The following is a 57,671-nucleotide window of genomic DNA, read 5'->3' on the forward strand; positions in this document are numbered from 1 at the left end:
CAAATCAGTCGATCACGTCGGCACCTACTCCTACACGGTCCATGGGGCAGGCTGCCGCTTCGTCAGCGACAACGGCACCGAGGTCGACGTGGACTTCGCAGCCGACGGGAGTGAAGTCTTCGACCTCTGGCGGCTGCGTTGGTATGGGCTGAGCCTGCCGGAGCCTCTTGACGCGACGGATGAGGACCTACGGTCCGCAGTGGGGTCGCTGCAACCGCTTCTGACCGAGGTGCGGCCGGGGTGGTTCAGCGTAGTAAAACAATCGCTTGACGCCGCGTCAGGCGATCAGGTGGTTTGATGCAGCGCTTGCGCAGCAGGCGGCGGCACCTGTCGAAGTCGTAGCACCGATCGGGTGAGGCCGACATGGGTCGCGCCCAGGTCTCGTTCGGGAAGGCCGGGGGACGCCGCAGGAACACGAAACACGCACTGACTCGCGCCGAAGACAGCCTGATCTAGCCGGGCCGTCCGCAGTAACCCCGCTGGAAGGCAGCCCAGAAGTCTTCGTCGATCCCGGTGTCCATGAACGAGTTCCAGTTGGTGTGGGCGACGAGTTGGTCGTGCCCGTCGCGGCTGTTGAGGGCGAAGGTGAGGTACCCCAATGCACTGCCGCCGTGGCCGTACGCACGGCCGCAGCCGGTGGCGTAGACGTAGATGCCCAGGCCGTATGCGACAGCGGGCGGGGCGCTGCCGGTTGTGGGGACCGTGTCGGTGAGCATCCGGCGAAGCAGGTCTGGAGGGAGGAGACGTCCTTGCAGCAGGGCCCGGTAGAAGCGTGCGATGTCGGCCGCGGTTGTGACGAGGGCGCCCGATGCACCGGCCTCGGATGGGCTGAACGCGGTGACGTCGAAGCGGGTCGGGTCCGCCGCGTCCGGCAGCAGGAGCGAAACGTCCGCGTAGCCGCGTACGTGGGGTCCGTCGATGGCGGTCTGCGCCAGCGGGTACGAAGTGTCGTGCAGTCCGAGGGGGGCGAAGACGCGGCGTTCGAGGTTGGTGCGCATGTCGCGGTCGGTGAGCCGTTCGACGATCAGGTCGAGCAGCAGGTAGTTGGTGTTGGAGTATCGGAATCGGGTGCCGGGAGCCGGGAAGTACCGGGGTTGGGCAAGACCGATGCTGATCAGCTGGTCGCGGGGCCAGAACTGGTCAAGTCTGCGGAAGTGGGGAAGCAGCCCGTCGATGTAGTCGTACAGCCCGCTCGTGTGGTTGAGCAGCTGGCGGATAGTGATGGGCGCGCCGGACAGTGCGTTGTCGGTGCGGACCTGGTCGGGCAGCAGGCTCTGCACGGTGTCGTCGAGTCGCAGCCGGTGCTCGGCGACGAGTTGCAGGACGACCGTTGCGGTGAAGGTCTTGGTGACGCTCCCGGTGCGGAACTTCAGGTCTGGTGTCATCGGCGTGCCGGCGGGCCGGTCGGCGACGCCGGCCGCACCGAAGCGGTCGTCCGAGCCGCGGCGGGCGAGCAGGAAGGCGCCTGGGTTGGGATTCGGGCCGGCTACCACCTTGTCGACCAGGGACTGCAGGACCGGGTCACGGCGGCTGCCGGCCATCTGTCCGTCACCGGCCTGGCCCGCGGTGGCCATACCGGGTGGCAGCAGGAGAGCAAGGGCAAGTCCCAAACCTAACAGGCGGGTTGAGCGTCGTTGGATCACCGCAAGAACCCTCTCCGGTAGCAATATAGACGTACGGTTATAGCACGCGATACCGTCCTCACGTGCCGAGAGTTGCCGACCATGACGCCCGCCACGGGCAGATCACCGACGCAGTCCAACGCCTGATCGTGCGAAACGGCCTCACTGCCGTGACCGTCGCGCGGACCGCCGCCGAAGCGGGTATGTCCGTCGGCCTGGTGCAGCACTACTTCACGGCAAAGGACGAGATGCTGCTGGCCACGTTCACCCGCGTCAACGAGCGCTTCACCTCACGAGTGGACGAGCTCGTGCACCGAGGTGAAGCCGAGGGCTGCACCATCGCCGAGATGCTGCGACAGGCACTGACCGAACTCATGCCGCTCGACGATGCCCGCCGTGCCGAACTTCTGGTCCGTCGCGCCTTTGCAGACACGGCCGCGCACAACGCCTGCCTTGCCGCCGTCCAGAGAGAGACCCTCGTGGGCATCCGGTCACGCGTCGCCCAGGCCATCAGAAATGGCACGGTATGCGGCGAGGTCGGTCAGGGGGTCGACGCGGCCGGCCAAGCCCTGCAAATCGTCGCGTTCGCCGAGGGACTCGCCCTGCACACGCACATCGACCCCGACGGCACACCGGACCGGGCGGTCCTCGCCGCGCTGGACGACCACCTCAGCCGCGTGTTCACCGGAACCTGCCGCCACGCCCAGCTCGGTTGAAGAGATCCGCGAGGCGGCACCCTGGGACATCGCGAAACAGGTCGGCCGCCGTGTAGTCGCCGAGGGGAAGCACAGCGGCGTCGCCGCTGTAGTCGACCGCCTGCACGCGACGACGCCAGGCGAGCGGCCGCAGACCTGAGGAACGCGCCGGAGAAAGCGAGCTTGAGGACATAGGCGCCCGCCCCCGCGGCGCGGGGCCGAGGACGGCAGGGTTACCACGAGACCGGAAGGGCTCTGGGTCGGCGTGGGCAGTTCGATGTAGGTACCGACACGCGGGGTGGTGAACGAACCGCCGCGCATCTTCGCATGAGCGACCGACAGTAGGTCAGCCGACCGCAAGGGGCGCCACGGCGCTGGCCCTGGCGCCGTGGAGCCGTCGGAAGCGTGGTCGTGGGGGACGGCAGCCCCGGGTGCGGCAGGAGTTGAGGTCCCGTCCGGCCCCGACCACTTGTGTTAACGGTCACATCACCGGATGATTGTGGCCTCGGAAACCGAAGTGTCAAGAGTTCGCGCAGCATACATTTCACCGGGCTCCTCCCGTCCCATCAGGCCCGACGACCGCGCACAACGGCCGAGTGGATGATCCCGCCCTTGAGTGACCGGTCACATAACCGCCTCCACAAGGAGCAGGGAGCCAGCCATGCCGAGCGGCTACCTCCGCCTTCCCACACGTCGGCGCAGCATGATGGGCGCCGCCCCCGACACCGGTGGCGCGCCCACCGTGACCATCCGCGATGTCGCGCGGGAAGCCGGGGTCTCCTACCAGACGGTCTCCCGCGTCATCAATGGCCACGCGGCCGTGGCCGATACCACCCGCCACCGCGTCGAAGCCGCCATCGATTCGCTCGGATTCCGGCCCCATCACGCGGCCCGCGAGCTGGCGGGCAAGGCAGCCCGCTCGCTGACCGTCGTCACCAGCGACACGAGTCTGTACGGGGCCGCCTCAACACTGCGCGGGATCGAAGAGGCCGCCCGTGCCGCCTCGTTCGCGGTCGCGGTCAGCGTGCTGGACCGCCAGGCCCTTCCGGACCGAGCCGAGTTACGCGCCCGGCTCACCCGCCCGGGCGAGCCCGTCGTGGTCATCGCCTTCGACGCCCCCGGGGTGCGCGCCCTGCGGCTGCTGCCCGCCGACACACCCGTGGTGGCCGCGGTCGAGCGCCCCTCCGGCAAGGAGCCGGTCTCCAGTCGGCCCCAGGCCTGGCTGGACGACCGGCTCGCCGCCGCCCACGCCACCCGCCATCTGCTGGGTCTGGGCCACCGCACCGTCCACTACCTGGCACTGCCCTCCTCGACCGCGGACGTGGCCCAGCGCACACAGGGCTGGCTGGACGCGCTGCGCGCGGCCGGCGCACCGGAGCCGCCCGTGGTGGAAGGCGGCTGGACGCCGCGTACCGGCTACCTCGCCGCGCGGGGACTGGTGGCGAACCCGTCGGTGACCGCCGTGCTGTGCGGCAACGACGACGTGGCCGCCGGGGTGCTGCGGGCGGCCCGCGAAGCCGGCCGCCACATCCCCGGTGACCTGAGCGTGGCCGGCTTCGACGACGTACCCGTCGCGGCCTTCCTCGCGCCCGCGCTGACCACGGTCCGACTCGACTTCGAGGGGCTCGGCCGTACCTGCTTCGGACTGCTGCACCGGCTGCTCGATCCCGCGTCCCCCGCGCCCGACCCCTGCGACGAGCCCGCGCTCATCGTCCGCGAGAGCACCGGCCCCTGGCGCGCATTCCGCGGATGAACGGCGAGGGAAGCGCCTTTCCGGCACCCGAGCCGAGTGCCGGACACCCGAACAGTCTTTATCGGCCATCGGCGAGTTGGCTGGCGCACGGGGTGTTGACGTCCCGTGCGGCCCGCCTATCATCCATGCTTGTCCGACCTTCCGATTGCCGTTCGACATCCCGAACGACAGTCCGGGTGGACAGGTTTGTGTCGGCCCCACAGACCACCGCTGAAGGACGCATCCGGTGAGGCTCCCGTACGTCACCGCGCCGCAGTGCGAGCACACGGGCAGCGACGTTCGGGGAGCCGCCCCCAGCCGACACAGGAGTCTCCCCATGCCCGCACCCGCCCGGCCGGACCGCCGGATCGCCGCCGCGCCCCCTCGTCTGTGCGGAACGGCAACCGGCGACCCGGTCGGAGTCGCACGCTTCGAGCACGTCGCGCCCTGAGCAGGCGATCGCACGAACGTCCGCCAGGGAGGAGCACGCCGGCCGCCCAGGCCCCCGGACATCCTCAAACATGGCCGATCGCACCACAGCCGTCATTGGGAGCGCTCCCAGCAAGGAAAGTCCCGACCTTCAAGGAGAATCATGGCTGTCATGAAGGCGCCCGGTCGGCGCCGAGCCTCGGCGTTAGGTCTGCTGGCCGCCGGCGTGATGGCGGTGGCCGGCACCGCGACCGCCGCGCCCGCCACCTCCACCGCCGCTGACTCCGCCTCCGCCTCCGCCTCCGTTCAGGCGTCCACCTTGGGCGCTCAGGCGGCTCAGTCCGGGCGGTACTTCGGGGCCGCCGTGGCCGCCGGCAAGCTCGGCGACGGCACCTACTCGACCATCCTGAACCGCGAGTTCAACATGGTCACCCCCGAGAACGAGATGAAGTGGGACACCACCGAACGCTCCCGCGGCTCGTTCAACTTCGGCCCCGCCGACCAGATCGTGAACCACGCCACCTCTCACGGCCAGCGCGTACGCGGCCACACGCTGGTGTGGCACTCCCAGCTGCCCAGCTGGGTCAGCTCCATCGGCGACGCGAACACGCTGCGCACCGTCATGAACAACCACATCAACGGCGTGATGGCCCACTACAAGGGCAAGGTCTACGCCTGGGACGTGGTCAACGAGGCGTTCGCCGACGGCGGCAGCGGAGCGCACCGCCCCTCGGTGTTCCAGAACCTGCTGGGCGACGGCTTCATCGAACAGGCCTTCCGCACCGCACGGGCGGCCGACCCGGCGGCCAAGCTCTGCTACAACGACTACAACATCGAGAACTGGAGCGACGCCAAGACCCAGGGCGTCTACCGCATGGTGCGCGACTTCAAGGCGCGGGGCGTGCCCATCGACTGCGTCGGCTTCCAGGCCCACTTCGGCACCGGCGGCCCGCCGGCCAGCTTCCAGACCACGCTGTCCAACTTCGCCGCCCTCGGCGTGGACGTACAGATCACCGAGCTGGACATCGCGCAGGCGCCGACGACCGCGTACGCGAACACCGTCAAGGCCTGCATGAACGTCGCCCGCTGCAACGGCATCACCGTCTGGGGCATCCGGGACACCGACTCCTGGCGCTCCGGGGAGAAGCCCCTGCTCTTCGACGGCAGCGGCAACAAGAAGCCCGCCTACAACGCGACCCTGTCCGCGCTGGGCGGCACCCCCACGGCGAAGGCCACGACGAAGGCCACGGCGAACACCGCGACCAACGCCCCGGCACAGACCCCGGCGAAGGCTCCGGCGAAGACGCCGGCGTCCCCCGGCTCGGCGGCCGCCCTGCCCGGCAGCTTCAGCTGGAGCTCCAGCGGGGTCCTGATGTCCCCCAAGCCGGACTCCACCCACAACATCGCCGGGCTCAAGGACCCGACCGTGGTCTACTACAACGGCAAGTACCACGTGTTCGCCAGCGTCGCCAGCTCCTCCGGCTACAGCCTGGTCTACCTCAGCTTCAGCGACTGGTCCCAGGCCGCCTCGGCCACGCACCACTACCTGGACCGGACCGGCATCGGCAGCGGATACCGGGCCGCGCCCCAGGTGTTCTACTTCGCGCCCCAGCGCACCTGGTACCTGGTCTACCAGACCGGAAACGCCTCGTACTCCACCAACACCGACATCAGCAACCCGGCCGGATGGAGCGCCCCGCGCAACTTCTACTCCTCCATGCCGGACATCATCAAGCAGAACATCGGCAACGGCTACTGGGTCGACATGTGGGTGATCTGCGACAGCGCCAACTGCTACCTGTTCTCCTCCGACGACAACGGACACCTCTACCGCTCACAGACCACCCTCGCCCAGTTCCCCAACGGGTTCACCAACACCGTCATCGCCGCCCAGGACTCCAACAAGTACGCGCTCTTCGAAGCGAGCAACGTGTACAAAGTGCAGGGCAGCAACCAGTACCTGCTCATCGTCGAGGCCATCGGGTCGGACGGCCGGCGCTACTTCCGCTCCTGGACCTCCAGCAGCCTCGCCGGCTCCTGGACACCGCTCGCCGCCTCCGAGAACAACCCCTTCGCCCGCGCCAGCAACGTCGGCTTCCCCTCCGGCGCCTGGACCCGGGACATCAGCCACGGCGAGCTGATCCGCGCCGGCTACGACCAGACCCTCACCATCAACCCCTGCAGGATGCAGTACCTCTACCAGGGCATGAACCCCAACGCAGGCGGTGACTACAACTCCCTGCCCTGGCGCCTCGGTCTGCTCACCCAGACCAACTCCAGCTGCTGACAACCGGAAGACACCGGCCTCGGCGCGGACATCAGCCCCGGGACACGCACCGCGCCGAGGTCCCTCCCGCCCGGGCCCCTCCTCCAGCACGGGAAAGGAACCGCCGTGCCCATACGACCACGCGGCCGACTGCTCCGCTTCCTGGTGGCCGCCGCACTGACGGCCACCGCGTTCACCACCGCCTCGGTCCACTCGGCAGCTCGGGCCGCGCCGGGCAGTCCGGCGCTCACCCCGCCGCTGGGCTGGAACAGTTGGAACAGCTTCGGTTGCGGAGTCACCGAGACGCAGGTCCGCCAGGCCGCCGACGCGATGGTGTCCTCGGGCATGAGGGACGCCGGGTACCGGTACGTGGTCGTGGACGACTGCTGGTTCGACCCGCAGCGCGACTCCGCCGGCAACCTGCGGGCCAATCCGACCAAGTTCCCCAGCGGGATGAAGGCCCTCGGGGACTACATCCATCAGAAGGGCCTGAAGTTCGGCATCTACCAGGTCCCCAACGAGCGCACATGCGCCCAGGGCACGGGCGGCTACCCGGGGTCCACCGGCAGCAAGGGCCACGAGACCCAGGACGCCCGCACGTTCGCGTCCTGGGGCGTGGACTACCTCAAGTACGACTGGTGCTCCTCCGCCGGCACCCGGGACGAGCAGGTCGCGCGGTTCACACTCATGCGCGACGCCCTGCGCGCGACCGGGCGCCCGATCGTCTACAGCATCAACCCGAACAGCTTCCACGCCATCACCGGCGACAAGTACGACTGGGGCCAGGTCGCCGACCTGTGGCGGACGACCGAGGACCTGCTGGACATCTGGCAGAACGGCAACATCAACAGCTATCCGATGGGCGTGGGCAATGTCCTGGACGTCACCGCGCCGCTGGCCGCGCAGTCGGGGCCGGGCCACTGGAACGACCCCGACATGCTCGTCGTCGGCCGACCCGGCCTGTCGCTGACCGAGTCCCGCTCCCACTTCGCCCTCTGGGCGCTGATGGCCGCGCCGCTCATGGCGGGCAACGACATCCGCACCATGTCGGCCGACGTGAGCGCGATCCTGCGCAACCCGCGCCTGCTGGCGGTGAACCAGGACCCGCTGGGCGCGGGCGGGCGCAGGGTGCGCGACGACGGAAACACCGAGGTGTTCGCCAAGCCCCTGTCCGACGGCTCGGTCGCCGTGGGCCTGTTCAACCGGGGCGGCGGCACCGCGACCGTCACCACCACGGCGGCCCAGGTCGGTCTGTCCGGCGGGTCGTTCACCCTCACCGACCTGTGGACCGGCGGCACGTCGAGCACGTCCGGCCAGATCTCGGCGAGCGTGCCCGCACACGGCGTCGCCACGTTCCGGGTGACCGGCGGCACCCCGCTGGCCGCCACCACCTCCCGTCTGCGCGGCAACGGGTCGGGGCGCTGCCTGGACGTGGACAACGCCTCCACCGCCGCCGGGGCCACGGTACTGATCTGGGATTGCCACACGGCCGCCAACCAGCTGTGGACCACATGGGAGGGCGGCGAGATCCGCGTCTTCGGCGACAAGTGCCTGGACGCCTACAACCGGGGCACCACCAACGGCACCCGTGTCATCACCTGGCCCTGCAACGGACAGGACAACCAGAAGTGGACGCTCGCTTCCGACGGGTCGATCCGCAACGCACGCGCGGGCCTGTGCCTGGACACCGACCAATCCGGCACCGCCGGCGGAACCCCGCTCGTCCTGTGGACCTGCGACGGCCGGGCCGGCCAGAAATGGAGCCGCGCGTGAAGCCGGAACGCGTTCGTGTCCGCCTCGGCGGCCGTCCCACGTCACTCGTCGACCGGCCCACCGTGGAGGCCACGATGCTCCCGGCCCGGCCCGTACCGACCCACGCGCGGCTCGGCCGAGCCGTGACCTGGGTGGTGGCCCTCGTCCTGGCCCTGGCCGCCGTCCCCGCCGCGCTGCAGCCCACGACGGCCAGGGCGGACAACCCGATCGTGCAGCACATCTACACCGCCGACCCCGCCCCGCTGGTCGTGGGCGGCCGGGTCTACCTCTACACCGGGCACGACGAGGACGGCTCCACCAACTTCACCATGAGAGAGTGGCGGGTGTGGTCCTCCGACGACATGGTCAACTGGACCGACCACGGCTCGCCCCTCAGCCTGTCCACCTTCGCCTGGGCGTCCTCCAACGCGTGGGCGGGACAGACCGTCCAACGCAACGGCAAGTTCTACTGGTACGTGCCGGTGACGAACCGGGCGACCGGCCGGATGGCCATCGGCGTGGCGGTGTCCGACAGCCCCGCCGGGCCGTTCCATGACGCCATCGGCCGCCCCCTGGTGGAGAACGGCGAGATCGACCCCACCGTCCTCGTCGACGACGACGGCCAGGCCTACCTGTACTGGGGCAACCCGAACCTCTGGTACGTCAAGCTGAACGCCGACATGACCTCGTACTCGGGCAGCCCCACCAAGATCCCGCTCACCACGGCGGGCTTCGGCACCCGCACCGGAGACCCCAACCGGCCCACCCTGTTCGAGGAAGGGCCCTGGGCCTACAAGCGAGGCGGCCTGTACTACATGGTGTTCGCCGCCAAGTGCTGTTCGGAGTTCATCGCCTACTCCACCGCGCCCGGGCCGACCGGACCGTGGACCTACCGCGGCACGGTCATGCCCACGCAGGGCAGCAGCTTCACCAACCACCCGGGCATCATCGACTTCAAGGGAAACTCGTACTTCTTCTACCACAACGGCGCCCTTCCGGGAGGCGGCGGCTTCACCCGCTCGGTCGCCGTGGAGAAGTTCTCCTACAACGCCGACGGCACGATCCCGACCATCACCATGACCGCCACGGGCGCCCCCCAGGCCGGCACGCTCAACCCGTACGTGCGCCAGGAGGCCGAGACGCTCGCCTGGGGCTCCGGCATCGAGACCGAGCCGTCGAGCGAGGGCGGGATGAACCTCGGATGGCTCGAGAACGGCGACTACGTCAAGGTCAAGGGCGTGGCCTTCGGCGCGGGAGCGTCCTCCTTCGCCACGCGCGTGGCCTCGGCCACCGGCGGCGGCACGGTCGAAGTCCGGCTGGGCGGCCCGAACGGGACGGTCGCGGCCCGGTGCGCGGTACCGAACACCGGCGGCTGGCAAACCTGGACGACGGTGTCCTGCCCGGTCAGCGGGGCGGCGGGGACCCAGGACCTGTATCTGCGGTTCACCGGCGGCAGCGGCTACCTGACCAACGTGAACTGGTGGCAGTTCACCCCGGCGCCCGTGATGAGTGAGGGGGCGTCCGCATGAGTGCTCGTGTCCCACGGGCCCATGGGACCCCGGGAGAGTCAAAGGAGTCATCCATGTCGATGCGACGGCGTACCCTACTGGGCCTCGGCGCGGCAGCGGCGACGGGCGTGGGCATGTCCCTGCTCGGCAGCGGCGCGGCCGCCGGCACCCTGACACCACGGATGTCCTCACCGCGGCAGGCGCCCACCGCGCCGTTCGCCGTCGGCGTGCGCCAGTTCAACTGGTACCGCGGCAGCCGCCGGCTGACCACGAAGATCTTCTATCCGGCCTCCGGCACCGCGGGCGGCAACCCCGTCCCGAACGCGCCCGTCGCAGGCGGCGTCTTTCCCATCGCCGAATGGAGCCACGGCATGGGGTGCAACGCCGACTGCTATTCCTCACAGACCCACGACCTGGCTTCGGCGGGCTTCATCTGCCCCGCTCCCTCGTTCTCCGACAACACCAACATCGGCAGCGTCTACAACGGCAACTGGTCCAAGGACGTCTCCGAGGTCATCACCCGGACACTGGCGTTGAACAACACGGCGGGCGACCCGCTCGCCGGACACATCGACACCCGAGCCGGTGTCGGGGTGTCCGGCCACTCAATGGGCGGCATGACCACCCACGGCCTGCTCACCGCCTGGCCGGACAACCGCGTCGTCGCCGCCGTTCCGGTCGCCTGCGTGGACATGGGCAACCCGGCCGGCCTCCACGCCAAGGTGCTGTTCATCCACGGCGACCGCGACCAGACCTGCGACTACAACTCGGCGCGCACGGCGTACGCGGAGCTCCCGTCGCCCAAGGCGTTCCTCACCCAGGTCGGGGCGGACCACGGTCAGTACCTGGTCCCGGACTACCGGTACTACGCCCAGACGAAGAACACCTTCCTGGACTGGTTCCGCTGGAGCCTGTACGGCGACACCGCCGCCCGCGACCGCCTGGGGAGCGACGCCACCAGCAGCGGCACTTCCTGGCAAGTGGCCCTCGGCTAGGCAATTTCGCCCAGCCCGGCCGGAGGCACGGCCTCCTCGACGCACACCCGCACGTCCCACGGGCCCAGGCGCAGGGCCTCACCGGCCGCGTACCGCCGGCCGGTGAGGACATCGCGGACCGGGCCCGGGAGCGGGAAGGCGACCTGGTCCCATGACCAGTTGTGCACGAAGCGCAGCCGGCCGCCGTCCCTGGCGGTGGCCCCCGTGGAGGTGAGCGACGGGTGGCCGGGGCGCCACGGGTCCGTGCCCGTGGCGGCCCACTGGAACAGCGCGCGGGCCAGGGTCTGGTCCGGGACGGTACCCACGCAGGTGATCCTGCCGGCTCCGTAACGGTGGGTGGTCACCGCGGGCCACCGGGCGAAGTGCGGGTGTTCGTATGTGGCCAGTGTCTCGGCCGTGGTGGGGGACAGCGCGTCGGCCCAGGCGGTCGCGCGCGCGGCCGACGGCAGCGGCATCGCGTCCGTACCGGTGACCGGCAGCGCCGACGCCAGGTTGGAGAACTCCTCGTAAGCGACGCCGGCCGCCGCGGCCAGGCGCGCGGGCTGGACGTCGGCACGCGCCCTGGCCTCGTGGTCGGCGTAGCCGGTGCGCGGACCGAGCAGGAGGTGGCCGCCGGCTCGCGCGTACGCCAGCAGCCGGTCCAGGACCCGGTCCTCGGCGATGTGATAACCGGAGGCCACCAGCAGCGGCGGCAGGTCGGCGGTCTCCAGCTGGCCCGGGTGGACGATGCGTGCCTGCAGCCCCGCGTCGAAGGCGCCGCGGTAGAAGGCGCCGAACAGGCGCCCGTAGGAGCCGGTGTCGGGACTGCCGTCGGGGGTGGAAAGCGGCGGCTGGTGCTGCAGCGCCCACATGCTGGGGTGGTCGAAGAGGAAGGCCGCGTCGGCGTCCGGGCGCAGGCCCGCGACGAGACCGCCGGCCGTCTCCAGCTCCTCCCCCAGCCGCGCCAGTTCCCGGTAGATGCGGCCCGGGCGGCCGCTGTGCGGGAGGATCCCGCCCCAGAAGGTCTCGGTGCCGAAGTGCAGGGTGTGCCAGTGCCAGTACTCGATCATGGAGGCGCCGCGGGAGATCAGGGCCCACGCCGCCTGGCGCCACTGGCCGTCGTAGGCCGGGTAGTTCATCTCCGGGCCGCCGATGGCCTGCGCGTCGGTCTCGGTGACCAGGAACGGCTCCTGCCGGGAGGCGTACATCCGATCGGCGCTCTGGTACAGGGCCCACGTCCCCCGGCTCGCCCAGCCCTGGGGGGCGGTGTCCCGGTCCGGCAGCGCCAGACCGTCCTGCATGGCGTAGTACGGGTTCCCGGCGGTGACATCCAGCGCCTTCGTCAGTTCGGCGTCCTCGGCGGCCACCCGGTCGTAGGAGAGGCAGGTGGTGACGAACTGCCCCGGCCTGGCGTACTGCCGTACGAGATCGGCCTGCCAGGCGATGAACTCGGTGGTCTGGCGGGCCTGGAAGCGCCGCCACGCCAGGTCGTACTGCGGCTGCGCGTTGCCGTCGGGGCGCCACAGGTCGGCCCAGTCGCTGAGCCGGTGCGACCAGTACACCAGGCCCCACTCCCGGTTGAGCGTCTCGACGTCCCGGTAGCGGTGGCGCAGGTCGTCGACGAACCTCTGGAAGACCCCGTGGTTGTGCAGAAGCTCCACGCCCGGCTCGTTGTCGACCTGGAAGCCGATGACCGCGGGGTGGCCGGCGTAGTGCTCCACGATCTTGCGGGTGACTCGCTCGGCGTGGAAACGGAACGCCGGGTGGGTGAAGTCGACCTCCTGCCGGTGGCCCCAGGGGATCCGCTCCCCGGTGCGCCGCTCCCCCGCGATCTCGGGATACTGCCTGGCCAGCCACGGCGGAACCGCGTAGGTGGGAGTGCCGATGATCACCCCTATCCCGCGCTCGTGTGCGCCGTCGAGCACCGGGCGCAGCCACTCCAGCGCGAACCGGCCGTTCTCCGGTTCCCAGGTCGACCACACGGACTCCCCGACCCGGATCACCGAGAACCGGGCCTCGGCCATCAGGTCCAGGTCCTCCTCGAGCCGGTCGTGCGGCTGGTACTCGTGGTAGTAGGCGGCGCCGAAAAGGACCCGCTCGGCAGGCTCGTACATGTGTTTCTCCACTTCTGCCCGGGTGGGGACGGCCGTGGCGTCACCAGGCCATCGGCAGACCGGCGACGAACGACGTGAGCCGGTCGGCGATGAGTCGGTCGTCGTGCGCCGAGTAGTGCCAGTCGCAGCCCAGGAAGTCCAGCCCCGAGTCGTCGAGGAACCAGTAGCGCACCCGGCTGTCACCGGCGTCGTTGCGTGCCTTGACCACCTGCTGGACATGGCCGGCGAACTGGCCCGCGCCGACTGCCACGATGGTGGTTGTGGCCCCGTAGCGCGTCCGCAGCTTCTGGAGGAAGTCGCCGTAGGCGGTGCGATAGGCGGCCGCGAGGCTGTCGGGGGTCCACGGCTCACCGGGGTTGATGGCGGTCGAGAAGTCGTTGGTGCCGAGGTTGACCACCACGAGCTGAGGGTGCCAGGTGCCCGGGTTCTGCCAGACGTCGCCGGACACGTGCAGCAGGGCGCGGTCGTAGAAGGTCCGGTAGGTGATGTCCGGAGAGCCTCCGTTGTAGTTGCGCACCATGCCGAGGCCCGAATAGCCGTTGATCTGGTAGTCGGCGTTCAGTCTCCGGGCGGTGAGGGCGCCGTAGCTCACGTCGGCGTTGGTGGTCCGCCTGAGCTGTTCCCCGGTACAGCTGCGTGAGGTCGAGAGGTTGCCGTAGCCCACCGTGAGGGAGTCCCCGATGAACTCGATCTGGCGGTGGCGGGCCGGTGGTTTGCTCAGCACGGCACCGCCGGGCGCGGCGACGAAGCCTCCGAACGTGCTGGTGTCCCACGGGCTGTCGTTGCGTTTGACCAGCCGGACGGTGTGCGCGCGGTCCCGCAGGCCGTTGATCCAGTGCGTGGTCCGGCCGGGCGTGACAAGCGTGGCGACGGTGGCTCCGTCGATCCGGACGTCGTAGTCGGCGGCCGAGTCGTTGAGCACGATGCCGACGCCGGTGCCCCTGAAGGTGCCCTCGAAGTACACGCCGGGCCAGCTGTACTGCACCGTGTTTCCCGCGTCCTTCACCCGCCCGGCGGTGTGCACCTGCGCCAGCACTCCCGTCGCGCGGCCCGCTCGACCCTCCGGCGCGTCGGCCGGCCGCGTGTCGGCGGCGCCCAGACCGGCCAGGAGCGACGTCCACAGGGCGGTCACCGCGGTGATCACCGCCGTTCGCCTCACGCCTCTCCGCCACGACACCCTGGACGTCATATGCATGCCCTGCATTCGTGCCTCCCTGTCGTCAGGCCGAGCTGCATGAGTTGTCGAAGCGCATCGACGCTCCCAGCACGCGAGCGGGCTGTCAATGGACCAGGTTGAGAAACTTTCCTTGCTTCTTTGCTCTTGTTGCGCACGAAACATGCCCGCTAACTTCCCTTCTTAGTGAAGCGCTTCGACACGCTCCGGGAAAGGGGCCGACCATGACGCACGCCGACCGCCGCTCCCGCATCATCGCGCTGGTGATGCCGCTGCGGACGGACATGTACGTCCCGGTCAGGATGGAGATCGCCGCCTCGGTCACGACCGAGGCACGGCGGCACGGGTACGACATCCTGCTCGTCACCGACGACGAGGGCCCCGAGGGAGTGCGGCGGGCGAGCGGGCCGGCCGACGGCGTGATCCTCACGGACGTCGTGCCGGGCGACCCCCGCATCCCCGCGCTGCGCGCCCGGGGCACACCGGCCGTACTGATCGGCCTACCGGGCGATCCGCGCCAACTCTCCTGCGTGGACCAGGACTTCGCCGCCGCAGGCGCCCTGTGCGCGGACCATCTGGCGGATCTCGGCCACCGGGAGGTGGGCTTCATCGGCTACGGTTCCGACGTCCACAAGCGGCACGCCGAACGGACCCGCGCCGGCTTCCGCGAACGGGCGGAGCAGCGGGGGGTGCGCTTCCTGTACCGGCCCTGCGAGGGCACCTACGACTCCACCGCCCGGACCCTGACCCGCATCCTCGCCGACCGACCGGGCACCACGGGCTTCGTGGTGCAGAACGAGGCGGCGATCGGTCCGCTGCTCGGCCTGCTGCGGGCCCTTGGGCGGTCCGTTCCCGAGGACGCCTCGGTGGTCGCCCTCTGCCCGGCGCAACTGGCCGAGCAGCACACACCAGCCCTCACCACCGTGTCCGGCTCCGCGCGGGAGCTGGGCCGCGTGGCGGTCGGGCAGATGATGCGGCGGCTGACCGCCGCGCGGCGGGGCGAGCCGCCGGCGGACGAACGGGTCCTGGTGACCCCGACCCTCACCATCCGCCAGAGCAGTCAGGCCAAGGCCTGACCATCCGCCAGGCAGACCCAGCCCTGACCACCCGCCAGAGCAGTGACACCCGACCTGACCGTCCAAGGAGCCGTCATGACAGCAGAGCGCACCGTCGGCTGTCAGGGTTGCGGCTGCCGCCACGGACGCCGTCACGGCGATACGGCCCGGCCACACCGCCCTGTGGACCCGGACAGCCGAGGCTCACTCCTCCTTCGGTGGAGCCGTGCTCTCCCGGACGGTGAGGGTGGTCACGATCTCCAGCCCCACCTGGGGCACCGCCTCACCCCGGCCGAGCGCGAGGGCCAGCTCGGTGGCGGCCGTCGCCATCTCGGCCAGCGGCTGATGAACGGTGGTCAGCGGCGGATCCATCCACGCCACGGGCGGCACGTCGTCGAAACCCACCACGCTCAGGTCATGCGGGATACGCAGCCCCAGCTCCCGCGCGGCCTGATAGACACCGACCGCCTGCATGTCGTTGGCGGTGAACACGGCGGTGGGGCGATCGGGGCGGGACAGCAGCTCCCGAGCCGCCAGGTACCCGTCTTCACGCGAGAGCTGCGTCTTCACCACCAGACCGGGGTCCAGGGGCAGGCCCGCCTCCGCGAGCGCGGAGACGTAACCGGAGAGCCGAGCGCGGCAGAAATCATGGTCCGGCCCGCTGACCATGGCGATGCGCCGGTGCCCCAGCTCGACCAGATGCCGGGTGGCCGACTGGCCACCTCTCCAGTTGGTCGCCCCCACGAACGGCACGCCGTCGGGCAATTCGTCGACCGGGTCGAAGACGACGAAGGGGATGCCCTTCGCGGTCAGTTGCTCCCGCTCCGCCTCGGACAACTGGGCCACCGACAGTACGGCGTGCGGTCGCCGCCCCACCGTGTCGCCGATGGCCCCTCCCTCCGCGTCCGCAAGCCCGAAGGCGGACACCAGCAGCCCGACCCGGTTTCTGCGGACCACGCGCTCGACACCGCGGATGATCTCCACCGACCACATGTGCTCCAGCTCTCGGAACACCAGCTCCACCAGATTGCTCCGGCTCTTGGGAGGTTTGCGGTAACCGTACTCGTGGATCAGCGACTCGACCCGGGCCCGGGTCTCGTCCGAGACCCCGGACCGGCCGTTGAGGACTTTCGACACGGTGGGAATCGAGACGCCCGCCGACTCGGCGATGTACGCGATGGTCACCGATCCGGGTCCCGCACCACGCTCACTCTGCTCCTCCGGTGAAGGTCTTCCCGATCGGTTGTCCGGCACGGTCGCCTTTCCTCATCCCTCGACTGCTGCCGCCGCCATTCTGACACCTTCGATGAAGGGTGCGCGCGGCACGCGTTTCAACACATTTCCGCCCCTCGATACAAGGACCACCATGGCTCTGACCGATCAGAATCCTGACGAACTCCTCGACTACCGGCCGGAGGTCTCCGTACCGGACGACTTCGACGCCTTCTGGCAGCGGACCCTGGCCGAAGCCCGCGCCCTGGGCGGAGCGGTCAAGGCCGAGCGGGTCACCGACCAGCACCTGCTGAGCACGGTCGAGGTGGACGACGTACGTTTCCCCGGCTGGAACGGCGAACCTGTGGCCGCCTGGCTGCTGCGCCCGCGCGGCGCCGAAGCCCCGCTGCCGGTCGTCGTCACCTACATCGGGTACTCCGGCGGCCGCGGGCTTCCCACCGACCACCTGCTGTGGTCCGCGGCCGGTTACGCCCAACTCGTCGTCGACAGCCGCGGACAGGGCCACGACACCCCGGACCGCGGCGAGGGCGACGGCACGCAATGGGCCGAGGGCTTCATGACCCGCGGCATCGACTCACCTGACAACTACTACTACCGCCGCCTCATGACGGACTGCGTACGCGCCGTGGACGCGATCGCCGAACTGCCCGGACTGGATGCCGATCGGGTCGTCGCCGCGGGCTGCAGCCAGGGTGGCGGCCTGGCTCTCGCGGTCGCCGGACTCGCCCCGGACCGGGTGGCGGCAGTGCTTTCGGACCTTCCGTTCCTCTGCCACTTCCGTCAGGCGGCGCAGATCAGCATGGAGGGCCCGTACCTGGAAGTCACCAAGTACCTGCGCTGGCACAGTCCGCACCGTGTCGATACGACCTTCGCCACGCTCGACTACTTCGACGGTGTCCACTTCGCCCGTCGGGCGACGGCCCCGGCACTGTTCAGCGTCGGCCTCATGGACCCGGTCTGCCCGCCCTCCACCGTCTACGCCGCCTTCAACCACTACGCGGGGGCGGACCGGACCATGACCGTCTGGCCCTTCGCCGACCACGGCGGTGGCTTCGGCCGGAACACCGCGGTGCAGATGAAGTGGCTGCGCCAACGCGGTCTGACACCGCAGCGATAGGCGAGGAAGGCCGGCCCGACCCGACCGGCGGGCGCCGCCTCAGCCGGTCGGTCGGCACGGGCCGACGCTGCCCGCCCGTGGGGCGGCGGTGCTGCGCCAGGGCTGACACCGTGCAGCCGCCCCTCCCCGAAAACACCGCCCAGAGCCGCTGGGCCGCCGCTCCCGCGCCGGCCCATACAGAGCCGCACCAGAAAGGCAGAACCCGCCATGTCCCCTGCCCCGCACCTCTCCCGCCGAGGACTGCTGGCCGCCGGGGCGGCCACGGCCGCACTCCCCCTGCTCGCCCCCTCCCCCGCCGCCGCCCGCACGGCCGGTTCCACGCCGTACACCTTCCGCAACGCTGAGATAGTCGGCGGCGGCTTCGTCACCGGCATCGTCTTCAACCAGAGCGAACCCGGACTGGTGTACGCCCGGACCGACATCGGCGGCGCCTACCGCCTCGACACGGCGTCCCGGCGGTGGATTCCCCTCACCGACTGGATCGGCTGGGACGAGTACGGACACACCGGCATCATCAGCGTCGCCACCGACGAGGTCGACCCCGACCGCGTCTATCTGGCGGCGGGCACCTACCCCATGCCCGACTGGGACCCGTCCATGGCGGCGATCCTGCGCTCGACCGACCGCGGCCGCACCTGGAAGACCACTCCCCTGCCGTTCCGGCTGGGCGGCAACATGCCCGGCCGCGGCATCGGGGAGCGGCTGGTGATCGACCCCAACCGCAACAAGATCCTGTACCTGGGGGTGCGCGGGGGCCACGGGCTGTGGCGCAGCACCGACCACGGCAAGACCTTCGCGAAGGTGACCGGCTTCCCCAACCCGGGCAACTTCGTCCCCGACCCCCATGACCCCAACGGCCCGAACGGCGACAACCTGGGCGTGCTGCAGGTCGTCTTCGACAAGCGCACCGGCAGAGCGGGCAGGGCCACCCGGACGATCTATGTCACCGTCGCCGACAAGGACAACATCCTGTACCGGTCCACCGACGCGGGAGCGACCTGGGAGCGCGTACCCGGGCAGCCCACCGGCTTCATCCCGCACCACGCGGTCTTCGACCATGTCGGCGGCTACCTGTACCTGGCGACCAGCGACACCGCCGGCCCCTACGACGGCTCCAAGGGCGACGTGTGGAAGCTGGACACCGCCACCGACACCTGGACCCGCATCAGCCCGGTCCCGTCCACCAGCGACGACAACCAGTACGGCTACAGCGGCCTGACCATCGACCGGCAGAACCCGGACACCCTGATGGTGTCCACCCAGGTCAAGTGGTACCCCGACTGCCTCCTCTTCCGCTCCACCGACGGCGGCGCGACCTGGACCCGGGCCTGGGACCTGGGCGCCGATTCCGAGCGCACCCTGCGCTACGACATCGACATCTCCGCCGCCCCCTGGCTGACCTGGAACGCCTCGCCGTCGCTGCCCGAGATCGCACCGAAGCTGGGCTGGATGATGGAGTCCGTCCAGATCGACCCCTTCGACTCCGACCACTTCATGTACGGAACCGGCGCGACGATCTACGGGGCGAACAACCTGACCGACTGGGACAGCGGCGGCACGGTGCACATCTCCGTGCGGGCGCAGGGCCTGGAGGAGTGCTCGGTCGGCTGCGTGATCAGCCCTCCCGTCGGCCCCGCGCACCTCTTCTCGGGCGTGGGCGACGTCGGCGGCTTCCGGCACAGGGATTTCCACAAGGCGCCGAAGATGTACGACAACCCGACCTTCGGCGCCACGCCGGCCCTTGACTACGCGGAGCTGGCGCCGCACGTCATCGTGCGGGTCGGCAACCCCACCAGCGGCTGGACCCAGCACTTCGCCATCTCCACCGACAGCGGCGACACCTGGACGCCCTCGCGCAGTGAGCCGTCGGGCGTCACCGGGCCCGGAGTCGATGACCAGGCCGTCGCCGTCAGCGCCGACGGCAGGCGGATCGTGTGGTCACCGGCCGGAGCGCCGGCCAGCTGGTCCGACGACAACGGAGCCACCTGGACGGCTTCGAAGGGGCTGCCGACCGGGGTTTCCGTGCGCTCCGACCGGGTGAACCCGGCGAAGTTCTACGCCTACGGCTCCGGTGTCTTCTACCTCAGCACGGACGGCGGCAAGAGCTTCAAGGCCACGGCGGCGACCGGGCTGCCCACCGCGGGCAACGTCCGCTTCAAGCCGGCACCGGGCCACGAGGGCGACATCTGGCTGGCCGGCGGCAGCAGCAAGGCCGCCGATGACACCCCCTACGGGCTGTGGCGGTCGACCGACTCGGGAGCGTCCTTCACCAGGTTCAAGGCGGTGGACGAGGGCGACGTCGTCGGGTTCGGCAAGGCGGCGCCCGGCGCCACGTACCCCGCCGTCTACACCAGCTCCAGGATCTGCGGCGTACGCGGCATCTTCCGGTCCGACGACGCGGGCCGGACCTGGGTCCGCATCAACGACGACCGCCACCAGTACGCCTGGACCGGCAACACCATCACCGGAGACCCCCGGGTCTACGGCCGCGTGTACTTCGGGACCAACGGACGCGGAGTCATCTGCGGCGACCCCACGTGAGGTCCGACTCCAGGTCACCGCGATCCGCACCCGCCGTCCCGAAGGGGAGACCGACGTGGCCCTGCCCCCAGGGCAGGGCGACCGAATCCTCCTCTCCCGTGTGATCCCCCCACTCAGCACACCACTTCAGGAGGGCTGATGAAACTCCGCATCGGCTGGGCCGCGCTTCTCGCGGCGCTGGCTCTCGTCTTCACCTTGCCGAACTCGGCAGCGGCAGCGTCGTCGACGTACTGGTTCAAGCACTACGCGACCGGCGGCAACGCCTCGACGTGGTACAGCGACGACGCCAACTGGGGTGTGAACTCCTCGACCGGCACCGGCTTCGTCGCCATGGTCAACGGCAAGGACTGGGGCTGGTCGTCCCCGGTGACCACGCTCCCCAAGAAGATCGGCGACGTCAACCCGAACAACAACACGTGGTTCAGCCAGTCGGCGTACCCGAAGTCCGGCTCGTACTACGACGCCGCGTACGACATCTTCATCGACCCCTACCCGGCGCCGACCGACCGCAACTCCAAGACCGAGATCATGATCTGGCTCAACTGGTACAACACCAAGCCGCTGGCCGACCACTACGACGCGAGCGGGGCCGCGATCCCGGCCGCGACCAACGTCAGCCTGGGCGGCCGCGCTTGGGACGTCTACGAGTACACCTGGCCGAACGGCGACCACACCCTCAGCTTCCTGGACAGGAACAGGTCCGGCTGGTGGTCCGGCAGCCTCACCCCGTTCTTCAACTACGGCCTGGGCAGGGGGTTCTACACCAAAGACCACTACCTCAACAGCGTCATGGCCGGCTGGGAATTCGGGCCGGGCGACTACACCGCTCACTCCTGGGGCGCCGTGGGCTTCTGACGCCGCGACGAGCTCAGGCGTCCAACCGGTGACCGACGCCTGAAGCAGGGGGCGGGGCGAATACGCCCCGCCCCTCCCGTCATGTCCCGACGGTGATCAGCGCCGGCTCTCGCCACGCGAATCTTCGCGTGGCCCGCGTGGCCGTCCCCGGCCGGGCCGTACCCGTGCCCCCACCGCCGCACCGAGCAGCGGGACCGCCATGGAGGCCAGACAGGCCAGGGCGCCCGGCAGCGACATCCAGTCGGTGAGGGAGCCCACGAGCAGCGGGCTGACCAGGAAGGCGCCGTACGAGACCGTCGAGACCACCGAGACCGTGTAACCGCTCGCGTCCTGCTGCCCCGCACGGCTGAGCAGTGCCGGCATCAAAGGACCGAGGGCGAGCCCTGAGACGGCGAACCCGGCGAGGGACGACTCGGCCGTGGGGGCCAGAGCCGCCCAGGCGAAGCCACCGCACCCGCCCACCGCGGCGAGCACACTGAGATCGCGGGTGCGGAGCCGCGGCAACCGCTGCACCACCAGACGCGAGACGGTCAGTGCCGCCATGTACACCGCCGGAGCGGCGCTCGCCAGTACGACGGAGGCGTCCTTGTCCTCCTCCAGCAGAAGCACCGACCATTGCTCGACGGCGTTCTCCACGACGAGCACGCACCCACCCAGCACACCGATCGCCGCGCCCCACAACCAGGCCGACCGCCAGTGCGGGTCCGCCGGACCCTTGGGGTCGGCGCGGCGCCGGGCGTGGTCCTTGGCCGCCGGTCCCAAGAGGGGCAGGACGGAACCGAGCAGGGCCGCCGCGGACAGGAGGAGCACGGCGCGGATGCTCATGCCCGACTGCCGGGCCAGCCCCGTCAGCGGGGCCGCCGTGATCACTGCCACCGGAAAGGCGGCATGCACCGCCTGGAACAAGGGGCGCCCGCTGACGCGTTCGGCACGTGCCGCCGCCGCGTTGAGGCATACGTCCAGCGCTCCGCTGCCGGCACCCACCAGGAAGAGCGCGATTCCGAGTCCGCCGAGACCGCTGACCCCGCTCAGCGCCACGATGCCGAGGGCCAGGGCCGCGGCCGTGAGCAGCAACGTCCGGTGCTCACGGCCGACGGCGATCCTGCCGATCAGCCCCATCGCCGGCATCGCTCCCACAGGGACCGCGGTGAGGACGAGGCCGAGCTCGCCAGGAGTGGCGTCGGCACGCTCGAGCACAGCGGGAAGCAGAGCCGACCACGTGCCCCAGAAGGCCCCCCAGGCTCCGCTGACCACCACCAGGGCAAAACGGGGGCTCTTCGGCGCAGGCTCCGTCACTCGGTTCGCCCCAACGCTGTCGGTACTCCGGCGACGGTGGTGAGAGTGAACCGCTCGCCGTTGACCACCACCTCGCCGGGCGGCGCCGTGTCGGCGGCGGGCGGGAAGGCAACGCTGCGCACCGGAGCCGGCCCGACCGTCTCCAGGTCGACGCGCTGCCCACAGCGGACCGCCTGCGCCCGGGTGACACTTTCAGGGGTGCGCAGTCGGCAGTGCTCCGTTCCGGTACCCCACTGCAGGAGGCTGAGGTCGGTCGTCAAGGTCTCGGTCACGGTGCCCGCCTTGACGTAGCCCCAGCAGATAGGCCAGGTCGGCCGACCAGGTGGCGCGTCCACCGGACCCGGCGGACCGCTCCGGGATTGTCGATGCACAGTACATCGCACGGGATATCGCGCTCTCGGATGGTCCGGGCGAGCTGGAGGGACGTAGTAGTCGAGGAGCCGGTCCGGGAGGCGCGTCACCTGGCACAGTCCGCTCTCGCCGTGGTCCCGCAGCGGACGATCGAGGGGGTCGGCCACATGCAGCCCAGGCGGTACCAAAGGCAGTTGCAACGGCATGTTCCTCCTTCTGCGCAAGATGGCCCGCGGTCGGTGCCGCTGCCCCGATCGACCAGCACGTGCCAGCCGTCGGGAGCAACGCATCGTTCGCCACCCATGCGGTCCAGCACGGAGATTGCCGAGCTTTGGCAGCTCAGCGCCGAGCTGACGGCGCGGTGCCGTTGCCGCACTGGGCGGCGGCCGGCGACGAGGATGGCTCGCGACGACGGGTCGCGTTGCCGGCGTCAGTCCTCCAGCGTCGACGGCGGCGTGCCCAGGGCTGTCGGCTCTGGCCAGAACTCCTCGGGGATGGTGGTGGCCTGTAGCCTCCCTGCGGCCCTGGGCGTAGTCGTTCGACGTCTGGATCACGGCCAACGGGCTGGCGAACATCGCCCGCGCCAGGGCGTCGGCCGCCTCGGCCGGCGTCCCGTCCGGACGCGCCGGATCGCCCAGGATGGAGGTCCGACGCTGACCGCCGTCACGCGCAGCGAGGTCTCCGGCACGATCCGCTCGTCCGCCAACTCCTCCATGGCCCTTGGAACGTCCTTCCATCGCGGGGTTGCGGCGGGCTCCGGGGGCTGCGGCCGTGTCCGGCGCGAAGCGGTGGGCGTTCCCCCGCAGTAGCGGAGTATGCATATCCACTTCATTCGAAGCGCTTCGATACTCAGCCGGGCTACTGATTCTGTCAAGAGATCGCATGGCAACGGCTTGGGGCGCCCGCTGGAACCCGTCGGTAACGTTTTCGATTCCCCCTTGAACTTCTACCGCAAGGCTTGTGCGCTCCGCTGGAGGACTCTTAACCTCAGCCCACGCATCGAAGCGCTTCGATGATGAGCGCTTCGGTGATTCATCTTACGTGTCCGGGGATCTTGGATCTTGCAATGAAGCAGACCATGGAGGGTCGCTGACGTCATGCCGAACCCACGCTCCGGGCCAAGCCGGAGAGGTTGGAGAAGCTGCCGCTGCAGAACGTGCCCTCCCAGATCGGGGTACGCCGCCAGTGGCCCGCCGGCACGTCCGAGATGCTCGCCGGCGGCCAGGTGCCCAGCCTCGCCATACAGGCCGCCGTCATGATCCTCGCGCCGGTGCCCGTCGCCGTCCTCTCCCCTTTCGTCCAGGGGCACTTCAAGGAGGGCATGCTCAGCGACGCGCCCCAGGGGCGGTTGCACCTCGTCAACCTCGCTGGGGCGGACTTGGCCATGTTCCGGTGGAACCTGCGCACTCGCAGCGGAAGGACACAGCCCATCGACGATCCCAGCTACATCCAGCCGGCGCAAAAACGACCAATCATCCGAATCAACGACCTGCGAAGTACGGGTCTGAGCGATGTCCGTGTGCCACGCGCGTCGAAGACCAGCCTCTCGTATCCGCCGCAAAGGAGAACATCATGCGACGACGCACGTTCATCGCCTCCCTCGGCGCGGCCGCGGTCGTGGCCGGTGCCCTGCCCGCCCCGGCCTTCGCCAAGCCCGGCCTGCAATCCAAGGACACCTACGCATGGAAGAACGCCGTCGTCAACGGCGGCGGTTTCGTGCCCGGCATCATCTTCAACGAGACCGAGCCGAACCTGATCTACGCCCGCACCGATGTCGGCGGCTGCTACCGGTGGCAGGAGGGCTCCCGGACCTGGAAGCAACTGCTCGACTGGGTCGGCCGCGACAAGTGGGGCTACTACGGCGTGGTCTCCATGGCCACCGACCCGGTCGAGACCAACCGCGTCTACGCCGCGGTCGGCACCTACACCACCGACTGGGACCCCAACAACGGCGCGATCCTCTACTCCGACGACTACGGCGACACCTGGGGCATCGCCGAACTCCCCTTCAAACAGGGCGGCAACATGCCCGGCCGCGGCATGGGCGAGCGCCTGGCCGTCAACCCGGCCGACAACGCGACCGTGTACCTGGGCGCCCCCAGCGGGAACGGGCTGTGGCGCTCGACCGACTACGGCCGCACCTGGTCCGCAGTCGCGAACTTCCCCAACCCCGGAAACTTCGTCATCAACCCCAAGGACCCCTACCTCGCCGACAACCAGGGCGTGATCTGGATCGACTTCGACCAGACCGGCGGCAAGATCTACGTGGGCGTGGCCGACCCGGACGACCCGCTCTACGTGTCCGAGGACGACGGCGCGACCTGGCAGCCCGTCCCCGGAGCGGCCGCAGCGCTCGGCGACTGCGACGGCAACCGCACCATCCCCAAGCAGTCCGCCGTGGACAACACAAACGGCTACCTGTACATCATCACCAGCTATGACCCCGGCCCGTACAACGGCGTGCCCGCCACGGGCAACGGCGGCAAGATCCAGAGGCTGACGATCCAGACCGGCGAATGGACCGACATCACCCCCGCCTACAACCCGAGAGGCCCGATCCCCGGCTTCGGCGGTGTGACCGTCGACCGCCAAAACCCTGGCACGCTCATGGCTTCCACGTGCAACAACTGGTACCCCGACGAGATCCTCTACCGCTCCACCGACTCCGGGAAGACCTGGCAGATCAGCTGGGACTACGCCGAGGGCACCAATCGCACCGACCGCTTCGTCATGGACAGCACCGACGCCCCGTGGCTGTCGTGGAACGGCACCGACCAGGGGCCGGCGTACGCGGTCAAGCACGGGTGGATGATCGAGGCCCTCGCGATCGACCCGCACGACTCCGACCGCATCATGTGGGGCACCGGCGCCATGATCTGGGGCACCGAGGAACTGACGCGGTGGGACACCCAAGGCGAGCTGATCGGCCATAACGAGGCCGGCGAGCGGATCGCCCTGCCCATCGAGCAGTTCACCGTCCACGTACGGGCCCAAGGCGTCGAAGAGACCTGGGTCCGCGACATCACCGCCCTCGGCGGCACCCTCGTCTCCGCCATGGGCGACGTCAGCGGCTTCGTCCACACCGACCTCGACCGGGCCGAGCCGATGATCCGCTCCGGCTGGGCCGGCAACAGCCTCGACTACGCCCAGTCCGACCCGGACGTCATCGTCGGCAGCGGCGAAGTCAACGCGGACGTGGACGCCCACGTCATCGTCTCCACCGACCGCGGAAAGACCTGGAAGTCCGCCGCGCGCCTGGAAGACGTCCCGGGCGGCGGCTCCGGCGTCGTCGCCATCACCGCCGACGCAGCCGCCCTCCTGTGGTCCCCCAGCAACACCGACATCACCCCGGTGCGCAGCACCGACCTGGGCAAGACGTGGAACCCGGTCAAGGGCCTCCCAGCCGGGGCCAGGATCCGGTCCGACCGCGTCAACCCGTCGGTCGTGTACGCCTTCTCCGGCGGCAGGTTCTTCCGCAGCACCGACGCGGGCGCGACGTTCACCAACACCGGGGCAACAGGACTGCCCGCCGAAGGCGTCGACGACTTCAGGGTCGCCCCCGGCCACGAGGGCCACGTCTGGCTCGCCGGGCGCAGCGACAAAGCGGAGGTCGCAACCGGCTTGTGGCGCTCCAAGGACGGCGGCGCGACCTGGAAGCGCATCAGCGCGATCGACTTGGCGATCGGTGTCGGCTTCGGCAAGGCCGCCAAGCGATCCGGTTACCCTGCGATCTACACCTCGGCCACGGTCGCAGGCCAGGACGGCATCTTCCGCTCGACCGACGGCGGCGACCGCTGGTTCCGCATCAACGACGACGACCACCAGTGGGCCTTCGCCGGAAGCGCCATCACCGGCGACCCGCACATCTTTGGCCGCGTCTATCTGTCAGCACGCGGCGTGATCTACGGCGACATCGCCGACTGACGCGCGACGCGGCGCGGCTCCCAGCCGAAAGCCACCGCCGGCAGCCGCATCCGGCCTGACTGGACTGAATACCGCGTGAAGGAGAACCGATCACGACCGGAACACACCTGATTGAACCGCCCTCGCCCACCCGCCACCGACCTGAACCAGAGGAACCCTCGTGAACCGCTCGGCCGCAGGCCAGAATCTGCCCGACCTCATCGTCGGCGCCAACTACCACCCGCACGACTCCGACCCCGCCACCTGGCGGCGCGACGCCACGATGATGCGCGAGGCCGGCATCCGCATGGTACGCCTGGGCCACCTCGCCTGGGACACCTTCGAACCGAGCGACGGCGACTTCCGCTTCGACTGGTTCGACGAGGTCATGGACCTCATGCAGGACAACGGGATCGGCGTCATCCTCGACATCGCCGTCCGGCCCGCGCCGCTGTGGCTCCACCGCAAGCACCCGTCCATCGACATCACCGACGCGAACGGCAACCGGCTCTACGCCAACCACCGCTACATGGAGGACGTCGGCGACCCCGCGTTCCGGTCCCACGCGATGCGCTTCGCCGACGCGCTGACCAAGCGCTACGCCGGGCATCCCGCGCTGGCCGCCTTCGGCATCGACAATGAGCCCGGCGACGGCCCGATCTCCTACTCCGATGACGTCAGGTCCCGCTTCATCGCCTGGCTGGAGGCGAAGTACGGCACCACCGAGGCGCTCAATGCGGCCTGGGCCGGCCACCGGTGGTCCCGCCGCATCGACGACTTCGCCGAGGTCGGCCTCCCGAAGTCCGGGACCTACACGGGCGCCCCCGAACGCGTCCTCGACTTTCGCCGCTTCGTCTCGCACGAGGTCGAGACCTACCTCGAGGAACTCCTCGACGTCGTCGGCGCCAACGCCCCGGACGCCCTCACCACCACGAACATGTGGTACTACGCCGACCAGAAGCACTTCGACCACGCACCGATCGCCTACAGGGGACGGATCACCCGCGCCGGAAACGGCTTCTACCCGGGCGGCTCGATCATCGACAACGGCGGCCTCCGCGCCGCCCTGTTCGGCATGGCCCGCATCCAGTACGAGAACACCACCCCGTTCTGGTGCACCGAGTTCACCACGATGACCGCGGTCCCCGGCTCGATCCGCAAGTCCGCGTACGCGTCCCTCATACTCGGCAACCAGCTCGTGTGCGGGTGGACCTGGCAGACCATGCACGCCGGCGAGGAGCAGTTCCTCCAGGGCATGGTCGACTGGGACGGCCGCCCCAACCGCAAACTCGACGAGTACCGGCGGATCGCCGCCGAGTTCGCCAAGCTCGAAGGCCGCGGCTTCCCCTACCGGCCCCGACCCGAGATCGCGGTGGCGCTCGACTTCCCGAGCCAGATCGCGAGCGCGGTCCTCCCTGAGCGCCACGACGCCCAGGCCCAGACCGCGTTCGAAGCCGTCATCGACCGCAACCTCGACGCCCGCCTGGTCGACCTCGCCCGCAGCGAGCTCGACTACAAGCTGCTCCTCATCCCCGGCGTGCTGGTTCTCGACGAGGCGGCCGCCTCCCGCATCCGCGCGTTCGTCGAACGCGGCGGGACCGCGATCATGACCTCGTACTCAGCGACGCTCGATGCCGACGGACACGCGTTCGCCACCACCCGGCCGGGGCGGCTCGACGACGTCTTCGGCATCCGCGTCGGCTCCTACGAGGAGACCGCGATGCTGAACGAACTCGCGCACGGCCGCACCGGACACGAGGGACTCGACCTCGAGTTCGACGGCCGCGCCATCGCCGCCGCGACCCCGCGGTTCGACACGGTCGAGCTGGTCACGGCCGACGTCATCGCCCGCGCCGCCGGACTCGACGGGGACCGCCCGCTTATCACCGCCAACCAGTACGGGGCCGGACGCGCGGTCTACATCGCGCTCCCGGCGCGGCGCGAGGTCCTCGACCCGCTGCTCGAATCCGAGATCACCCGCCTGGGCATCGACCCGGGCCCGTCGGTCCCGCCGGGAGTGATGGCCCGCGCCGTCGACGACCGCCATGTGCTCTACCTCAACCTCGACGCCGAACCCAAATCGATCGTTTTGCAGGGCAAGGCGACCGGTGTCCTCCGCGAAACGCGCTACGACGGCGGGCTCACCCTCGGCGCCTACGATGCCGAAGTGGTCGAACTCGGCTGACTGCCCTCGTCGGCCGGAAGTCCAGGCCCTTGGCATTGGCCTGGCCCCGCCTGCTGCCCTCGGGCAGCAGGCGGGGCCAGGCGATCGAGAAGCGGTGACCGTCGACGCCGATGTCGCCCAGCAGGGCCGCGTCCTCGCGGTAGCGGTGGTAGTGGTCGGCGGCCGTGTCGCCGATGGCTCCGGCGAGGTACGGCCGGGGGAGTGACTGAAGGTGTCCCAGTTGGAGGGGCCGCGGCCGTCCTGGTCGTGGGCGCCCTCAATCTGGTAGGCGACGGTGGCGGCGCCGAGACGGTGTCCCGGGGCAGCACCGCGGAAGGCGGGGCTGTTCATGCGGCTCCGTTCTCGGGCGCGCCGAAGCCGAAGGAGGCCAGGCGGAAGTCACCGTGCAGGGTCAGCCGCAGATCGTGGACGCCCCCGTCGTGCGCTGCCGCGTCGGCGGTGACCGTCGTCCAGGTGTAGCGGCTGCCGGTGACCGGTACGGCGATCTGCGCCAGGAGCCGGTCGCCGGCCCGGACCTCCAGCCGTGCCTCACCCGCCCCCGCACCCTCGCGTGCGGCCTTCGCCTCGAAGCGGGCGGCTCCGGACAGGTCGACGGAGCGGTAGAGCAGGGTCGCGGGGAGCGCGGGATCGGCCGGGGTGACCGCGTCGCCGGCGGCGCGGGTGGCGTCGACGAGGGTGACGTCCGTGTAGTCGTCGAAGTCGGCGGCCTGGGTGTGTCGCCCGACGACCACGCGGGGTGCGGGGGGCGTGCCGGTCACCGTGAGCGGGGCGCGCAGGACGACGTGTTCCGCGGAACGGGCGACGAGGATCTCGTAGGCGCCCGGATCCACGGTGAAGGCCCCGGTGGCCACGTCCCAGTGGGCGAACCGGGCGGCGGGCAGCCGGAAGGTCACCTCCCGGCTCTCCCCGGGCGCCAGCCGTACCTTGCGGAAGTCGGCGAGCCTCAGCCGGGGCGCCTCGTAACGCGCGTCGAGGGCACGGGCGTAGAGCTGGACCACCTCGCTGCCGGGTCGTGCTCCGGTGTTGGACAGCGTCACCGTGACGTCGAGCGCACCGTCCTGCGGCACGGCCTGCGTGGACAGCCGCAGGTCGCTGTAGGCGAAGTCGGTGTAGGACAAGCCGTGGCCGAAGGCGTACAGGGGTGCGCCGTGGTGGTACTGGTAGGTCCAGCCGGCTTTGATGACGTCATAGTCGAGCGGGTGCGGAAGGTCGTCGTCGCCGCGGTACCAGGTCTGCGGCAGCCGGCCCGACGGGTCGGCCTCGCCGAGCAGTACGGCGGCCAGCGCCCCGCCCGTCTCCTGCCCGCCGTGGGAGGTCCACACCACGGCGGGCAGGTGCTCGTCCGCCCAGTCGAGGGCGTAGGGGTAGCTGCTCATGACGACCAGCGCGGTCTGCGGACGGGCCTCGACGACCGCACGCAGCAGCGCCTCCTGGGTCGCGGGGAGTGCGATGCCCGAACGGTCCTCGGTTTCGCGGCCGTTGATGAGCGGGTGGTTGCCGAGGACGACAATCGCCGCGTCGGCCGCCTCGGCGGCGGCGCGTGCTTCGGCCGTGCCGTCCCGGAGCAGCTCGCGCTGCCAGCGCTCGGCGGCCTGCGGGGTTTCAGCGGTGACCGTGACCCGGCCGTCGGCTGCGTCGACGACGGCATAGCGACCGGTGAAGACGTTGCACAGCAGCACCGTGTCGGCGTCGCCCGCCGGGTCGGGCTCCAGAAGGAAGGTTTCGTTGATGAACCAGGTCTTGATGACATCCCGCTCCGCGGCGAGCGAGTCGTCGTCCTTGCGGCTGAGGTAGCGGCCGGATTCGGCGTCGCGCAGGGTCAGCACCCCGTCGCCCCACTCGAAGACGTCGTACGCGGTCCCGCCGAGCCGTTCGCCCGAGGTGCGGGAGCGCAGCGCGATCCGGTCGGCGCCGTCCACGGTGACGACTTCGCCGCCGCTCTCGCCGAGCGCCGCACGCAGCCCGGACGCGATGCCGACCTGGTAGGGCAGGGTGCCGCTGTACCAGTCCTCGTACAGGGTGTCGGCGAGCGGGCCGATGACGGCGACGCGCGGCGCCCGCTTCGCCTGGAGGGGCAGCAGGCCGTCGTTCTTGAGCAGCACCACCGACTCGGTCGCGGCGCGCAGGGCGAGGGCGCGGTGCTCGGCGCAGTCGACGACCTCCGGGCCGATACCGGCGTACGGGTCGAGTTCCGGGTCGAACTCACCCAGCCGGAAGCGGATGTGAAGGTGGCGCCGGGCCGCTCGGTCGATGTCCGCCTCGTCGATCAGGCCGCGCTCCAGGGCCTCGCGCAGCCGGCCGACGGTGATCGAGCTGTCCTCGCGATGCTGGGTGAAACTGTCGATGCCGGATTTCAGCGCGGCGGCATGGGATGCCGCGTGGTCCTCGAAGTAGTGCTCCATTTCCACCAGGTTGGAGGGCGCATACTCGTCGCTGACCACGAACAGTTCATGGCCGGTGGGCCGGGCCCAGGTCCGCAGCTCCGTCTCGAGGAGCGGGCTGACGTGGCAGGGGCGGCCGTTGACCAGGTTGTACGCGGCCATCGCGCCGGTCGCCGCGCCCGAGGCGACGATGGGCCGGAAGGCGGCCAGGTCGTACTCCTGCAGGACGCGGGGGCGCAGGCCGGAGGAGGTGACGCAGCGGTCGTCCTCGTTGTTGTAGGCGAGGAAGTGCTTGAGCACCGGAGCCGCGCGCAGGTAGGCCGGATGGTCGCCGGACAGGCCCCGGCAGTAGGCGGTGCCCAGCCGGGCGGTGTGCACCGGGTCCTCGGAGTAGCCCTCTTCGTTGCGGCCCCAGCGCGGGTCGCGCAGCAGGTTCACCACGGGTGCCCACGTCTGGAGGCTGTTGGTGCCGACGCCGTTCGCCGTCGGGCGGTGGTAGTGGAAGGCGCGCAGTTCGACCGAGACGGCCTCGGCGACCTCGTGGACGAGTTCCTCGTCCCAGGTCGCGCCGAGCCCCACGGCCTGCGGAAAGACGGTCGCCTCGCCCAGCCATGACACGCCGTGCAGCGCTTCCGTGCCGGTGCGGAACGAGGCGACGCCGAGGCGCTCCACGGCCGGCGCGTACTGGTGCAGCAGCGCGATCCGCTCGTCGAGCGTGAGCCGCCCGAGCAGGTCGTCGACGCGCTTGTCGATCGGCAGCGCGGGGTCACGGAACGGAAGCCGACCGGCGGCGGACAGGGACGGAGAACCCACGAGGCTGACCCCTAAGAACGCTGGCTGGAGGTGTTGAAGCGCTTCGACGCTGCCACTCACCCCAGGGGACTGTCAATGACCAGCGGCCAGGAAAGTTTCTTTGGTTTCCCGCTCTTGTTTCGCGAGGAATGTGTCATTAACGTTTCGGCGCCGGGTCAAGCGCTTCGACGAAGCGAAGGGGAGGGCCGCCGGCATGACCAACGGGTTGAACCGCAGAAGCTTCGTCGGCAGAACCGGCGCTGCTGAAGCGGAACTGCTCCCTGACCGTACACAGAGCAGTGGGCCGGTCACGTCCCCTTAATCCGAAGGACCAGTCATGACATCGCGGAGCCTGACCGACCGCCTGGGCGGACTCGCCTTCGGCGGGGACTACAACCCCGAGCAGTGGGACGAACCCGTGTGGAAGGAGGACGACGAACTGATGCGCCGGGCCAGGGTCAACCTGGCCACCGTCGGCGTCTTCTCCTGGGCACTGCTGGAGCCGGAGGAGGGCCGCTACGACTTCACCTGGCTGGACGCCCACCTCGCTCGCCTGCACGAGAACGGCGTGGCCGTGGATTTGGCCACCCCCACCGCCTCCCCGCCGCCCTGGTTCACCCTGGCCCACCCGGACGCACTGACGGTCCAGCCCGACGGCACTCGCCTCACCCATGGCAGCCGGGACACGTACTGCCTCGCCGCGCCGGCGTACCGGAACGCCGCCCGCCGGATCGCTGCCGCACTCGCCGAGCGGTACGGCGACCACCCCGCCCTCGCGCTGTGGCACGTGCACAACGAGTACGGCACGCTCTGCTGGTGCGACCACACGGCCGCCGCCTTCCGGGTGTGGCTGCGCACCCGACACGGCTCGCTGGACGCCCTCAACCAGGCGTGGGGAACGGCCTTCTGGAGCCAGCGCTACACCTCCTGGGAACAGGTGCTGCCGCCGCGCGCGACGAACTGGCACAAGAACCCCGGCCAGGTACTGGACTTCCAACGCTTCTGGTCCGACGAGATCATCGCCGCCTACCTCGAACAGCGCGACGCGATCCGCGCGCACAGCGACCGGCCGGTGACGACCAACCTGATGCTGCCCACCTACCAGAACGTGGACCTGTGGTCCTTCGCCCGGGAACTCGATGTGGTCACCTCCGATCACTACCCGGGGTCACCGGGGCTGGACGCCGCCGCCGACACCGCCTTCCACGCCGACCGCACCCGCTCCCTGGCCGGCGGTCGCCCCTGGTTGCTGATGGAACAGGGCACCAACACCGTCTACGACGGTGACCGGGTACTCGGCAAGGAGCCCGGGGACGTCCTGCGCCACACCCTCGGTCACATAGCGCGCGGTTCGGAGGGCGCCCTCTTCTTCCAGTGGCGGCAGTCCCGGGCCGGCGCCGAGACATGGCACTCGGCGATGGTCCCGCACGCGGGGCCGGACAGCCGTGTCTTCCGCGAGGTCACGCAGACTGGCGAGGCGGTCGCCCGGCTCGGCGAACTGGCGGGATCGGCGGTCACCGCGCCGGTGGCCGTCCTGCACGACTCTGACGCGTGGTGGGCGCTCGGCGTGGACGGCCTGCCCTCCTCCCGCCTCGGCTACCACGCGTCACTCGTCCGAGCGCACCGAGCGCTGTGGGACGCGGGCGTCACGGCCGACTTCGCCCACCCCGAACACGAGTTGAGCCGCTATCGGCTGGTCATCGCACCGGCCCTGTTCCTCCTGTCCGACCAGGGCGCCGAGAACCTGCGCCGTTACGTCGCCGACGGTGGGACGCTCCTCGTCCAGCACGCGAGCGGGTACGTCGACGACCGCCTCCACGCCCGGCTCGGCGGATACCCGGCCGCTCCCCTGCGGGAGGCTCTGGGCCTCCGCGTCGAGGAGTACCGGCCGCTGCGGCGGGACGAGCGGATCGCCCTGTCGGACGGATCGCACGGCACCGACTGGAGCGAGTCCCTGCGCACCGAAGGCGCGGAAGCGCTCGCCGCCTACACCCACGGCATGCTCGCCGGCAGCCCGGCGCTGACCCGTCACCGCTTCGGCGCCGGGCAGGGCTGGTATCTCTCCACCCGCCTCGATGACGCCGAGTACGGCGCCCTGGTCGCCCGACTGCTCGACGAGGCGGGGGTGGGCTCCGCGGCGCCGGGCCTGCCCGCCCAGGTGGAAGCCGTCACCCGGCAAGCACCTGACGGCCGCCGCTGGCGCGTCCTGATCAACCACCGCGCCGACTCCGTGCTCCTGCCCGAGCCCGCCCACGACCTGCTCACGGACGGCACGGTGTCCGAGCTGCCACCCGGCGGCTGCGCCGTGCTCCGCGTGGCCTGAGCCGAACCCCGGCCCTGACCCGTCGTTTCTCCCCCACGCTCCCCCGCTCTCCCCCACCAGAAAGGCAACCATGACCAGCGCACCGCGGACGCTCCGATGGGGCCACTCGGCTCTCGAGGTCGAGATCGGCGTCGGCGACGACGGCACCGCCCGCCTCACACGGGTCGGCCTCCCCGGTGGCACACCCCCCGAACGGCGCTCCTGGCCCCCACTGCCCCTGGTGGAGGTGACGGCCGCGGGCCACGGCCGCGCCTGGTCGGGCGGTCGCCTCATCGACACGTCCCTCGGCGGGCGACTGCGCTACCGCGCCCACCGAGCGACCCGCGACGGTGACTGGCATGTGCTGACGGTCGAACTCCACGATTCCGGGACCGGGCTCGGGGCCGAGGTGGTCTACCGCTCGCCGGAGGCCGTGCCCGTACTGCGCGGCGAGGTGATCCTGCGCAACGAAGGGCGGGACACGCTGCACCTGGAGTCGGTCTCCTCCCTCGTCGTCGGCTGCCTCGCGGACGGTCCGGAAGCCATCGGGGACGCGGACCTGCTGTGGGCGGAGAACGACTGGGTCGCCGAATGCCGCTGGCAGCGCAAGCCGATGCGGGTGACCTCCCCCGTCCTGAACGACCGCGCCGTCGCCTACGACAACGGCAAGGGGGAGTTCACCCAGACGGGGCGGGGCGTGTGGTCCAGCTGTGGCCGGCTGCCCATGGGCGGTCTGGCCGACCGCCGCTCCGGCCGCACCTGGCTGTGGCAGATCGAGCACAACGGCGGCGGCTGGCACTGGGAGTGCGGTGCACGCGACGAGCTGGCCTACGTGGCGCTGCTCGGCCCCAACGACACCCACCACGGCTGGCGCCACCCTCTGGAGCCCGGCGACGAGTTCCGCACCGTCCCCGTCGCCCTCGCCTTCAGCGCCGACGGCGGCCCGGACGAGGCGTTCGCCGCGCTCACCCGCTATCGCCGTGCGATCCGCCGCCCGCACCCCGACCACCAGCGCCTCCCGGTCATCTTCAACGACTACATGAACTGCCTGATGGGGGACCCCACCACCGAGAAGCTGCTGCCACTGATCGACGCGGCGGCCGAGGCGGGCGCGGAGTACTTCGTGATCGACGCCGGCTGGTACGACGGCGACAACGGCGGCTGGTGGGACAGCGTCGGCGCCTGGGAGCCGGCCGCCTCCCGCTTCCCCGGTGACCGCGGGATCCACGAGGTGCTGGACCGCGTCCGGGAGCGCGGTATGGTCCCCGGCCTGTGGCTGGAGCCGGAAGTGATCGGCGTACGCAGCCCCATGGCCACGTCCCTGCCCGACGAGGCGTTCTTCCGCCGCGACGGCGTCCGCGTCACCGAGACCGGCCGCCACCACCTGGACCTGCGTCACCCCGCCGCCCGGGCCCACCTGGACCAGGTCGTGGACCGTCTGGTCGGCGAGTGGGGCGTCGGCTACCTCAAGCTCGACCACAACATCGATCCCGGCTCCGGCACCAGCGCCCACCCCGGCGAGACCCCGGGCGCCGGCCTGCTCGGCCACAACCGTGCCCACCTCGACTGGCTCGACGGCGTCCTGGACCGCTATCCGCACCTCGTGGTGGAGAACTGCTCCTCCGGCGGCATGCGCTGGGACTACGCGCTGCTGTCGCGGCTGCAGTTGCAGTCCACGAGCGACCAGCAGAACCTCCAGCTCTACGCTCCCATCGCCGCCTCCGCGCCCACCGCGGTCACCCCCGAGCAGGGCGCCGTCTGGGCCTACCCCCGACCGGAGGACTCCCCGGACGAGGTGGCCTTCACCATGGCCAACGCCCTCCTCGGCCGCGTTCACCTGTCGGGAATGCTTCCGGACCTGCGGCCCGAGGACCGGGCCCTGGTCCACGAGGCCATCGAGGTGTACAAGGCCATCCGGACCGACCTGGCGCAGGCCGTCCCCGCGTGGCCGCTCGGTCTGCCGGCCTGGAACGACCCGTGGCTCGCCCTGGCCCTGCGCACCCCCGCCACCACGTATCTCACCGTCTGGCGCCGCCCCGGCGCCGAGGCCACCACCACCCTCCCCCTGCCTCACCTCCAGGGTTCCGCGGCTCGCGTCGACATCCTCTACCCCACCGCGAGCCAGGCCGCTCCCTCCTGGGACCCCGAGACCGCCGAGCTCACGCTGACGCTGCCCACGGCTCCGTCCGCCGTGCTGCTCCGCCTCGCCCCCGCGGTGCCGGACTCGCCCTGAGCCACCGCGACCGCACGCACCCCGCCGCCGTGGAGACGACGGGCCCCTCCCGTGGCCATCCGCCGCTTCATCCCCCCACGGGCGGAACCTCCGCCCGGCCAACAGAGAAAGGGCAGAGATGAAGGGAACGCAACACCCCACCGGCCGCCGCGGTCGCGGCCCCGGCCGGGTGCTCAGCCTCCTCCTGGCGCTGGTCGCCACCATCGGGCTGACCAGCACCGCGGCCTTCGCCGCAGCGGGCCACAAGGACACGTTCTCGGCAGAAAAGCCCCGGCCTGCCGCCGGCCCGATGGACACGGTGGCCGCGATGCAGCCGAGCTGGAACCTGGGCAACACCCTGGACGCCATCCCCGACGAGACGTCCTGGGGCAACCCGCCGGTCACCAAGGCCCTGTTCGACACCCTCAGGTCCCAGGGCTTCCGCAGTGTCCGGATCCCCGTGACGTGGACCGACCACCAGTCCTCCACCGCCCCCTACACGATCGACGCGGCCTGGATGAACCGCGTCAAGCAGGTGGTCGACTGGGCCCTGGCCGACGGTCTCCGCGTCGTGATCAACGTCCATCACGACTCGTGGCAGTGGATCGCGAACATGCCCACCGACCACGACAACGTCCTGGCCCGTTTCAAGGCCACCTGGACCCAGATCGCCGCCACGTTCAGGGACTCCCCGCAGACGCTGCTCTTCGAGAGCAACAACGAGCCGCAGTTCAACAACACCACTGACGCCCAGGGCATCCAGTACAACAGCGAACTGAACACCGCGTTCCACACCGTGGTGCGCCAGTCCGGCGGCAACAACGCGACCCGTCTGCTCCTGCTGCCCACCCTGCACACCAACGCCGGCCAGGAATTCCTGGACACCCTGGTCAGCGAGATGACGTCGCTGAACGACGCCAACCTCGTGGCGACCGTCCACTACTACGGCTGGTACCCGTTCAGCGTGAACGTCGCGGGCGGCACCACGTTCGACGCCACCGCGCAGAAGGACATGACCGACTCCTTCGCCCGGATCCGCAACACCCTCACCTCCAAGGGAATCCCCGTCTACCTCGGCGAGTACGGCCTGCTGTCGTACCCCGACCACAACCATCCCCCGCGGGTCGAACGGGGCGAGGCGCTGAAGTACTTCGAGCAGTTCGGCTACGAGGCCCGGGCCGCCGGAGTGACCACGGCCCTGTGGGACCCCGGAACCTTCGCCTTCCTGGACCGCTCCACGCTGCGGTGGACCGACCCCGCCCTGATCAACCAGATCAAGTCGAGCTGGACCACACGCTCCGGGACCGCGTCCTCGGACCGCGTCTTCCTGGCGAAGTCGGGTCCGATCACGGCCCGGACGCTCACGCTGAACCCCAACGGCACCGGCTTCCGGGGGCTGTGGCAGGGCGGCACGGCACTCGTCCAGGGCCGGGACTACACCGTCTCCGGAAACCGGCTCACGCTCACGGCTGCCGCGCTGACCCGGCTGGCGGGCAACCGCGACTACGGCGTCAACGCGACGATCGAGGCCCGGTTCTCCCGGGGCCTCCCCTGGAAGATCCACGTGACCACGTACGACACGCCGGTGCTCTCCAACGCGACCGGTGGCACCAGCGGACTCACCATCCCCACCCAGTTCCGCGGTGACCAACTGGCGACCATGGAGGCCAGGTACGCCGACGGCGGCAACGCCGGCCCGGTCGACTGGTCTTCCTACCAGGAGTTCAACGAATCCTTCTCCCCCGACTACCCGGGCAACGCTCTCCTGCTCACCCCCAAGTTCGTCAACGCACTGCGTGACAACGCACAGGCGACGCTCACCTTCCACTTCTGGAGCGGAGCCACCGTGACGTACCGCGTGACGAAGTCCGGAACCTCGGTGACCGGCACCGTCGGCTGACGGACCCTGGCCCCGGGTGCCGGCCCCGGCACCCGGGGTTCTTGCCGGCACACCCTCACCCAACGAAAGGACACAGCAGGTGCCCCACCAGCAGCAGGCGGACAGCACGTTCGCCAATCCCGTGATTCCCGGCTTCCACCCCGACCCCAGCATCTGCCGGGTCGGCGACGACTACTACCTCGCCTGCTCCAGCTTCGAGTACTTCCCCGGCGTACCTCTCTTCCACAGCCGCGACCTGGTGCACTGGCGACAGATCGGCAACGCCCTGGACCGACCGGAGCAGTTGTCTCTGCCCGCCGACATGCCGTCCTCAGGCGGCATCTACGCCCCCACCCTGCGCCACCACGACGGCCGCTTCTGGCTGATCGTCACCAATGTGGCCGAGGGCAGGGGCAACCTGATCGTCACCGCCACCGATCCCGCCGGCCCCTGGTCGGACCCCATCTGGGCTCCGGGCGTGCCCGGCATCGATCCCGACCTGGTCTGGGATGAGGACGGCACGTGCTGGTGCACGGTCGCCGGGGTGGCGCAGGTCCGTCTCGACCCGTCCACCGGCGAGACGTACGGCGCACCGCGCAAGCTCTGGTCCGGCGGGCCCGGCGCGAAGGCCCCGGAAGCACCGCATCTGTACCGGATCGGCGACTACTGGTACCTGCTCATCGCCGAAGGCGGCACCGAGCGCGGCCACGGCGTGTCGATCGCCCGCGGCCGCACGCCCAGCGGGCCGTTCGAGCCGTGCCCGGACAACCCGATCCTCACCCACCGCGGCATCGACCACCCGATCCAGAACACCGGCCACGCCGATCTCGTGCAGGCACCCGACGGCTCCTGGTGGATGGTCTTCCTCGGCGTACGGCCGGGCGGCGGCACCCCGGGCTGGCACGTGCTCGGCCGCGAGACGTTCCTGGCGCCCGTGACCTGGGTGGACGGCTGGCCGGTCGTCGGCGAGGTTTCGCTGGAGGCGTCCGCGCCCGGCTGGCAGCTTTTCCCCGGCCCCGTCGAGGAGCAACGGGAAGACTTCGACGTCAACGAGCTGCGGCCGCAGTGGATCTCTCCTCGGGACCGCCCCGCCGAGCACTACAGCACCAAGGAGCGCCCCGGCTGGCTGACGCTGCGGGCTCGCGGCGGCTCCCTGGACGAGCCGGACGTCGTGTTCGCCGGCCGGCGCCAGCAGCACCTGACGTGCCGGGCACGCACCCTGGTCGACGCGACGTCGGGACGTGGCGGCCTGGCCGTCCGCCTCGACGAGCGGCACCACTACGAGATCGAGGCATCCGCCACGGACGTCCGGGTGATCGCGCGCGTCGGCTCACTGAGCACCGTCGTGGCCTCCCAGCCCCTGCCCACCGGACCGGTCGTGGTCCTCGGCGTCACGGTCACCGAACCGCCGGCTCCACACGACTCACGCACCGGCCCCGACGTCGTCTCCTTCGGCATCGAGGGGCCGGACGGCACGTTCACCGCTCTGGCGACGCTCGACGGCCGCTACCTGTCGACCGAAGTGGCCGGCGGTTTCACCGGCCGGGTCATCGGGATGTACGCCGCCGAAGGCACGGTCCACTTCGACTGGTTCGACTACGAACCGCTCGCCTGAACGGGCTCCGGTCCACTACGCCCCCAGCTGAGGGCGTGGTCCTCTCCGGCGACGAGATCGATCAGCTCCGCGTCGCCGGAAGGAGTTCTGACTTCGACCCGGACGGTCCGGGTCGACCTCAGGACCGCCGTCGCCCCGTCGGGCCCCCAGGTCAGATCGACCTCGGCGCCGAATCGCGTGCGCACGCCCGTGAGCCGGCCCGCCGGGAGGGCGGGTGGCGGCGCGGGCAGGAGGGCCAGTCGGCGGGGGGTCGACTGGACGAACATCTCGATCAGTACGGCGGGCAGGGTGTGCGCGGCGTCCGCGTTGTAGACCTGGCGGTTCGGGTAGTGGGCGCTCATCAGGGAGGTGTGGAAGAAGTCGCCGTCCAGGACCTGGCCGAGGGCGTGGGCGACGCGTTCGCCGTCGCGGAGCCGGGCGGCGATGAGCGCGTGGTGGAGGTGGCCGTGCGCGGAGTCGTTCTCCGCGCCGCGCAGTTCGAGGGCGCGGTGGGCGGCGGCCGCCAGATCGGGGGTGTCGTAGGGGGTGATCTCGTCGAGCGGCCAGACGCCGTACAGGTGGCTGAGGTGACGGTGGTCGTAGGAGTCCACGAGGCCGGGCCAGGCCCATTCGGCGAGGGCGCCGTCCTCGTTGATCCGGTGCGGCGGCAGCCGCTCGGCGAGGGCCTGCCAGCGGTCGGCCGCCGGGGTGCCCGGGTGGTAGTCGGCCGCGGTGAGCAGGGCGTGGCGGGCCGCCGAAAGGTCCATGGCCGCGTTGATCGTGCCCCAGCTCGCGCCTGCGGGGCGGTTCTCGGGTGAGTAGGAGGGGACGACGACGAGGTGGCCGTCGTCGTCGGTGCGGATGAGGAAGTCCTCGTAGAACAGGGCCACTTCGGCGAGGGCGGACGCGGTGCGCGGGTCGCGGGTGCCGTGGGTCTCGTCGTGGTCGACGAGCGGCTTGAGCAGCCAGTCGGCGCCCGCGGTCCACAGGTGCAGGGGGTACTCGCGGCTGAAGTGGTACGAGTGGCCCGACTCGCCGTCGGTGTGGGCGGGGGCGACCACGCCCCGGGCGCCGAAGATCGCGCGGGCGTTGTCGCGCCAGTCGGGGAGCTGGCGGTGAATCAGCGTGGCGAGGGCCTCGGTGATCTCGGGGAGGGCGGCGGCCGCGGCGGGGGCGGTCTGGAGGTTGAGGTTGGCGTCGTTGGTGAACGCCCCCGACCAGGCGGTGTTCCAGTCGCCGGTCCACAGGCCGGTCAGGCGGGGCGGGAAGAGGCCGCCCGCGGACAGCAGGTGGTACCGGCCGGCCGCGAAGAGCCGCTCGAGCAGGGCGGGGTCGCGCGGTCTCTTCAGCAGCTCGGAGCCGGGCAGGGCCCGGCCGGCCGGGTCGGCGGCGAGGTCGAGGGTGACTCGCTCGTAGGCGGTGCGATGGAGGGCGACATGGCGTTCGAGGAGTTCGTCGTACACCGTCGGCAGGTCGCGCAGGGCCCGGCCTTCCGCCATCACGTCGAGTTCGCCGGTGTGCCGCCAAACCCGGGTGAGGAGAGTGACGGACCGGGCACCCTCGACGTGCGTGTGGGGCGGGGCGAGGGTCGTCGTCCCGCCGGTGACCACGACCAGGGTGACCCCGGTGAAGGCGCGGTCGCTGTCGGGGTAGCGGGCGCGCAGGCTCAGCAGGGCGCCCTCGGGGGTGACGACGGCTCCGTGGCCGACGGCCAGGTGGTCGGGGGCGCCGGGGAGGCGGTGGTCCAGGGAGATGTCGAGGGTGAGGCCGGGCGCCGTGATGTGCTGGACGATCACGTCGTCGGCGCGGGAGACGAAGACCCGGCTGCTCCAGTTGGCGCAGGTCGTCCGTACGACGCCCGTCGTGAAGTCGACGTCACGGCGGTAGTCGTGGCAGCCGGCGGTGCGGCGGGCCAGGCGGATCTGGAAGGCGGGGTGGAAGGGCCGTACCCACTGCATCGGACGGCCGTCGGTGAAGCCCTCCGCGGCGGTGCGGTCGCCTGCCAGGAGGCGGTCCTGCAGTGCGGGCAGTTCGGCGGCGAGCCGGGGCGGCCGGCGGTGTTCGCCGTCACCGCCCGGCCGGACCAGGGTGTGATGCGTGACGACGACCCGCTCGGCGTCCGGTTCCCCGAACACAAGGGCGCCGTGACGGCCGTTGCCGCTCAGGAAGCCGTCCTCCCAGCGGGCGGCCGGGTGCGGCTCCCAGGTGCCGTGGACGGGCCCGTGGATGGCGGTCACGGCCGGAGCACCGCCGCGCCGTAGCGGCCGAGGGTCACCCGGTCGGTGACGGCCTCCCCCGTCAGCAGGTCGTGGTGGGTGCCGGGCACCTCCACGGTCACCGGCTCGCGGCCGTGGTTGAGCACGAACAGCACCTCGCCCCGGCGCACGGCCTCGACCTGTTCGGGGAGGCCGTCGAGCACCGGCCGGACGCCCGCGTCGGAGGCGATCCGGACCAGCAGGTCGCGCAGCGCCTCAGGTTCCGGGAGCGTGGAGAGGTACCAGGCCCGGCCCTTGCGCAGGACGGCGGGCAGGCCGTCGAGTTCGCCGCCTTGGTACGCCATGCTCTCCTCGGCGGTGCCGTCGGCCTCCAGTTCCTCGGACCACAGGGACGCCCGGAAGCCCTCGCAGGCGATGGTCTCCCCGGCGTCCAGCGGCCACCACTCGTGCAGGGTGCGGATGCCGAACAGCTCGCGCAGCCGGGCGTCCATGCCGCCGGGGCGGACCCGGTCGTCCTGGTCGGCGACGCCGGTCTGGAAGCCGCACACGAGGGTGCCGCCACCGCGGACGTAGGAGAGGAGGTTGTCGATCGCCGCGTCGGTGAGCGCGTACAGCTGCGGCACGACGACCACCGGGTACGGTGTCAGGTCGTGCTCGGGGTGGGCGAAGTCGGTGGCGAGGTGGGCCCGCCAGAGGGCTCGGTGCCAGGCGCGCAGCACGTCCGGGTAGTCCACTTGGGTCGACAGGCGGCCGTCGTGGGCGCCGGCCCACCAGGAGTTCCAGTCGTGCAGGACGGCGATGTCGGCGGTGACGGGCCGGCCCGAGACATCCGGTGCGATTCGCGCGAGGTCCGCGCCGAGCCGCTTGACCTCCTGGTAGGTCCTGCCCTCCTCCCCGGCGTGGCTGACCATGCCGGAGTGGAACTTCTCCGCGCCCTGCCGGGACTGCCGCCACTGGAAGTAGCAGACGGCGTCGGCGCCCCGGGCCACGGCCTGGAGGGACCACAGCCGGTTGAGCCCGCGTGGCTTGGGGTGATTCACGCCCCGCCAGTTGACGGGCCCGGCCGCCTGTTCCATGAGCATCCACGGCCCGCGCGCCTGGGAGCGGGTCAGGTCCTGGACGACGGCGCCGGACTGGGCCCCCAGCGGGTCGCGCGGGTCGGGGTAGATGTCGACGGAGACGACATCCTCCTCCTCGGCCCAGCGCCAGGCGTCCTGGCCGAACCACAGCGGCATGAAGTTGCTGGTGACCGGCAGGTGCGGGGTGTGGCGGCGGACGATGTCGCGCTCGGCGAGGTAGCACTCCAGGAGCATGTCGGAGGTGAAGCGCCTGAAGTCCAGCATCTGACCGGGGTTGCGCATGTAGTGCGGCAGGCGCGGCGGCAGGATGCCGTCCCAGGTGTCGTAGCCCTGGCTCCAGAAGGCGGTGCCCCATGCCTCGTTGAGGGCGTCGAGCGAGCCGTACTTCTCGCGCAGCCAGCGGCGGAAGGCGGCCGCGGCCTGGTCGCCGTAGTCGAAGGTGCAGTACTCGTTGTTGATGTGCCACATGGTGAGGGCCGGGTGGCCGCCGTAGCGGGCGGCGAGGTCCTCGGTGATGGCGGCGGCGTAGCGCCGGTAGGTGGCGCTGGAGTGCGAGAAGTGCTGACGGCCACCCCACCACTCGGTGCGGCCGTCCTCGGTGACGGGCAGGGTGTCCGGGTGCAGCCGGCCCATCCAGGGTGGGGGTGAGGCGGTGGGAGTGGCGAGGACGACGCCGATGCCGTTGTCGTGCATCAGGTCCATCAGCGTGTCCAGCCAACCGAACTCCCGGGTGCCGGGTTCCGGTTCCAGCGTCGACCAGGAGAAGACGCCGAGGGTGACCGAGTTGACCCCGGCCGCCTTCATCAGCCGGACGTCCTCGTGCCAGGTCTCCTCGGGCCACTGCTCGGGGTTGTAGTCGCCGCCGAACAGCAGGCGGCCCCGTGTCGCGTCATTCAGGTCGGGCATCAGGCGGGCTCCCCGTACTGCGAACCGGCGACAGCGGCAGCCCGCTGAGGCGAAGCGTGCTCATGACATACCTCGGTCTTGAGGAAGGGGAAGGGGTCAAGGCGTCTCAGCCCTTGATGGCTCCGGTGAGCATGCCCTTCTTGAAGTGCCGCTGGACGAAGGGCGAGGCGACGGCGACGGGAATCAGCGCGAGGACCATGACGGCCATCTGTATTCCCAGGGCCGAGAGTTGTCCGGTGTGGACCGCCTGCTGGAGGCCGGTCGGGGCCTGGGTGTTCCTCTGGACCAGCTGGATGAGCACGTTCTGTAGCGGCATCATCTCCTGGTCGCTGAGGTAGATGGAGGCGTTGAACCAGGCGCTCCAGTAGCCGACCGCGTAGAACAGGGAGATGACGGCCAGCACCGCGCGCGACAGCGGCATGATGATGGTCAGCAGGATGCGCAGGTCACTGGCGCCGTCGATGCGGGCGGACTCGGTGAGCTCGGGGGAGATCCCCATGAAGAAGGCCCGCAGGACGAGGATGTTAAAGACACTGACCGCGCTCGGCAGGACCAGCGAAAGATAGGAGTCGGTCAGGCCCAGCGACTGCACCAGCAGGTACGTCGGAATGAGCCCGGCTCCGAAGAACATGGTCGCCATCATGGTCATCAGGAAGAACCGGTGCCCCAGACTGCCCGGCCGGGACAGCCCGTATGCCGCGAGCACCGACACCGTCATCGAGAAGAGCGTGCCGAAGAGCGTGACCCCGACCGAGACCATGATCGCGCGGCTGACCTGGCCGCCGCTGAGCAGTTCGGTGTAGTTGATGAAGGTGATGCCCTGGGGGATCACCACGAGGCCGCCGACCCGGTCGATCACCGGCTTCGGGGAGAGGCTGGTGACGATCACGATCCACAGCGGACCGAGCACCCCCAGGCAGCAGAGCAGGAGGAAGCCGCCCTTGGCGGTGAGTCCGACCTTGCTCGGCGGCTCCTCCCACGCGGGGCGGGGCGGAGCCTTCAGGCTGCGGATGAGCTGCGTGTTGAGGCTCACTTCTTGTACACCCCCTGCTCGCCGAGCAGGTGCGCGACCTTGTTCGCACCCAGGACGAGACACACTCCGATGACTCCCTTGATGAGGCCGACCGCGGCCGCATAGCTGAAGTCGCCGTTCTGGATACCCACGTTCCACACATAGGTGTCGAGGACCTCACTGGCCCCCGCACCCACCGCCCACCGCTGAAGCAGGAACTGCTCGAATCCGACGCTCAGCGCGTCGCCCACCCGCAGGACCAGCAGCAGCGCGATCACCGGGCGCAGCGCGGGCAGGGTGACATGCCACATGCGTCGCCAGCGCCCCGCGCCGTCCATGGCGGCGGCCTCGTACAGATCGGTGCTGACGGCGGACAGGGCCGCGAGGAAGACGATGATCCCCCAGCCGGCGTCCTTCCACACGGCCTGTCCGATGACCAGGTACTTGAAGAGGTCCGCGTCGGTCATCAGGTCGAAGCCGCTCCACCCGTGCTTCTCCAGGGTCTGCGCGATGATGCCCGCGCCACCGAGGATCTGCTGGAACACCGTGACCACGAGGACCCACGAGAAGAAGTGCGGCAGATACATGATCGCCTGCGCCACGGCCCGCACCCGGGGCCGGATCACGCTGTTGATGACGAGCGCGAGGACGATGGGCACCGGGAAGAACAGCACCAGTTGGAGCACGAACAGGACGATGGTGTTCTTCGTGGCGCTCCAGAACAACGGGTCGTCGAACATCCGCGAGAATTGCTCCACGCCCACCCAGGGGCTGTGGAAGATCGCCGTGATGCCGTTGCTGGAGGCGTACGGGTCGTATTCCTGGAAGGCGACGACGTTGCCGAGCAGGGGGACGTAGTTGAAGAGGAGCAGCAGGGCGATGACGGGCAAGGTCATCAGGATGAGCGTGCGGTCGCGGCGCAGCCGGACCCGCCAGGGGACCTTGCCGGCCTTGCCCTTCTTGCCTGCCTTGCCCGTCCTGCGTGGCACCTGGTCCTTCGCCGCCGCGGTGGCGACCGCGGCCGTCGGCTCCTCGACGGCCGCGGGGGGACGGGTCCCGTCGGGTCGGCTCCCAGCCGTGAGCGACATCAGTTGCCGCTGCCGTTCTTGTCGAGAAGCTTCTTGTACCAGTCGCGCAGCTTGTCGCCACCGGAGGACTTCCAGGTGGAGATGGCCTGCTGCACATCGGACAGCTTCTTGTGGCCGCGCACGAAGTCGATCTCCAACTGCTCGAACTGGCTGGAGAGGGTCGCGTAGCGGGCCGGTTCGACGATGTTCATGCCGAAGGTGGACGTCTTCTTCACGAAGGCACCCTGCCGCTGCTGCCACTCGACCTGCTTGCGGGCGATCTCGGGGAGGTCGGGGTGGGCGGTGTAGGGAGCCGGGGCGGCCAGCATCGGCCAGGCGTTGACCACCTCCTGGTTGCCCTTGTCGTTCTTGACCGGGACGCCGTCCTTGACCGTGTAGTGGGTGCCCTCGACGCCGTAGTCGACGAACATCCGCTCCTTGGTACCGTAGGGCGCGGCCGCGAAGTTGGCGGCGGCCAGCGCGTTCTCGATCGTCTCCTTCGAGGCGCCCTTGCGGATCATCGACCAGATGTTGGCCGGCGGGTTGGCGTACAGCGTCGGGTCGCCGCCGTCGGCGCCGAAGTAGTCCATGCCCTCGATCTCGAAGTCGGGGTTGGCCTTCGCCTGTTCGGCGGTCAACCCGTACCAGGAGGCTGTGTTGTCGTTGTAGACCAGGATCTGCCCGGCGGTGAACCGCTGGCTGGCGTTGCCCGTGTTGGCCTTGTCGTCGGGATGGACCACGCCCGCGTCGAACAGCTTGCGGACCCACTCCAGGTGTTCGAGGTACTCGGGGTGCTCGATGCGGTACGTCAGCTTGCCGTCGTCCCCGATGTTCCAGCCGAGCGACCCGGCGGGCAGGACACCGAAGAAGCCTGCCGCCGACCACCTCATGTCACCACAAGCCCACACCTTGGCCTTGGAGCTGGTGGCCTCCTTGGCCCAGCTGAGGAACTCGTCGGGCGACTTGGGTACGGTGTAGCCCTTCTTGTCGAAGATGTCCTTGCGGTAGAAGGGCGCGATGCCGGGCACGGGGGCGGCGGGCATCGGGATGCCGCGCAGCGCGCCGCCGAAGATGGACATCCGCCAGGCGTCGGACGGTATCGCGGCCAGGTTCGGGTACTTCTTGACCTTGTCGCCCGCCAGGTAGGGGCCGAGGTCCATGAACTTCGCGGTCACCGCGCTCGCGATCTTGCCCACCAGTTCCCAGCTGGGCACGACCACCATGTCGGGTATGGAGCTGGAGGCGAGGACGGCGCCGAGCTTCTCGCCGTACGTGATGCCGTCCTGGTTCTGCCAGGTGATCTTGGTGCCCGCCGCGGCGTCGAGCGCCGTGTAGTAGGCGCATCCGGGCTTCGGCGGGGAGCCCCAGAACGGGGACATGATCTTGAAGGGGGCGCCGGTGCCGAGCTTGTCCGGGACCGAGGTGACCAGCTTCGCGAGGTCGACCTTGCTGGTGTAGCCGGCCGTCGAACCGTTCTTCGACGGAAGGTCCGGCTTGGCAGCGGTCTTGCTGGCGACGTAGGTCGGGATCAGCTTGTCCGCTGCCTTGCCCGACGTGGCACCCTCTCGCGAACCGCTGTCCGAACCGCCGCAGGCGGTGAGCAGCGGCATCCCGCCGGCCACCGCTGCGGTGGCGACCGCCGTGGAGGCGAGGAAGCTCCTCCGGCTGGGTCCTGAGGAGATGGAGGCGGCATTCGGCGTCATTGCGTCAACCCTTCATGGCGCACCTGGACACCCGGCGGTCGGCCGTCGGCTGTAGTGTCCTTGGTGGAGTTGGCTGAGCTGAAGCAGTCCTCCGACCACTACCGAGGGCACCCGACCCACACATGGGCGGCCTCGCAGTCGAAGCGCTTCGAAGTTGCTGCGAGGTTAAGTGAAGGTGTGGGGGCACACAAGGGTCGATCCCAAGATTCCTCCGACGTGCGAGAACCCGAACGCCTCATATCTCACCTGAATAACGGTCAGGGGTCGAAGATATTGCGCCGGGGTGTCTTGACACCCACCCCCGGGTCAACTGAGCATCGAAGCGCTTCGAAAGCGTTTACACCGCTCCATCCGGCAAGGGGACCCCCAAGTGACCGCACACACGCCGCCAGTTCCGCCTTTCCGCGATCGGCGACTGCCGTTCGCGAAGCGCGTAGACGACCTTCTGTCGCGGCTCACCCTCGACGAGAAGATCGGATTCCTGCACCAGTACGCGCCCGCCGTGGAGCGGCTCGGCATCGACGCGTTCCGCACCGGCCAGGAGGCGCTGCACGGCGTGGCCTGGATGGGTCCGGCCACCGTCTTTCCGCAGGCGGTGGGCCTGGGCGCGACCTGGAACACGGATCTCGTACGGCGGGTCGGCGAGGCGGTGTCCAAGGAGGTCCGGGCGATGCGCGCCCGCGACGACCGCGTGGGGCTGAACGTCTGGGCGCCGACCGTGAACCTGCTGCGCCACCCTCTGTGGGGCCGCAACGAGGAGGGCTACTCGGAGGACCCGAGGCTCACCTCGGCCATCGCCACCGCCTACACCCGCGGACTGCGCGGCGACCACCCGACGTACTGGCGCACCGCGCCCGTCCTCAAGCACTGGCTGGCCCACAACAACGAGACGGGCCGCGACGTCACCTCCTCCTCGGTCCGCCCGCGCGTCCTGCACGAATACGACCTGCGCGCCTTCCGCGAGACGGTCGAGGCGGGCGCCGTGGCCGGCGTGATGCCGGCGTACAACCTGGTCAACGGCCGCCCGAACCACCTCTCGCCCTATCTGCGCGAGCATCTGCGCACCTGGACCGACGAGGACCTGCTGGTCTGCTCGGACGCGGGCGCACCCTCCAACCTGGTCGACTCCGAGCACTACTTCGACACCCACGAGGAGGCGACGGCCGCCGCGCTGCTGGCCGGCGTCGACAGCTTCACCGACCACGGCACCGACAGCTCGAAGATCACCGCACGGGTACGCGGCGCTCTCGACAAGGGCCTGCTGACCGAGGCGGACATCGACGCGGCGGTCCGCCGCCAGCTCTCGGTCCGTTTCCGCCTCGGCGAGTTCGACCCGGAGCACGACCCGTACGCGCTCACCACGGACTTCGACACCCCGGCCCACCGCGCCCTCGCCCAGGAGGCCGCCGAGCAGGCGGTCGTGCTGCTCAAGAACGACGGCGGCCTGCTGCCGCTCGCCCCGGACACCCGGCTCGCCGTCGTCGGCCCGCTCGCCGACGAGTGCAAGCTCGACTGGTACAGCGGCACGCTCCTGCACCGCCGCACCCCGTTGGAGGGCCTGCGCGAGCGGTTCGGCCCGGAGCGCGTGCGGTTCGCGGAGGGCGTGGACCGGATCCTGCTGAAGACCTCGGCCGGTACCTTCCTGCACGTGCCCGAGACGGACGCCGACGACAAGGTCCGCGGCGCGGAAGGCGCCCTCGACCCGGCCCTGCTCGCGGGCCGGACGGACCTGCCCCCGCTCACCACCGACGCGACCGGCACCGAGCTCTCCCTCATCGACTGGGGCGGGGGCGTGCTGACCCTGCGCGCCCCCGACGGCCGCTATCTCTCCGTCGCCGAGGACGGTCTTGTCCGAGCCTCCGCCGACCAGCCCGGGGGCTGGATCGTCCAGGAGACGTTCCGCCTGGAACCGCACGGCGACGGGCATCTTCTCCGGCACATCGGTACGGGGCACCCCGTCTCCGTCGCCGCCGAGGGCGTCAAGGCCGCCGACGGGAACGGGGAGGTCTTCGAGGTCGTCGTCGTCGAGAGCGGCGAGGACGCGGTGAGCCGGGTCGCCGCACAGGCGGACGTGGTCCTGGTGGTCGGGGGCAACGATCCGCACATCAACGGACGCGAGACCGAGGACCGCAGCACCCTGGCCCTCCCCGGCCACCAGGAGCGTCTTCTGCGCGCGGCCCGCAGGGCCAACCCGAACACGGTGCTGGCGCTGGTGTCGGCGTATCCGTACGCGGTCGACCACGGGGAGGTGCCGGCGCTGCTGTGGACGGCCCACGGTGGCCAGGCGGCCGGCAGCGCCCTGGCCCGGATCCTGGCAGGCGACGTCTCCCCCGCCGGCCGCCTCCCGCAGACCTGGTACGCCGACGACTCCGACCTGCCCGACCTCCTCGACTACGACGTGATCGGCGGCCGCCAGACGTACCTCTACTTCGAGGGCACGCCTCTCTTCCCGTTCGGCCACGGCCTGTCGTACGCGTCCTTCTCCTACGCAGACCTCACGACTCGCGTCGAGGACGGGACACTGCACGTGACCTTCACGGTCCGCAACACCGGTGACATCACCGCGGACGAGGTCGCCCAGCTCTACACCCGGGCCACGGAGCCGTGGGTGCCACGGCCCCGCAGGGAACTGGCCGCGCACCGGCGTGTCACGCTCGCGCCCGGCGAGGCCACGGAGATCGCCTTCCGGGTGCCGCTGTCGGCGTTCGCGTTCTGGGACGTGGCGCGGGGACGTCAGCGGGTGGCACCGGGCCTCCACGAGATCCTCGTCGGAGCGTCCAGCGAGGACATCCGCCTGGTGGGGACCGTCGACCTCAACGGCGAGCCGTCCGCCCCCCGGCCGGTCATGGTGGGCGGCCTGGAGGCGGTGGACTTCGACGACCAGAGCGACACGGAGATCGTGGACCGCGCGAAGACGTCCGGTGACTCCGTGTCCCCCGTGGCCGGCCGTGAGGGCGAGTTGGTGTTCCGTGACTGCGACTTCGGCAAGGGGGCTGCCGGAATCGCGGTGGAGGCGGCGGGTGAGGGCGCGGTCGAACTGTCGCTGGGCGGCGGTCCGGTACTGACAGTGCTCACCCTCTCCCCGGGTACCGCCGGACCCTACGACTACACCACGGTGAGCGCCCCCGTCGTGGTGGCCGGCGGTGTGCACGACGTCCGCCTCGGACTGCGCGGACCGGTGCGGCTCGCGCGCGTCACCTTCTCCGGCTGAGGTCCGCACCGCCCCCCCTGTGCACGGTGCAGGAGCCAGGCCGCGACCAGCGTTTCGGCCTGGCCCGCATCGACTACGACACCCTGAACCGCACCCCCAAGAACAGCTACCACTGGTACCGGGGCCTGATCACCGCGCACCGCGCGCGGACGGAGGAACGTGCCCGATGAAGTTCACGGACGGCTACTGGCTGATGCGCCCGGGCTGCACCGCCCGCTATGCCACCGAGGTCGCCGACATCCACGCCGATGACCACCGGATGACGCTGTACGCACCCGTGAAACACGTGAGCCGGCGCGGGCAGACCCTCAACAGCCCGCTCCTGACAGTGGAGTGCTGGTCTCCGGCCGAGGGAGTCATCGGCGTGCGGACCACCCACCACGCCGGATCGGTGCGCCGTGGGCCGGAGTTCGCGTTGCCCGGAGCCGGTGGCGATGCGGGCAAGGTACGCCGGGACGGAGCGGTGCTGGAGCTGTCCTCCGGCGAACTGACGCTGCGGGTGGACACCGAACAGCCGTGGCTGCTGGAGTTCACCGCCGGCGGACGCGTGCTGACCTCCGCCGGCGAGCGCGGCACCGGTTTCGTCACCGACGCCGAGGGCCGCCACTACATGCTCGGCCAGCTCTCGTTGGACGTCGGAGAGCTGGTCTACGGCCTGGGCGAGCGTTTCACCCCGTTCGTCAAGAACGGGCAGACCGTGGACATCTGGCAGGCCGACGGCGGCACCAGCAGCGAGCAGGCGTACAAGAACGTCCCGTTCCACCTGACCAACCGTGGATACGGCGTCTTCGTGAACCATCCCGGCAAGGTCAGCTACGAGGTCGGCTCCGAGTCGGTCGGCCAGGTCCAGTTCAGCGTCGAGGACCAGTCGCTGGAGTACTTCGTCGTCCACGGCCCGACCCCGAAGCAGATCCTGGCGCGCTACACCGCGCTCACCGGCCGCCCGGCCCTGCCGCCCGCCTGGGCCCTGGGCCTGTGGCTGACCACGTCCTTCACCACCGACTACGACGAGGCCACGGTGGGCCGCTTCATCGACGGCATGGCCGAGCGCGGCATCCCGCTGAGCGTCTTCCACTTCGACTGCTTCTGGATGCGCGCCTACCAGTGGTGCGACTTCACATGGGACGCGGAGACCTTCCCCGACCCGGCCGGCATGCTGAGCAGGCTCAAGCAGCAGGGGCTGCGGATCTCCGCCTGGATCAACCCGTACATCGCACAGAAGTCGGCGGTATTCGAGGAGGGCATGCGCGAGGGCTACCTGGTGCGGCGCCCGGACGGCAGCGTGTGGCAGTGGGACCTGTGGCAGCCCGGCATGGCCCTGGTGGACTTCACCAACCCGGCCGCGCGCGACTGGTACACCGGCAAACTGAAGACGCTGCTCGACCAGGGCGTGGACTGCTTCAAGACCGACTTCGGCGAGCGCGTCCCCACCGACGTCGTCTGGCACGACGGCTCCGACCCCGAGCGGATGCACAACTACTACACCCACCTCTTCAACCAGGCCGTCTTCGAACTCCTGCGCGCCGAGCGGGGCGAGGGCGAGGCGCTGCTGTTCGCCCGGTCCGCCACCGCCGGCGGCCAGCAGTACCCGGTCCACTGGGGCGGCGACTGCGAGTCCCACTTCAAGGCCATGGCCGAGTCGCTGCGCGGCGGACTCTCCCTCGGCCTGTCCGGATTCGGTTTCTGGAGCCATGACATCGGGGGCTTCGAGGGCACCCCGACCCCGGCCACCTTCAAGCGGTGGGCGCAGTTCGGGCTGCTCTCCTCGCACAGCCGCCTGCACGGCAGCAAGTCGTACCGCGTGCCGTGGGACTACGGCGAGGAGGCCGTCGACGTCACCCGCGAGTTCACCCTGCTCAAGCACCGCCTCGCCCCGTACCTCCAACGCGCCGCGCAGCAGGCGCACACCACCGGTGTCCCGGTGATGCGCGCCATGGTGCTGGAATTCCCCGACGACCCGGCGGCCGCCACGCTCGACCGGCAGTACATGCTCGGCGACGACCTGCTCGTCGCGCCGGTCTTCACCGACGACGGCACGGTCGAGTACTACGTGCCGGAAGGCACCTGGACCAATGTGCTGACGGGTGCTCAGGTAACCGGTCCGCGCTGGGTCCGCGAGCAGCACGGCTTCCACACCCTGCCCCTGCTGGCCCGCCCGGACTCGGTCATCCCGCTGGCCGCCGACGACCAGCATCCGGTCTCCGCCTGGGCCGACGGCGTCGAACTGCGGGTGCACGCCTTCGCCGAGGGCGCCGAGCACACCGTGGTGATCCCCAGCACCGACGGCCCCGGTGAGACGGCCCGCTTCCACCTGCGCCGCCGGGGCGGCCGACTGCACGTGACCACCGACAGCCCGCACCCGTGGCAGCTGCGGATCGGCGGCCCGAACGCGACCGTGCGCCCCTACCCCGCCGGCACCTCGGAGGCCGACCTGCCGTACCCGGCCTGAACCCGACGGCCAGGGCGGGGCCCGCGCGGCTCGGACTGTTCTGCTGGCCGAGGCCGAGGTGCCCGGCCTGGCCGTCCCCACGGCCAAGACCGGGGACCCGGACGGCGATCCCGTCGAGGGCGCCGGCCAGTTCGGGTACCACCGGGCCCACGGGGTGGCCCGCGGGGCGGCTGCCGGACGCGGTCACCCGTCGGCACTCAGGTCGAAGACGATCCGGGCCTTGATCTCGCCGCGCAGCACGGCGTCGATGGATTCGTTCACGGAGGCGAGCGGCCGGGTCTCGTGGATGACCTGTGTGCGCCCGGCCGCGTGCAGCCGGAAGACCTCGGCGAGGTCCTGCCGTGTGCCGACGATGGAGCCGATGATCGCCGTGCCGTTCAGCACGGTGTCGAAGATCGGCACCTGGATCGTGCCGTGCGCGGGCAGCGCCACCATGACGAGCTTCCCACCGCGCCGCAGACCGGAGTTGACGGCCTCGAACGCGGCCCGATTCACGGCCAGTGCGATCGCCGCGTGGGCGCCGCCGTGTTTCTTCAGCTCCGCCCCGACATCCTGCTCGCGGGCGTCGATGACGAGGTCCGCGCCCAGCTCCCGGGCAAGTTCCAGCTTGTCGTCGGTGACGTCGATCGCGGCGACCGTGGCACCGGCGATCTTCGCGTACTGCACGGCCAGGTGCCCGAGCCCGCCGACACCGGAGACGGCCACGAGCTGGGTGGGCCGCACATCGGCGACCTTGAGCGCCTTGTAGGTGGTGACGCCGGCGCAGGTGAGCGGGGCGGCGTCGAAGGGGGTGAGGTTCTCGGGCACCGGCTGGGCGAAGTCGGCCCAGGCCAGCATCTTCTCGGCGTACCCGCCGTCGCAGCCGTACCCGGTGTTGATCTGCTGCTCGCACAGTGTCTCCCAGCCGGACAGGCAGTGCTCGCACCGTCCGCAGGCCCTGCCGAGCCAGGGGACCGCCACCCGCTGCCCGATGTGGAGGTGGGTGACTCCGTCACCGAGCGCCTCGACGAGGCCCACACCCTCGTGGCCGGGGACGAACGGCGGGTCGGGCTTGACGGGCCAGTCGCCGTGGGCGGCGTGGATGTCGGTGTGGCACAGCCCGGAGGCTTCGACGCGGATGCGGACCTGGCCGGGGCCGGGCTCGGGGTCGGGCCGCTCCTCGATGACCAGAGGCTCGCCGAAGGCCCGTACGACAGCTGCTTTCATGGGTTTCTCCTGGGAGTGCCGGCTCAGTCGTGCGCGACGACGGCGACCGGGGCGGTGGCGTGGTGCAGGACGGCGTGGGTGACGCCCCCGATGTGGGCACCGACGGACGAGCGGCGGATGCGCCGGCCGAGGACGACCAGGGAGGCTTCACGGGAGGCGTCGATCAGGGCGAGCGACGGGCTGCAGCAACGGGACTCCGCGACGACCACGACATCGGGGTACTTCTGCCGCCAGGGCTGCAGCGTCTCCGCCAAGGCGGCGGCGTCGGCCTGGGCCACCGTCTCGGTGACCGCCGGATCGGGGGCCATGGCGTAGGCGTAGTAGTACGGCGGGTTCCAGCCGTGCAGTACCCGCAGTGTCACGGCGCGGCGGGCGGCGGCCTCGAAGGCGAACTCGATGAGGGCCGGGTCCGGGGTGGCGGTGTCCAGTCCGAGCAGGACGGGCCGCAGCTGTGCGGCACCGGCGGCGGTCGCCGCCGGTTCCCGCTCCTGCGGGGCCCGTTCACCGGCGCGGACCAGGATGACGGGCCGCTCGCTGTGCGCCACCACCGCGAGGCCCACGGAGCCGACCAGGAAGCCGCCGATCCCGCTCAGACCCCGGGAGCCGAGGACGAGGAGGTGGGCGTCCTCCGCGGCGCCGATCAGGGCCTCGGCGGGCCGTCCGGTGAGCTGTTCGGTGGTCACCTCGACGCCGGGGTGGCGCAGACGCAGGGCATCGGCGGCCTCACGGAGAATCTGCTCGCTCCAGTGCTGGTTCTTCTCGGCTCCCGGGAACGGGGCCTCGGCCATGGGGGCCGGCACCGGCCCCAGACCTGGACGAGCTTCACCGGCAGTCCGCGCAGCTCGGCCTCCTGGGCCGCCCATTCGGCGGCGGCGTGGCTCTCGGGCGAGCCGTCGAGTCCCACGGTGATGGTGCGGGGCATGTTCTCCACCTCCTGAATCGGGCGCGACGGCCCGATTCCAGCGTCGTGTTCGGGGTTCGGTTCGGGTAAGGCCGCGGCGCCTCAGGCGGGAGGGCGCGGCGCGGGGGGTCGCGGTCAGCGCAGCCAGGTGTGGTCGCGTTCCCGTTCCGCCGGGTCGGTGACGACCGCGGCGCGGCCGGTCAGGACGACGCTCCAGCCGGACCGCGCCGCCGCGTCGACGGCGTCCGCCTCGAACGCGACGACCGCGCCGTCGACCGCGCGGCTCAGCTCGGACGCCGCCGATGTGCGCAGCGACACCGCTCCGTCCGTGGACAGGCCGAAGTTGACCGGCACCACCGCCGGCAGGGCCTGCCGCGTGTGGACGACTCGTCCCACGGGTGCTGTCGCCAGCAGGCGCAGGCACTCGCCACGATCGAGTTCACGGAAGCCGTCGTTCGCGTACACGGGTCAGCCCTCCCCCGGCCGGTACAAGGAGTCCTGTCCATGCTGAGCCCCGGTCGCGGCCACCCATGAGGGCCACCGGTCCCGCCCCGGCCGGAGAGCGACCCAGGAAAACGCGCCGGTGCGGGGGCCCAACGGCCCTTCCGTCCGGCCCGCCCGCTCGGCTTTCCTCTGACCATGGCCCCCGAAACCAACATCGGCTCCGAAGGCCGCCACACGGAACGCACCGTCGGCGGAACCACCGTCGTGGAGCTGTACGGCGAGATCGACATACTGGCCGCACACTCTCTGACGGTTCGTCTGGACGGCCTGACGGCTTCCCTCCACCCGGACGTGGTGGTGGACCTGCGCGCCGTGTCCTTCATCGACCCCGCGGGACTGACCCCGCTGTGCCGGGCCCGGAACCGGATCAGGCGACGGCACGGTCGGCTGCGCCTCGTCGCCGACAGCGATCGAGTGCTGCGCGTGATGGGCGGGGCAGGGCTGAGCGACGTGTTCGATGTCCACGACCGCCTGCCCGGAGCCCTTGCTGTCGCAGCCACGGAAGGCCCTCTGCCCGCGGCGAGCTGACCGGGTCACGGACGAGCACGGACGTCGGCCGGGCGCCGCGTGGGCCTCGTCGAGTGGATCAGCCGCCCTCCTCGGCGGCCTCACCGTCGGTGGGCAGTGTCCTGCGCGTGCCGGGCGGTGTTGGACAGCGCCTCCCGCAGGACGGCGAGGAGGTGGCCGGCGTGGGCGGCGGGCACGTCGGTGTCCAGCAGGCCGGTCATGCGCAGGGCCGGGGAGAAGCCGAGGACTTCGCCGCGGACGCGGCCGAGTACGGCCCTACAAGGTCAGCACGTCCCGACCCTCCCGTCAGAGCGTTGTCGCCCGCTCCCCCGCGGCCGCCCACTCCTGGTGCGCGGCGTGGACGCGGTGCCACAGCGCCGCCCGTGCGGGGGCGTCGACGTCGGTCAGATTCAGGTGGAACACGTCGGCCAGTACGTCGTACCAGTCGTCGGCCGAGTCGATGGTCCGCTCGTACGTGCCTTCGGCGTCGATCCGGCGCAGCACACAGCCGCGCAGCATGTCCACGCCCTCGGCGTCGCGGAGCTGGGCTTGGAGGACCCGGACGAATCCGGACTCGGGGGAAGTGGACAGCCGGTGGTGCTCCGCGGCGAAGGAGGACAGCTCCACGGGCTCCGGCGCGAAGACCATCGCCGTGAAGGCGCCGCGGGGGTCATGGGTGAACCGCCAGCCGCCGGGCACCACTGCCGACGGGGCCATCGCGTAGGTGAACGGGCCCTGGGTGTAGGTGCCTTCGCGCAGCGGCAGTGGCTCGTACATGCCGCCGGCTAGCCCGGTGTCGACCAGCCATCGCTCGCCGTCGAGCCCCACGGTGAGCGCGAGGTGGTCACCGCCCGGGCCCTCGGGGTCCTCGACCTCGTCCTGCACCCCGGCCCTGTGCAGGGTCACGTCGTAGCCGAGGGCCGTCAGCAGCGCGGCGAAGGCCCCATT

The 57,671-nt window shown here is 70.6% G+C and carries 36 protein-coding genes and 4 pseudogenes (1 of these 40 running past the window's edge); 21 read left to right on the top strand and 19 right to left on the bottom strand.

Features of this window, described 5'->3' with window-relative positions:
• Positions 1 to 298 (top strand): DUF6896 domain-containing protein (locus BBH68_RS31590; protein ID WP_065967160.1); only part of this gene is annotated, 298 nt, incomplete at its 5' end.
• Between the two features lie 154 nt (positions 299 to 452).
• Here the strand turns inward: BBH68_RS31590 and BBH68_RS31595 are convergent.
• The gene (locus tag BBH68_RS31595; protein ID WP_065967161.1) at positions 453 to 1,574 is read right to left on the bottom strand and encodes a serine hydrolase domain-containing protein; all 1,122 of its coding nucleotides are present in this window, start codon (positions 1,572 to 1,574) and stop codon (positions 453 to 455) included.
• Positions 1,575 to 1,705: 131 nt separating this feature from the next.
• Here BBH68_RS31595 and BBH68_RS31600 point away from each other — a divergent pair, with 131 nt between their 5' ends.
• The 6 genes from BBH68_RS31600 (at position 1,706) to BBH68_RS31625 (ending at position 10,999) form a co-directional block, all read left to right on the top strand.
• Positions 1,706 to 2,338 carry a TetR/AcrR family transcriptional regulator gene (locus BBH68_RS31600; RefSeq protein WP_065967162.1) on the top strand — a complete coding sequence of 211 codons (633 nt, stop codon included), beginning with the start codon at positions 1,706 to 1,708 and terminating at the stop codon, positions 2,336 to 2,338.
• Between the two features lie 685 nt (positions 2,339 to 3,023).
• Positions 3,024 to 4,070 carry a LacI family DNA-binding transcriptional regulator gene (locus BBH68_RS31605; RefSeq protein ID WP_079151331.1) on the top strand — a complete coding sequence of 349 codons (1,047 nt, stop codon included), beginning with the start codon at positions 3,024 to 3,026 and terminating at the stop codon, positions 4,068 to 4,070.
• Positions 4,071 to 4,650: 580 nt separating this feature from the next.
• On the top strand, positions 4,651 to 6,765 hold the full coding sequence (locus tag BBH68_RS31610; protein WP_425428868.1) for a glycoside hydrolase: 2,115 nt from the start codon (positions 4,651 to 4,653) through the stop codon (positions 6,763 to 6,765).
• Positions 6,766 to 6,870: 105 nt separating this feature from the next.
• Positions 6,871 to 8,517 (top strand): glycoside hydrolase family 27 protein, encoded by a 1,647-nt coding sequence (locus BBH68_RS31615; protein ID WP_065967164.1) that lies wholly within the window; start codon positions 6,871 to 6,873, stop codon positions 8,515 to 8,517.
• A 74-nt stretch (positions 8,518 to 8,591) separates the two neighbouring features.
• A complete protein-coding gene (locus BBH68_RS31620; protein ID WP_065967204.1) occupies positions 8,592 to 10,025 on the top strand; it encodes a glycoside hydrolase family 43 protein in 1,434 nt (477 codons plus the stop codon).
• 53 nt (positions 10,026 to 10,078) lie between these two features.
• On the top strand, positions 10,079 to 10,999 hold the full coding sequence (locus tag BBH68_RS31625; protein ID WP_065967165.1) for an alpha/beta hydrolase: 921 nt from the start codon (positions 10,079 to 10,081) through the stop codon (positions 10,997 to 10,999).
• Here BBH68_RS31625 and BBH68_RS31630 read toward each other — a convergent pair.
• Both BBH68_RS31630 and BBH68_RS31635 read right to left on the bottom strand, forming a co-directional pair.
• Entirely contained in the window at positions 10,996 to 13,092 is a 2,097-nt protein-coding gene (locus BBH68_RS31630; RefSeq protein ID WP_065967166.1) for a beta-galactosidase, read from the bottom strand. The two genes, BBH68_RS31625 and BBH68_RS31630, sit on opposite strands and share 4 nt — an antisense overlap.
• Before the next feature lie 40 nt (positions 13,093 to 13,132).
• Positions 13,133 to 14,251 (bottom strand): SGNH/GDSL hydrolase family protein, encoded by a 1,119-nt coding sequence (locus BBH68_RS31635; protein WP_245738407.1) that lies wholly within the window; start codon positions 14,249 to 14,251, stop codon positions 13,133 to 13,135.
• A gap of 239 nt (positions 14,252 to 14,490) precedes the next feature.
• On the opposite strand from BBH68_RS31635, the gene BBH68_RS31640 reads away from it, so the two are divergent.
• A complete protein-coding gene (locus BBH68_RS31640; protein ID WP_076971305.1) occupies positions 14,491 to 15,342 on the top strand; it encodes a LacI family DNA-binding transcriptional regulator in 852 nt (283 codons plus the stop codon).
• A gap of 183 nt (positions 15,343 to 15,525) precedes the next feature.
• Here the strand turns inward: BBH68_RS31640 and BBH68_RS31645 are convergent, their stop codons facing one another.
• Positions 15,526 to 16,506, bottom strand: coding sequence for a LacI family DNA-binding transcriptional regulator (locus BBH68_RS31645; RefSeq protein WP_065967167.1), 981 nt, complete (start codon positions 16,504 to 16,506; stop codon positions 15,526 to 15,528).
• Between the two features lie 181 nt (positions 16,507 to 16,687).
• Here BBH68_RS31645 and BBH68_RS31650 point away from each other — a divergent pair, with 181 nt between their 5' ends.
• The 3 genes from BBH68_RS31650 to BBH68_RS31660 all read left to right on the top strand — a co-directional run bounded on the left by BBH68_RS31650 (position 16,688) and on the right by BBH68_RS31660 (position 21,067).
• The gene (locus tag BBH68_RS31650) at positions 16,688 to 17,671 is read left to right on the top strand and encodes an acetylxylan esterase (protein WP_065967168.1); all 984 of its coding nucleotides are present in this window, start codon (positions 16,688 to 16,690) and stop codon (positions 17,669 to 17,671) included.
• 207 nt (positions 17,672 to 17,878) lie between these two features.
• Entirely contained in the window at positions 17,879 to 20,212 is a 2,334-nt protein-coding gene (locus BBH68_RS31655) for a sialidase family protein (protein WP_065967169.1), read from the top strand.
• Between the two features lie 138 nt (positions 20,213 to 20,350).
• Entirely contained in the window at positions 20,351 to 21,067 is a 717-nt protein-coding gene (locus tag BBH68_RS31660) for a GH12 family glycosyl hydrolase domain-containing protein (protein WP_065967170.1), read from the top strand.
• Positions 21,068 to 21,163: 96 nt separating this feature from the next.
• On the opposite strand, the gene BBH68_RS31665 is transcribed toward BBH68_RS31660, so the two are convergent.
• On the bottom strand, positions 21,164 to 22,363 hold the full coding sequence (locus tag BBH68_RS31665) for an MFS transporter (RefSeq protein ID WP_342673159.1): 1,200 nt from the start codon (positions 22,361 to 22,363) through the stop codon (positions 21,164 to 21,166).
• On the bottom strand, positions 22,360 to 22,635 hold the full coding sequence (locus BBH68_RS42305) for a hypothetical protein (RefSeq protein WP_065967172.1): 276 nt from the start codon (positions 22,633 to 22,635) through the stop codon (positions 22,360 to 22,362). The genes BBH68_RS31665 and BBH68_RS42305 overlap by 4 nt, the downstream gene beginning before the upstream one ends.
• 1,651 nt (positions 22,636 to 24,286) lie before the next feature.
• Here BBH68_RS42305 and BBH68_RS31680 point away from each other — a divergent pair.
• Both BBH68_RS31680 and BBH68_RS31685 read left to right on the top strand, forming a co-directional pair.
• A complete protein-coding gene (locus tag BBH68_RS31680; protein WP_065967174.1) occupies positions 24,287 to 26,638 on the top strand; it encodes a sialidase family protein in 2,352 nt (783 codons plus the stop codon).
• A 160-nt stretch (positions 26,639 to 26,798) separates the two neighbouring features.
• A complete protein-coding gene (locus BBH68_RS31685; protein ID WP_104531458.1) occupies positions 26,799 to 28,802 on the top strand; it encodes a beta-galactosidase in 2,004 nt (667 codons plus the stop codon).
• A 16-nt stretch (positions 28,803 to 28,818) separates the two neighbouring features.
• On the opposite strand, the pseudogene BBH68_RS39975 reads toward BBH68_RS31685, so the two are convergent.
• Both BBH68_RS39975 and BBH68_RS31690 read right to left on the bottom strand, forming a co-directional pair.
• Positions 28,819 to 29,132, bottom strand: a pseudogene (locus BBH68_RS39975) (family 1 glycosylhydrolase); the annotation flags it as partial.
• On the bottom strand, positions 29,129 to 31,996 hold the full coding sequence (locus BBH68_RS31690; protein ID WP_065967175.1) for a glycoside hydrolase family 3 protein: 2,868 nt from the start codon (positions 31,994 to 31,996) through the stop codon (positions 29,129 to 29,131). The pseudogene BBH68_RS39975 and the gene BBH68_RS31690, both read right to left, overlap by 4 nt.
• A 316-nt stretch (positions 31,997 to 32,312) precedes the next feature.
• Here BBH68_RS31690 and BBH68_RS31695 point away from each other — a divergent pair, with 316 nt between their 5' ends.
• The 4 genes from BBH68_RS31695 (at position 32,313) to BBH68_RS31710 (ending at position 39,983) form a co-directional block, all read left to right on the top strand.
• Entirely contained in the window at positions 32,313 to 34,298 is a 1,986-nt protein-coding gene (locus tag BBH68_RS31695; RefSeq protein ID WP_065967176.1) for a beta-galactosidase, read from the top strand.
• Between the two features lie 70 nt (positions 34,299 to 34,368).
• The gene (locus BBH68_RS31700) at positions 34,369 to 36,510 is read left to right on the top strand and encodes an alpha-galactosidase (protein ID WP_065967177.1); all 2,142 of its coding nucleotides are present in this window, start codon (positions 34,369 to 34,371) and stop codon (positions 36,508 to 36,510) included.
• A 118-nt stretch (positions 36,511 to 36,628) separates the two neighbouring features.
• The gene (locus tag BBH68_RS31705; RefSeq protein WP_065967178.1) at positions 36,629 to 38,389 is read left to right on the top strand and encodes a cellulase family glycosylhydrolase; all 1,761 of its coding nucleotides are present in this window, start codon (positions 36,629 to 36,631) and stop codon (positions 38,387 to 38,389) included.
• Positions 38,390 to 38,468: 79 nt separating this feature from the next.
• Positions 38,469 to 39,983, top strand: coding sequence for a glycoside hydrolase family 43 protein (locus BBH68_RS31710; protein ID WP_065967179.1), 1,515 nt, complete (start codon positions 38,469 to 38,471; stop codon positions 39,981 to 39,983).
• On the opposite strand, the gene BBH68_RS31715 is transcribed toward BBH68_RS31710, so the two are convergent.
• From BBH68_RS31715 to BBH68_RS31735, 5 genes are all read right to left on the bottom strand, one after another.
• Positions 39,965 to 42,199: a glycosyl hydrolase family 95 catalytic domain-containing protein gene (locus BBH68_RS31715; protein WP_065967180.1), complete on the bottom strand. Its 2,235-nt coding sequence runs from the start codon at positions 42,197 to 42,199 to the stop codon at positions 39,965 to 39,967. The two genes, BBH68_RS31710 and BBH68_RS31715, sit on opposite strands and share 19 nt — an antisense overlap.
• Positions 42,196 to 44,163 carry a beta-galactosidase gene (locus BBH68_RS31720; RefSeq protein WP_065967181.1) on the bottom strand — a complete coding sequence of 656 codons (1,968 nt, stop codon included), beginning with the start codon at positions 44,161 to 44,163 and terminating at the stop codon, positions 42,196 to 42,198. Before BBH68_RS31720 ends, BBH68_RS31715 begins: the two co-directional genes overlap by 4 nt.
• A gap of 106 nt (positions 44,164 to 44,269) precedes the next feature.
• The gene (locus tag BBH68_RS31725; protein WP_065967182.1) at positions 44,270 to 45,196 is read right to left on the bottom strand and encodes a carbohydrate ABC transporter permease; all 927 of its coding nucleotides are present in this window, start codon (positions 45,194 to 45,196) and stop codon (positions 44,270 to 44,272) included.
• Positions 45,193 to 46,263, bottom strand: a complete 1,071-nt coding sequence (locus BBH68_RS31730) for an ABC transporter permease (protein WP_065967183.1) — start codon at positions 46,261 to 46,263, stop codon at positions 45,193 to 45,195. Before BBH68_RS31730 ends, BBH68_RS31725 begins: the two co-directional genes overlap by 4 nt.
• On the bottom strand, positions 46,263 to 47,945 hold the full coding sequence (locus BBH68_RS31735; RefSeq protein ID WP_065967184.1) for a type 2 periplasmic-binding domain-containing protein: 1,683 nt from the start codon (positions 47,943 to 47,945) through the stop codon (positions 46,263 to 46,265). Before BBH68_RS31735 ends, BBH68_RS31730 begins: the two co-directional genes overlap by 1 nt.
• Positions 47,946 to 48,315: 370 nt before the next feature.
• Between BBH68_RS31735 and BBH68_RS31740 the strand changes: the two genes are divergently transcribed.
• From BBH68_RS31740 to yicI, 3 genes are read left to right on the top strand one after another with little or no spacing between them, the layout of a single operon-like run.
• Positions 48,316 to 51,156, top strand: coding sequence for a glycoside hydrolase family 3 C-terminal domain-containing protein (locus tag BBH68_RS31740; RefSeq protein WP_065967185.1), 2,841 nt, complete (start codon positions 48,316 to 48,318; stop codon positions 51,154 to 51,156).
• 26 nt (positions 51,157 to 51,182) lie between these two features.
• The gene (locus BBH68_RS41290) at positions 51,183 to 51,326 is read left to right on the top strand and encodes a hypothetical protein (RefSeq protein WP_483855360.1); all 144 of its coding nucleotides are present in this window, start codon (positions 51,183 to 51,185) and stop codon (positions 51,324 to 51,326) included.
• Entirely contained in the window at positions 51,323 to 53,605 is a 2,283-nt protein-coding gene (yicI, locus tag BBH68_RS31745; protein ID WP_065967186.1) for an alpha-xylosidase, read from the top strand. The genes BBH68_RS41290 and yicI overlap by 4 nt, the downstream gene beginning before the upstream one ends.
• Positions 53,606 to 53,788: 183 nt before the next feature.
• Here yicI and BBH68_RS31750 read toward each other — a convergent pair whose 3' ends face one another.
• The 4 genes and pseudogenes from BBH68_RS31750 to BBH68_RS31760 form a co-directional block, all read right to left on the bottom strand.
• Positions 53,789 to 54,811, bottom strand: coding sequence for a zinc-dependent alcohol dehydrogenase (locus tag BBH68_RS31750; RefSeq protein ID WP_065967187.1), 1,023 nt, complete (start codon positions 54,809 to 54,811; stop codon positions 53,789 to 53,791).
• Positions 54,812 to 54,834: 23 nt separating this feature from the next.
• The gene (locus tag BBH68_RS44625) at positions 54,835 to 55,371 is read right to left on the bottom strand and encodes a universal stress protein (RefSeq protein ID WP_425428869.1); all 537 of its coding nucleotides are present in this window, start codon (positions 55,369 to 55,371) and stop codon (positions 54,835 to 54,837) included.
• A 9-nt stretch (positions 55,372 to 55,380) separates the two neighbouring features.
• Positions 55,381 to 55,733 (bottom strand): annotated as a pseudogene (locus BBH68_RS44630) (universal stress protein); the annotation flags it as partial.
• A gap of 135 nt (positions 55,734 to 55,868) precedes the next feature.
• Positions 55,869 to 56,177, bottom strand: a pseudogene (locus BBH68_RS31760) (pyridoxamine 5'-phosphate oxidase family protein); the annotation flags it as partial.
• A 174-nt stretch (positions 56,178 to 56,351) separates the two neighbouring features.
• Here BBH68_RS31760 and BBH68_RS31765 point away from each other — a divergent pair.
• Positions 56,352 to 56,744, top strand: a complete 393-nt coding sequence (locus BBH68_RS31765; protein ID WP_079151327.1) for an STAS domain-containing protein — start codon at positions 56,352 to 56,354, stop codon at positions 56,742 to 56,744.
• A gap of 92 nt (positions 56,745 to 56,836) precedes the next feature.
• Here BBH68_RS31765 and BBH68_RS39985 read toward each other — a convergent pair.
• Positions 56,837 to 56,971: pseudogene (locus BBH68_RS39985) on the bottom strand (sensor histidine kinase); the annotation flags it as partial.
• Positions 56,972 to 57,029: 58 nt separating this feature from the next.
• On the bottom strand, positions 57,030 to 57,671 hold the 3' portion of the coding sequence (locus BBH68_RS31770) for an arylamine N-acetyltransferase family protein (RefSeq protein WP_065967188.1). The gene runs 210 nt beyond the window's last position; only the last 642 of its 852 coding nucleotides appear in the window; its start codon lies beyond the right edge, outside the window — the gene reads right to left on this strand; the stop codon is at positions 57,030 to 57,032.

The sequence above is a fragment of the Streptomyces sparsogenes genome, from assembly GCF_001704635.1.
Lineage (GTDB): Bacteria > Actinomycetota > Actinomycetes > Streptomycetales > Streptomycetaceae > Streptomyces > Streptomyces sparsogenes.

What these genes read in the sequence shown, in the direction of transcription:
- BBH68_RS31750 (WP_065967187.1), bottom strand. Translation starts at nt 54,811, where the DNA reads ATGAAAGCAGCTGTCGTACGGGCCTTCGGCGAGCCTCTGGTCATCGAG.
- BBH68_RS31655 (WP_065967169.1), top strand. Translation starts at nt 17,879, where the DNA reads ATGTCCCCTGCCCCGCACCTCTCCCGCCGAGGACTGCTGGCCGCCGGG.
- BBH68_RS31720 (WP_065967181.1), bottom strand. Translation starts at nt 44,163, where the DNA reads ATGCCCGACCTGAATGACGCGACACGGGGCCGCCTGCTGTTCGGCGGC.
- BBH68_RS31735 (WP_065967184.1), bottom strand. Translation starts at nt 47,945, where the DNA reads ATGACGCCGAATGCCGCCTCCATCTCCTCAGGACCCAGCCGGAGGAGC.
- BBH68_RS31595 (WP_065967161.1), bottom strand. Translation starts at nt 1,574, where the DNA reads ATGGCCACCGCGGGCCAGGCCGGTGACGGACAGATGGCCGGCAGCCGC.
- BBH68_RS31730 (WP_065967183.1), bottom strand. Translation starts at nt 46,263, where the DNA reads ATGTCGCTCACGGCTGGGAGCCGACCCGACGGGACCCGTCCCCCCGCG.
- BBH68_RS31640 (WP_076971305.1), top strand. Translation starts at nt 14,491, where the DNA reads ATGACGCACGCCGACCGCCGCTCCCGCATCATCGCGCTGGTGATGCCG.
- BBH68_RS31605 (WP_079151331.1), top strand. Translation starts at nt 3,024, where the DNA reads ATGGGCGCCGCCCCCGACACCGGTGGCGCGCCCACCGTGACCATCCGC.
- BBH68_RS31695 (WP_065967176.1), top strand. Translation starts at nt 32,313, where the DNA reads ATGACATCGCGGAGCCTGACCGACCGCCTGGGCGGACTCGCCTTCGGC.
- BBH68_RS31705 (WP_065967178.1), top strand. Translation starts at nt 36,629, where the DNA reads ATGAAGGGAACGCAACACCCCACCGGCCGCCGCGGTCGCGGCCCCGGC.
- BBH68_RS31610 (WP_425428868.1), top strand. Translation starts at nt 4,651, where the DNA reads ATGAAGGCGCCCGGTCGGCGCCGAGCCTCGGCGTTAGGTCTGCTGGCC.
- BBH68_RS31660 (WP_065967170.1), top strand. Translation starts at nt 20,351, where the DNA reads ATGAAACTCCGCATCGGCTGGGCCGCGCTTCTCGCGGCGCTGGCTCTC.
- BBH68_RS31650 (WP_065967168.1), top strand. Translation starts at nt 16,688, where the DNA reads ATGGCTCTGACCGATCAGAATCCTGACGAACTCCTCGACTACCGGCCG.
- yicI (WP_065967186.1), top strand. Translation starts at nt 51,323, where the DNA reads ATGAAGTTCACGGACGGCTACTGGCTGATGCGCCCGGGCTGCACCGCC.
- BBH68_RS31700 (WP_065967177.1), top strand. Translation starts at nt 34,369, where the DNA reads ATGACCAGCGCACCGCGGACGCTCCGATGGGGCCACTCGGCTCTCGAG.
- BBH68_RS31625 (WP_065967165.1), top strand. Translation starts at nt 10,079, where the DNA reads ATGTCGATGCGACGGCGTACCCTACTGGGCCTCGGCGCGGCAGCGGCG.
- BBH68_RS31630 (WP_065967166.1), bottom strand. Translation starts at nt 13,092, where the DNA reads ATGTACGAGCCTGCCGAGCGGGTCCTTTTCGGCGCCGCCTACTACCAC.
- BBH68_RS31620 (WP_065967204.1), top strand. Translation starts at nt 8,592, where the DNA reads ATGCTCCCGGCCCGGCCCGTACCGACCCACGCGCGGCTCGGCCGAGCC.
- BBH68_RS31765 (WP_079151327.1), top strand. Translation starts at nt 56,352, where the DNA reads ATGGCCCCCGAAACCAACATCGGCTCCGAAGGCCGCCACACGGAACGC.
- BBH68_RS31680 (WP_065967174.1), top strand. Translation starts at nt 24,287, where the DNA reads ATGCGACGACGCACGTTCATCGCCTCCCTCGGCGCGGCCGCGGTCGTG.